We start from the raw sequence: 53,899 nt of genomic DNA on the forward strand, positions 1-53,899 counted from the left end.
CTTCGCCGATGCATCTGGACAGTATTGGGACAATGATGCCGGCGGCTTTGGGCATGTTGATTTAGGGCAGGCAAAAGCCGTTATCGGCTCGATTGAAACTCTCGCAGAGTAAAGCGGAATGAACCGGCCTGCCGAGCTGACGCCTGCGTGGGTCGGCAACGGCGACGCGACAGTGTTGTTGCGCTAGAACTTCCCCGAGTTTCCCCAAGTCTCACGCGGCCCGATTTCTTCTTCGTTCATCCAGTGCTCGACGATCAGGTCATCAGCGACCCGGTACAGGTCAAAAACTGCGATGTCTTTGCCTCGTGCATGGCGTTTTCCGTATGTGACGACAAAGTCGCCTTGGCCGACGAGTTGGAACATCATCTCATAGCTGCCAGCGTCATCAGACGCGAGCCACGATGCAAGACCGTCTGCGCCAGCCCCAGTCATAGGCGCGTGCTGGATTAGAGTATCAGCGACAAAAGCGCCCAACTTTTTATGATCACGCTGCTGAAGAACCTGCTTAGAGTATTCAAGAACAAGCTCTTTGCTGGCGGCAATATCGACGGATGTATCAACCACCGTTGTGCCGCGCACCATGTCCGCGCCCGACTGGGTCTTTTCCACGTAGGGCGCGATCGTGTCCCAGTGTTCCAAGATTAGGCCATTGGCGTCTGTGTAGAACAGGTCCATCGTTACCCATTGCGCAGCACCATCGTTGAGCGACTGGTAAGCGTTGCAAAATACCCAAGGACCATCTTCAAAGATGCGGACAATTTCGATGTCACGCTTGGGATTGCGCTCAACAAAGGGTTCAAAGAATGCAAGGAACCCTTCGGTCCCGTCGCCCACGCCGGTAGAATGTTGCGTATAGCGGTGGCCAGTGTACTTCGCCACTGCCTCTCGCGCGTTCCCGCCTGCGATCCCTTCCAGATAGATACGCCGTACGTTTTCCAACCCTTGTCCCATGATCTGTCTCCTCGTTCTTGTGTTCGCGGCCCACAGGGCGTGGGCCGCGCATCCGCTCAACGGCCGTGATAAGCCTCGCTCACAGCAAAACTGTCTTCGAACCAGTTCCAGAGCACAATCTCGCCATCTCTCACCTTGGCCCGCAGCGCAAAGGTGAACTCACCAACTTCCTGACCGGAGGCAGTGGTGGTTCCGTTCATGCGACCGAACACTGCGACAGTGTCGCCAGAGGCAAAGGCGTCTTCGTTCTCCCATTTTGTCACCGAAAGGTTTGAGGAGAAAACGCCGAGGAACGCAAAAATGTTCTCTTTGCCAACAGTCTCGCCAATCCAAGGCAGGCTTGGGTCACCCTCGTTGTGCCAGACCATGTCATCTGCCATAAGTGTGTCCATCGCCGTCATATCGCCGCTGCCCATGGCACCCATAAAGGCCATGACCGTATCGAATGATGCTTGGCTTGTTTCATCCATGTCTTGTGCTCCTGCATATGTTGCAATTGTTGCTGCCAGCATGCTCGCCAGTGTGGTTTTGAGAAGTGTTCTGCGATGCACGGGTCACTCTCCCGAAAGCTGCTGCAACGCTGTTGCCCAGTCTTCCACATGATAGGTGCGGGCAATCTTTCCGTCTTGCAGCTCATGGATATCAATAGCGAGAATGTCGAAGCTCCGGCCTTCGCCATCCACACCAAATAAAGGCGCGACAGGGGTTCCGGTTGCGCGGCTCCGCACGGTGATGACGTTGCCATCTTGGTGCATCGCCTGCACAGCCCACTCAAGATCTGGCATCAGTTGGGCGAAGCCACCCATCTGACCGAGAAACGCTTCGCGGTTCTTATTCTCGCCTGAGTAGTTCCCAATGCTTTCCCAGCTTTCATGCGTAGCATCCTGAAACGCCGCCGCAAGCTCAGCAGATCCCGGATCACTCAGAAGGTCATAGAAAACAGCGACCTTCTCTTTGTTATCCGCCACAACGGCTGTGGCGGTCATCAGAAGGGCTGCTGCGGTCGTCGTCAGTCGGTTTGCAATGGTCATTGTCATCTCCTGGTCTGTTCGTCTTGGCTCACCTGAGACTGCGACTACCGCAGTGTCCCGAACCACGAGGAGAGTGTATTTCGTCGATTATTGTTCGAATATATCTTGATTCCGTAATTGATAAATCCGAAAATCGGAACAATGATTGAATACCTCAGGCATATGGCTGTCTTCGCTCTTGTGGTCGATGAAGGGTCGTTTCGTGCCGCAGCACGGGCGTTAAATGTTGCCCCGTCGCGCGTGTCGGAGACTGTCTCGGATCTTGAGGCATATCTCGGCCGCACGCTGCTCAACCGATCAACCCGAAAGACTGCACTGACCAATGAAGGCCGCATCTTCTATAACCGTGTGGTTGAAATGGTCCGAAGCGCAGAGGCTGGCCTGAATGACCTCAACGCCCTCACGATCGAACCTGTGGGCACACTTAAGGTCTCCATGCCAGCTTTCATGTCGTCTTCTGGCTTGGCCCGTACAATTGGAGAGTTCGCGGGCGCACACCCACTTGTTTCGCTCTCAGTCGACTTTTCGGACCGACCAGTGGGGCTGATTGAGGCTGGGTACGACGTGAACATCCGTGTCGGCTGGCTAGATGACAGTGCGATGATGTCCCGTAAGCTTGGCGAAGAAGACCGAATGCTTGTGGCAGGGTCAGATTATGCGGCTTCTCGAACGAAGCCGACACACCCCAAAGACCTCGAGGGCTGGGACTGGATTGGATACGATCAACGCCAGGATACAATCGCGTTTGAACGAAATGGGAAGACAGAAAATGTCGCGGGTAGATCGCATCTTCGGGTCGATAGTGTCGATGCGCTCTATACGTTCACCGCGCAAAACCTGGGCGCGACGGTAATGCCAAACCATCTCGCCCAACGCGGAATAAATGAAGGTGTCCTACAACGACTCCTACCGGATTGGCAGCTCAGGCCTTTGGGCTTCTACGCGGTTTGGCCGGATAAATCCCGACGCGAGAGCCTCGCGCTTTTGTTCGTTCGCTTTCTTGCTGATAACTATGATCGAGCTTGTTCTTAATTATCCTGAATGGCTTGCTTCAACTGACCGCGGACACTAATGTTTTAACAGCACGATTGGTTTCGTCCGGCGTCTTCCCCATTCAAAGATGTACAAGCCAACGGGAACATTACCCGTCAACCGAAGTTCGTTAATCGAGCGGCGAAGCAGCTTAATGGGCCCCTGTACCGGGTACTGTGTCTAGCATGAACGGTAGCGACCCGGCGAAGCCCAATAAACCCGACGACGTAGCACGAACAGCAATGACCAGACGCCCCCACCCAAGACGTATTCCCATGTCACAATAGTCTTGACGCAGGTATCGTCCGCGACATTGCCGACGCTCTGGAACTAGAAGCGGGCACACTGCTTTCCTGCACGACGCCAGTGAGATCATAAAAGGACTGCATTGCGGCTAGCAATTTGTCGACTTTTTATTGTGCTAACTCGATTTTTTTGCGCCTCTGCAAAATCCAGTCCGTGATCCTGCTGATGACTGTGGCCGTCTGCGGGGGGTGCTAAGTGCCTTGCTGTTGGCCTTGCGGGTTTGACTGCTGGTTCTGAGTTCACTTATGACGAATTGTGCCCGGCGGGCGCCTTATTCAAGACAAAGTCAGTGTCTAGTTCGGCTGAGACGCTGCGGGCGGCCCATCGCCTGAAAAGCTGTCGCAGAAAACCAAACTGCATGCGTATTTTTGTCAAACTGCGGCACGTAGACATCGTGATTAGGAGCTATTGCATCGCGCGCTCAAGTACATGATCGGGATGCACCGCGCAGGACAGTGAACCACAGCTGATCAAAGAAAACATCGCTTCTCGTTAGTGAAGCAACGAAACGGAGTATAACATGGCATACACGAAACAAAGAGTTCACCGAGGACTTTGAAGCAGCTCAACAGGCCGGTCTCGCTTACCACGGCATGTCTAAGGTCGTGAAATCAATTCCTGCAGAGGAAGCGTGGGACCTTTATCAAAATACCCGTCGCGCACCCTTGCAGATGCAGATCTTTGGGCGGCATATCTTTGACCAGAATGAACAGGTCATTAAATTCGCGAAATCCGCCCCATCCGGCGATAGTAAACAAATGCCAAGCTTTATGGTCGGCATTACACAAACCGAACTGGACAATTTCGGCAAGACCAACGCCAATGAAACCGGTTCAGCTCTGCTGACTCGTCGCGACTCATGGAACTTGACAATCAATGATGTATGGGTCTGCGGCGGCGCGCATGCTGTGCAGGAGTTTCATCCGGCGTCGCCGATCAATGCGCGCAATATCTTTAGTCAACAACACATTTTGACCATTACTGGGCGGGACTGGTGGGACTGGCATTGGCTGGGTACATTCCGGTTTCAGGCAACAAGGATCTCGGCACGATCTATCGCCCCAGCATCACCAAAAAGGTCGAGGATCTGAATCTGGTGGACTATCAGGTGACCATCGCCAGTTTGAAGACCGTATCGGATGCGCAAAGCTTTCTGGCGAGTAAGGGCTTCAATATCAGCTAGCAGCTAGACCGTCCAAACCACATCGGCTCTCGATGAATTCCGCCTCGCTTCCATGTCCGGTGCAAACCTGTCTCCATCATCGCTTGAAGCTCGTCGTTCTGCGATACATACCCGGTCTTCAATACAAGTAGGCTAAAGGTTTGATAGCGCGCAGTCTCTGGACTGCATTTGCTGGCCGAAAACGAACAGCAAGTTGAAGGCACTATTTGTAGATCTTGCTGATCTTATAGCTTTCGTGGAAGATTTTCAAACTATTCGAACTGTCTCGGCTCGGCATCAGCGGAAACGCTATCCGAGCCAAGACATCCACAGAGCGCTGGCCATCGCAATTGGGCTTGCTAAGGACATCGCCCTCGGTGAAGTTGCGGCTTACCAGACATCGCCAACGAGATAATCCGTAACCTGTAGGAACAGCTCATGGTTTTGCATCGGCGTGCTCGCTGGTACGAAGAACGCTTGATGAAAGTTGCAGAGAAGACGCGCGTGTTTGTCTTCATCGCAGGATAACGGGTGTAGCGCCTTTGCCGTCGGTTGAACACAGTGCACCGCTTGTCACTATCAAAAGCTCCTGACGCGGAGCTCCCGCAAATATAGAGCGATTTGCGACCCTCGGTCATCCTATCAATAGGTTGTGACAGCGCTGCCAAACTTGCTCAGGAGGTTCGATAGCATCACGAAATCCCGCGATGATGAGCTATGAGACTGTCTTCATGGCGCCTTTCATCTCTGCAGGCGGTTCTTTGGCACCCGTCATGAACGCCACCGCATCGGACATCGTGTAGTCCATCGGATCAATGACGCAGAGCCTGCGCCCCAAACGGTGGACATGGATGCGGTCAGCAACTTCAAAGACATGGGGCATGTTGTGGCTGATCAGGATGATGGGGATACCGCGCGAGCGCACATCAAGGATCAGTTCCAGCACCTTGCGGGATTCTTTGACGCCCAGGGCTGCGGTGGGTTCGTCCAAGATGATCACCTTTGAACCGAAGGCGGCGGCGCGCGCGACAGCGACGCCTTGCCGCTGCCCACCCGACAAAGTCTCAACAGGTTGGTTGATGTCCTGGATCGTCATCAATCCTAGCTCATTAAGTTTTTCACGGGCAAAGGCCTGCATCGCGGACTTGTCCAACTGTTTGAGGAGCGTTCCGCGCCATCCCGGTTTACGCAATTCGCGGCCCATGAACATGTTGTCGGCAATCGACAGGGCCGGGCTGACCGCAAGGGTCTGATAGACCGTCTCAATCCCCGCATGTCGTGCATCGTTGGGCGAGGCGAAACGCACCTCTCGTTGTTCCAGTTCGACCTCACCGCTATCGGGCACAACCGCTCCGGACAGCGCCTTGATCAATGTGGACTTGCCGGCACCGTTATCGCCGATTACGGCCAGGATTTCGCCCGGATAGAGATCGAAATCGCAGTTATCTAAGGCAACGACTTTGCCGTAGCGCTTGGTCAGATTGCGGCCTTTGAGAATGGGTTCCATTACGCAGCCACCTTTCTAATCCATTGGTCGATGCCGACGGCAAGGATGATCAGCGTGCCGATCAGCATGAAGGTCCATTGCGGGTTCACACCCGCCATTCCGAGGCCCAGCATGAACACACCGACGATCAGCGCGCCGAAAAACGCGCCCCATATCGAGCCGCGCCCGCCGAAGAGCGAGATGCCCCCGATGACCACCGCGGTGATGGATTCGATGTTCCCCTCAAGGCCCGTGGATGCGCTCGGCGATACGGAGGCAAAGCGTCCGATCAGAGACCAGCCTGCAATGGCCGAAATCATCCCGGCGAGCATGTAGACCGACATCAATGTGCGCTTGACGTTCACCCCAGCAAGCTCTGCCGCCTCGGGGTCGTCGCCCACTGCATATACATGGCGACCCCAGGCGGTTGAGCGGAGCATGTAAGCCAAAAGGAATGTCAGGCCGATCAGAACCAGAACGCCATAGGTGATCTTTGTCTGCCAGATCAGGTCGAGCCAGAACTGGTCGGTGTCGTTGGGGCGGATACGCTCATACGTGATGCCGCGCAGCTTTTCGATCCAGATGACAAGTTGTTCGTTTGGCTTGAGGCCCAGCCATTGCAGCATCGGCGCCTCTTCACGGATCGTGCGTGCGCGGATCGTTTCGTTGCGCGAATAGATGTAATTTGCGGCAAGCACGATCTGCCAGACGCCCAGCGTTGCGATAAAGGGCGGGATCTTGATGCGGGTGACGAGCCAGCCTGACAGGGCGCCGATCCCTGCGCCCGCTGCAAGGCCGCAAGCTACGGCCACAGCCGGCGGCAACCCGTAGGCGAAGGTGAACTTGCCCATGATGACCGAACAAAAGACCGCAATCGCACCAACAGACAGATCAATCCCCGCTGTCAGGATGACCAGTGTCTGCGCGAGTGCGAGAATGCCAACCACCTGTATCTGCTGGAAAACCAGCGTCATCTGCGGCAGGAAACGTGGCCCCAGCCAACCGGTGAAAATCAGGATCGCACAGACGAGGACAATCAGCGGGACAAGCGAGGGCGTCTTGTGCAGCGCGCTTTGAAACCGCATCAGCGGGGATTTGTGGCTGACCTCGAAAGCGGCCACCGTTTGCGACGCGCCTTCCAGACCGGCTTCGTAGTTGTCGGACTTGTCCGCCATGGCGACCTCCCCCAATGAGTGTTGCCTGTTGCGTTTGCAAAAGGGCGGGCCGTAGCCCGCCCCTCAATTTCCAGCTTGTGCTGTAATGTGCGTCGCGATCAACCCCAGCAGAGGTCGGTGCCTTCCTCGACCGAGATGCTGTCGACCCCATCAACCGCGCTGCCGGTCACCAGTGCAACACCTGTGTCAAAGAAGTCTTTGCCCGGCGTATTTTCAGGCAATGTACCATCGGCGGCATATTGGGCGATGGCTTCGATGCCTAGTGATGCCATCAAAAGCGGGTATTGCTGCGATGTTGCACCGATCACGCCATCGGCCACATCGGCGACCCCGGGGCAACCACCATCAACCGAGACGATCAGCACATCATCCTGCCGCCCCACCGCGACAAGCGCCTCATATGCGCCAGCCGCCGCCGGTTCGTTGATCGTGTAAACAACGTTGATATCAGGATCGGCGGCAAGGCAGGTTTCCATTGCGGTGCGGCCGCCCTCTTCGTTGCCTGCAGTGACCTCATTGCAGATGATCCGTTCGTCGGTCTCGTCGCCCCACATGTTCGGATCAACTACATCGATGCCGAAACCGGTCAAAAAGCCCTGATCGCGCAGCACGCCAACGGTGGGCTGGCTGATCGCAAGGTCGAGCATCGCGATCTTGGCGTCTGCAGCCGCATCGCCCAGCGCACCCGCAGCCCATTGCCCGATCAGTTCACCGGCAAGGAAGTTGTCGGTAGCAAATGTCGCGTCTGCGGCATCAATGGGGTTGAGTGGTGTATCGAGGGCGATGACCAAAAGGCCAGCCGCACGCGCCTCTTCAACCGGATCAACAATCGCAGCCGTATCCGACGCGGTGATCAGGATCCCAGATGCCCCGTTGGCGATGCAGGTCTCAATGGCCGCAACCTGTGCCTCATGGTCACCATCAACCTGACCGGCATAGGAATTGAGAGTGATGCCAAGCTCGGCGGCTTTCGCTTCGGCGCCCTCACGCATCTTCACAAAGAACGGGTTGGTGTCGGTCTTGGTAATCAGGCAGGCGGATGTGCCGTGGTCATCGGCCATGGCAGCACCGGCAGACGTGATTGCGGCAACGGCGGTGCCGATCAATAGCTTTTTCATTTTATCCTCCCAGACATTTGTCAGCGGGGCCTCCACCCCGCCTATTCAACGCCAGGTTTCCCCAACGTACAGCGCCTAGAAGGACAGATTCCAAATCCGCTGTCAATTAATTAGTTAACTTTCTTTATTAAAAGACTACCGCTATACTAATGCCTGAAGGAGTGCTGCAGAACGCTCGCATGGATGACGGTTTGATCAGATCAATTAGCCTTGGGCTAAGCCAGCGTGGTGTTCGCGATCATAACGAACGCCTGCTACTATCGCTGATCCAGCGCCATGGCGCGATGCCTGCAAGCGATCTTGCGCGCTATGCGGGTCTATCACCGCCAACGGTATCCACAATCCTCAAGCGGCTTGAGTCTGAAGGGCTGGTTGCACGGGGCGATCCGGTGCGCGGCAAGGTCGGCAAACCCTCGGTCCCGATGGGGTTGTCGCCGGATGGTGCGTTTTCGTTCGGGCTGAAGATCGGGCGACGGTCAGCGGAACTCGCGCTGATCGATCTCTGTGGAGTCATGCGCCATGAACGGCATCTAACCTATCGCGAACCTGTCGCGGCAGAGGTTTTCGACTTTGTCGAGAGGGGGATTTTCGAGATCTCGGAAGGGCTGCCAGAGGCGCAGAGACAAAGGATTTGCGGCCTTGGCGTCGCTGCGGCCTTTGAGATCTGGAACTGGCCTGAACAGGGATCGATTGCGCGGACGGAGTTTCTGAACTGGCGGTCTGTTGATCTGCGCCAAGACCTGCAATCGCTGACGGGACTGCCGGTATCGCTGATCAACGATGCCACGGCGGCCTGTCAGGCGGAACACACCTATGGGCGTGGGAAAGAGTTTCGGGACTACGCCTATTTCTTCATAGGCGCCTATATCGGCGGCGGTGTTGTATTGGATCATGCCGTTTATGAAGGACGTCAAGGCAATGCCGGTGCGCTTGGCTCATTGCGGACGATTGGGCCAAATGGCGAAAGCATGCAATTGGTCGAGATGGCGTCGATCCGCCAGTTGGAGAAGCGCCTGCGTGAGGTCGATTTTGATCCAAGGGTACTTTGGACTGACCCCGACAGTTGGTCCGCCCTGTCGCGCTATGTCGATCCCTGGCTGGGCCAGACCGCGCAGGAGCTTGCAAAAGCCGCGCTCTCAACCTGTTCGGTCATCGACTTTGAGGCAATCCTGATTGATGGCGCGTTCCCAGGCGACATCCGCGAAGATCTGGTGGCTCGCGTGCGCCGCTATGTGACGACACAGGATATGCGCGGCCTGATTCCTCCGCGCATCGAGGCTGGCTGCATTGGCCGTAAAGCGCGCGCGATCGGCGCGGCCACGCGGCCAATCAACACGCAATTCTTTTTGTAAGCGATATGGCCGGGTTCTTTGAGCCTTAGCCGTTGATCGTCAATAATCATCGCCCGCATATCGATTGGGCTGACCCTTCGCAGCAGGGTCACCGATAAAATCCGCCCAGTCGTCGCCCGGCCGCCAGATGCTCTCCATCATGGCAAAAGCCTCTTCCTCAGGCAGATCGTCATGGGTTTTCGCGTAGCGATAGAAGAACGCGCTGACCCTCGCATTATAGATGCAATGCACGTGAATTTGTGACCCAACATCATTGTCGAGCGCCGCCTTGAAGTTTGCGAAATCCTGATCTGTCGGGCCTTCGAAATCCACCGGAATATGGGTGTAGCGCATACCAAGTGCTGCGACTTTATCGGCCTCATCTGGCAGCGCGTCCTTCCCGTGGCCCAAACCCAGATTGACAATATGGGTCACGCCCAGATCGCGGATCTCGGCCAGTTGAGCGGCATCAGGCTGCCCGGACGTAGTAAGGTGCGCATTCACGCGGCGCCAGTTCAGGATGTGCTCTGGATCTTTTGTCATCTGGTCAATCCTTCAGGCATGAAGATGCGCGCAAACCGCATGCGCCTTGGTGAACCGCTTGTCAGAGGCCGGGAATTTGACCAGCTTTCCAGCAGGCCGCACCGGGCGCTGCACGAAATTCCCGCCGCAATTGGGACAGGTATTGTCAAATCTCTGCTCTACACACTCGGCGCAAAATGTGCATTCGAACGAACAGACACGCGCATCCGTTGCCTCCGGTGGCAGGTCCTTGTCGCAGCATTCGCAATTGGGCTTCAAAATCAGCATCACGTCATCTCCCTCTCCGGTGACGCTAGACTACGGGTTTTCGATTTGGCAGAAATGCCATTATGACTGTAAAAGCTGCCAAATCCCATCCATCACGAAAACGGCTGGTCGTCTTTGTCGTCTACCCCGATATCGTGCTTCTTGACCTTGTTGGCCCGCTGCAGGTCTTTTCACACGCGCCTGATCCGGTGATGCAGGGCAACGGTTATGAATGCGTTGTTGTGTCAGTGAGTGGCGGCCTCATCAAGACCAACACTGTGGTGTCCATCCCAAGCAAACCCATCGACAGCGTTCTTGACCGCGAGATTCACACACTGATTGTCGTCGGCGGTGACGGCGCGATCCCAGGCAGGCGTGATGCCGCCCTGATCAGCGCGATCAACCGGCTCGCCGAACAGGCTTATCGCGTCTGCTCCGTCTGTTCGGGTGCCTTGGTGCTGGCTGCCGCAGGATGGCTCGACGGGCGGCGCGCCGTGACCCATTGGGATGATTTTCAGATGCTGACGGAGGAATTTCCTCATGTGAAGACAGAACTGGACCCGATTTTTATCAAGGACGGCAATGTCTGGACATCCGCTGGGATCACCGCGGGCATCGACATGGCACTGGCGATTGTGTCGGAGGATCTGGGTCGATCATCGGCGATGGTGGTGGCCCGGTCGATGGTTGCGCAAATGGTCCGCTCTGGCGGGCAATCGCAATTCAGCCCCGCATTGGTACGTCAGGCCAGTGACGGCGCGGGTCGCTTTGAGGCGCTGCATCTTTGGATGGCGGATCATCTGGCGGCGCCGCTACCCGTTGAAACCCTCGCCGCTCAGGCGGGGATGAGCGCGCGTAACTTCGCGCGGGCCTATGCGAATGCCACCGGAACGACCCCGGCAAAGGCGGTTGAGGCAATGCGGATCGAGCGGGCGCAAGACTTGCTTGAGACGACAACCAAAAGCCTCAAACAGATCTCCACACTCTGCGGGTTTGGCGATGAAGATCGCATGCGCCGCGCGTTTCTGAGAACCCTGCATGTGTCACCTGCAGAGTATCGCAGCAACTTTCAGGTCTAAGAACCTCGCAGGTCCTCAGTTGCCCGGATTCTGCGCCACCGCGTCAGACAGGTCAGCAATCGCGGCGTCAAAGGCGGCGATGTAGCCGTCGTCCGCTGCGCCACGGGCCAGCGTATTGAAGACCACGTTGTCCAATCCAAGCGCGGCGGTCGCCTCAAAGGCCGCTGGTGGCGGTGCCGCCTCCCAGATCAGAACACGTGAACCCGTCTCGGCGACGAGCGCTTCCAATTCTGCCAGTTCCGCATCCGTTGGCATCACGCCGGGCTCCCATTCCAGCGAAGTGATCGATAGGTCGTAGCGTCTGGCAAGATACTGATAACGCGGATGAGTTGCGATCATCGGTACATCCTGCGCGCCAGCAAGGGCTGCCTGTGCGTCGGCATCGAGCTGCTCCAAATCACTGCGTAACTCAGCGAAATTGGCGTAGACCGCGTCGGCTTGGGCAAGCTCACGCCCGGCAATGGCACCCGCAATTGCCTCGGCCTGCGCGATTGCCAGCATCGGGTCGAGCCAGGTGTAAGAGGCCAGTCCTTCATGCGAATGCTCACCACCGTCACCATGGCTGTGGGTGATGCTTTCGGTCACGATGAACTGGTCGCGGATCGCTGCGGAGGTGTTGACCAGCCGCGACCGTGGCAGCGACACGCGGTCGACCCAAGTGGCAAATCCGGCCCCGTTCAACAGGATCAGATCGGCGGATTGGATCATGCTGATATCAGAAATCGCGGGCCGCCAGAAAGAGGGGTCAACATCCGCCGGTACGGGGAAAACAACCTCTGCCTCATCGCCCAACAGGCGCTCAGCAAAGTATTGCAGCGGATAGTTCACGGCGACAATACGCGCCCGATCCTGCGCAGCGGCAGCGTTTGCAGCCAGAAGCGTCAGAAGAGCGGCCAGCCAATGAGAGATACGGACGCGCCTCACGTCTGGCAATTCCGCGCAATGTCTTCGGGTGTCAGCAGCCAGTAATTGTCATGGCTGCCCGTATCCACCTCAATCACCAGCCCGCCCGTATGGTCAACGCTTTCAAGCGGGATGTTGGCCGTGCCATCGCTTTCCAATGCCAACGTCTGTAGCAGGACATTCTTGCCGTCGAGCACCCGAACCTCGCCCTGCTGTGCGGCATTGCCGTTGGAGAACTTCGCCTCCACCGTCACCGTCTCACAATCGACCGAGGCGAAGACAATGAGCTGATGTGCCGCCACACCGATGGGTGCCGCGATCAAAGCACAGCCCAGCAGAAGATGCCGGATCACTGCCCGGTCCATTCTTCGAAATGCACCCAGATCACGGCACCAAGCTCCACCGCCTTGTCCTGACCCTCCTGCGGCAGGGTGTAGTCGGCGGTGTTCAGCGCGGCAAAGCCCCACCAGCCGTCAGATGGTGGTGCGTAGGTGAAAACGCCATCGGCATCCGCCTTGACCGTCTGGGTGATCATCAATTCATCGGGCGCTGTCGCTCCGGCCCCATCATTGAAGAACTCAACCTCAACTTCCGCATAAGGCACAGGCGCGCCGTCCATCTTCACGATACCCTGAAAGACGTTGTGCTCCCACAAACCAAACGGCTTTGACAGCGGCACAATCTCGGTCTTCAGACCCAACTCCGTATCCCAGCCCTCGTCATCGCCGTACGCGGTCACGTATGTCTTTGTGTAGTGGATGATGAAGGCATCCTCAGCCGGTTCCCAATAGGGTTTGGGCTCCATCGCGAAGACATAAGTGCCCGGACGCTCCAGCGGATAGTCAAGCGTATAGCCCTCTTCATCCATCACCGTCGCCGATTGCAGATCGCCCAACAGGTCGGTGGTCTCGCCGTCATGGGTGACCGAAAACGCGGCAGGCATCTCAAGGATCATGCCGTCCATCTCGAACGGGTGCGAAAACGACATGGTCAACGCCACGCTACGCCCGTCTTCCTGGCTGATCATTGGATCATCAGGAATGATCATCCCGTAATGCGCCAGGGCCGGTGACACGGCGATCAGGCTCGCCAATGATGCGGTGACAAGATGACGTTTCATGAGTTCTCCTGTTGGTTATGCGCCAAGGGCGAGCAGCCAACCCACCCAGGCTTCGGCATTGCGCGACACGATAATGCCGCCAAGTGTGGCGATACCGCCTGCGATTAACAATAACGTAACTGTTTCCGCCGCCAAGAGCCGCAGCACCATGTCGCGCCGCGCGCCCAGTTTGACCGCTGTGGCGATTTCGCGCGCGCGCAGGCGGTAGCTGAGGAACACAGCCAGACCGATGGCAGCAAAGGCCGCTAAGGCGATGATGGCAGTCACCACGTCCAAGAGTGATTTGATGCGAAAGATGCGGTCAACCAGCCCCTGAACCACCTCGGCAGGCGCAATCAGTTGGGTGGGGCTTTCGCTGTCCAGATACCGGCCTTTCAGGATCGTGCCGGACCGTGTGTCATTGGGGACGACAATCACCGCCGAGGTCGGAAAATCATTCTGATCGCCATGGAAATGGAAGCTTTCGATATTGTCGGGCGTGATCCTCTGGTATTGCACGACAGCGGCATTCGCGAGCGCGGCTGTCCCATCGGCGATATCGGCGGCGGTCACCACATCCTCATGCCCATGCCCGATGCCCTGGATCACCCAGGCCGTCTTGATGTCCACAAAGATCGCCTGATCGTCCGGTGAATTGGTCGGGGCCAGAACGCCGACAATGGGCATCTCAAGCGGATAGACGCCATCAAGATCAAACAGGTTCTCAGGCGCCGAAACCAGCGTGTCGCCCACCGTCTTGCCCAAAGCCGCGGCCACATCTGCGCCTATGACCGCATCGCCGAGAAACGACAGGCCGCGCCCCTCTGCCGGAGTCAGATCACGGAAGTCAAAATAGTCGAGTGTGGTGCCAACGATCCGAAACCCGCTTGACGAAAACGCCGTATGCACCGGGATCGGGATGCCAAGCCCGCTATCCCAGACCGTTTCCACCTCTTGCATCTGCACGGGATCAGGCCTCTCGTCCGAGAAATAGAGGGCCGCCATCACCAGATCGAGTTGCGAGCCGCGGCTGCCCAGCAAAAGCGGCGTGGCCTCGCCTCGCGCCACCAGCGCGCGTTCGCTGGTCGACAACAAGGTCTGAGTGGCCATGGGTACAAACAGGATCAAGGCGGCGACCAGCACCAGCACAAGGCTGCGCGCCCAGTGGTAGCGCAGATAGGCGAAGGCAAGATAGAGTGCATTCATGCCGATGCCCCCGTACGGAACTCCGCAAAATCCAGCACACGCTCAAACCGCGGCAAAAGCTCATGATCATGGGTCACGGCGAGCACGGCAGCACCGGCTTCCGCTGCCTGCTCAAACAACAGATCAAGAATTCGCGCCTTGCTGTCGGGGTCCAGATTGCCCGTCGCCTCATCCGACAGGATTAGTTTTGGCTGGGTCACAAGGGCACGGCATATCGCAACCCGCTGCTGTTCCCCTTGGCTCAGCGCATTTGGATGCCGGTCGAGCTTGTCGCCTATCCCGCATGCCGCCGCCAGCCGCTCTGCCCGGTCACGCACCGCGCTGTCGAGGGTCAATGCCGGCGTGATGCGATAGGGATAAAGGATGTTCTGCCGTGCGGGCAGGTAGTCAAGTAAGGCGAAGTCCTGAAACACAAAACCGATCTGGCTGGCGCGAAACCGCCGACGTGCCGCATCGGAGAGGATCGCAACATCGGTTCCCGCCACATCGATCTGCCCGGCATCAGGCGTCAGAATGCCCGCGATCAGGTTCAAAAGCGTGGTCTTGCCACTGCCGCTTGGCCCGACCACCGCCACGCGTTCACCGTCCTCCAGCGAAAATGCCGGAATGTGCAGCTGAAAGCCGCTATTACAATAGGCAAATGAGAGGTTTTCGATCCGCACCATCAGTTGGTTTGCGGTGCCAAAAAGGTTTCGCCAGCCGCATCGCGGTTGACCTCGCGCAACGAAAAATCGGTGATCCGCCATGCACCCTCAACCGGTGCGACGGTCAGGTCCGCGCTGTAGGTATTGCCTCGAACATGCAGGTGTTCAGCATGACCTACGGTGCCAATCACTTGCCATGAGGCGTCGATGGCCAGCACCGCCCCTTCTTGCGCGACATTTGTGGTCAAGAGCTTGATTTCATGGATCGTCTGATCCGCCTCATCCAGACCACCGCCCGCCATGGCCCCCACGCGTTCGAGGTAGAGATACTCCAAAGCACCGCCATGGGTAACGCTGGCCAAGGTGTCGTAGATGGCGTCTTCGCCGGTCTCGGTAAAAGCCTCGTAGACCACAAGCAACAGCGCGGGCGTCAGCCGCCAGAAATCTGCCCGCGCCTCTGTCACTGTCATCGGTTCCAGCCCCGGAGCCGCGAATGTGTCTGTTTCCGATATCTGATCACCCGCCGGCAAAAGTAGGAAAACGGCTAATCCGATCAGTCCAGCGGCAGATATGGCGGCAACTTTGATTATGCGCGTCATGGCGGCCTGCTCAGTTCAAAAGGGGCGATTTTCGTGCAATGTGCGCGACTTCGAAGACAAGCGCAAGCGCACGGCCTGGGTCGGTTTTACGCAACCCCGATATCGGCCCAGATTGGCAAATGATCCGAAGCATGGCGCGCCGGTCCTTCGTTGACCACACCCGCTGCCCGCACCGCCAGGCCGCGAGAGACGGCAATCCGATCAAGCGCTGCAATGGGCCGCGCGGCATGGAAGCTGTGGCCGGGGGCGTGCACGTCGAAGTCATGCAGGACCTCCAAACCTTTGTGGGGTGACCATTCGTTGAAATCTCCGGCCACCACGACGCGCTCGGCCTCATCAACGGCACGCGCAATCGCACGCAATTGTTGGGTGCGATAGCGCCGCATGAGGCCCAGATGGGTTGCGACAAGACTAAAATGATCAAGATCGACACGCACCGCGCCGCGCGGCTCCAGCCCCGGCAGATCAATATGCGTAATGCGCCCATGCCCCAGCCCCTTGCGCAACAGCACCGCATTGCCATGCCAGCCAAGGCTCACATCGTTTCGCGCAATCGGCACGACCTCAAAATCCGTCTCTGCAGCGATCATGGCGCGGCACAAAGCCGTGGGCCGGGGGGCCAGCCGCCGGTCCGCCTCTTGCAAGGCGACCACATCCGCATCAAGCCCGTTGAGCACCTGCAAAATCCGTCCCGGATCACGGCGCTGATCAAGGCCTTTTGCCTTGCGGATATTGTAACTGGCGACGCGCAGCCCTTTATCAGACATACTCATGCCCTCAACATGGGGGCATTGGGGCTGATGCGCAAAGGGGAAGGGACATGGTCAAAGCGCTCTTTTTCGGGCAAAGCCCGATCGTCGCGATTTTGTGGGGGCTTTTGCTGCTGACCTCGCTGACTGCCCTCTTTTTGGGCTTCTGGGAACTCAGCTTCGTGGCATTTTCAACCTTTGCGCTGGCGGTGACCCCGGTCTTTCTGGCCTCGCGGCTGCAGATTTCATTGCCTGTGCCGTTTCTGGTCGCGACGACGGTCTTCATCTTTGCCAGCGTGTTCATGGGCGAGGCTTTTGACTTTTACGAACGTGTCTGGTGGTGGGATGTGGCCTTGCATGCGGCCTCGTCCGTTGGCTTCGGTCTGATCGGTTTTCTCTTCGTCTTCATGCTGTTTGAAGGTGACCGCTACGCCGCCCCACCCTTTGCGATGGCATTTATCGCCTTTTGCGTCGGGATGACGGTGGGGGCTTTGTGGGAAGTGTTCGAATACCTGATGGACACCTGGTTTGGCCTGAACATGCAGAAATCCGGGCTGGATGACACGATGCAGGACATCATGATCAACGGTGCGGGCGCCGCTTTGGGATCGCTTGCAGGATACCTCTATCTGCGTGGGCGTGGCGATGGTGTGTTCAGCCGCCTGATTGATCAATTCATTGATCGCAATAAGCAGCTTTATCGCAAATCGAAGGCGCGCCTGCGCAAAGACACGCGCTAAGAAGCGTTCAAACCGGCTTGAAGTCCTGCGGAACCGTATCGCGCCTTTCGAGAAGCAGATCCGCCATGACCTCACCCACCTTCGGCGCCATCCCGAAACCGATCTTGAAACCACCATTGGCGATGAACTGCCCCGGACGGGTCGGATGCTGACCCAAAACCGGGGCACGGGATTTCGCCCGCGGGCGCACGCCCGCCCAGCGCGCAATGACGGGGGCGCCCTCCAGAACGGGGAAGACCGCCGCCGCACGCGCGATGATGTCGTCAAGCGCGGCATCGGTATTGCTGGGATCGTCAAACTCCCGCTCTGACGTCGATCCCACGGCCACCGTGCCATCCCCATGCGGAATGATATGCAGCGCGTCGGCGAAAAGCTGTGGCTGACCGACGGCATCATAACGCAACAGCGCCGCCTGCCCTTTCACCCCATTCCCGCCGATCTCCTGCACGCCAGGCCAGCCCGTCGCCCAGACAACAGCTCCCTCTTCCAGTCCTTGCGTCACAACCTCTCCGCCCAAGGGCAGCACTGCGTCGGCGAGTGCCATAGTCGCACGACGCGGGTGGATCAGCGCCGACAGAGTGTCGTGCACCACAAGGCCCGTAGGCGACGGCGGCATCCAGGTCGCATCACCGGCAGGCACCACGTCCCATGCCGCTTTGCCTTCCCACAGCGTCGCCGCGTTTTTCGCCCGCGCGCGGGCCAGTGCGACTGCCCGGTCATCGGCTAACGGCTGTAGCCGCCCTGATCTGGCATAGCCCACATCGGCCCCGGTCAATTCTTCCACCCCGGCCCAGAAATCGGCTGCCATAATCAGGCTTTCGAACTGAAACGCTTTCTTTTCATTCCAGTTTTCGGGCACATGCGGCGCCAGCGCGCCGACCAGTCCGCCGCTCGCCCCGACAGCGACGCCGAACGGGTCGATCACGCGCACGAACGCCCCGCGACGCGCGCAAGCATAGGCGACCGACAGACCAAAGACCCCTGCCCCCATCACTGTGACATCCGCCGTTGCCATTCCGCATCCTTCCGCCCAAAGATGGCGCTGTTCTAAGGCGGGTGGGCATGACAGACCAGAGCGCAAAACTCGACTGGAAAGGCGGCGTACCCATCGCGCGGGCCTTTGATGACCCCTATTACTCGCTTGAGAATGGGCTGGCAGAGACCGAGCATGTGTTTCTCGCCGGCAATAACCTGCCCGCGCGGTTTGGAGGTGATTTTCATATTGCAGAGCTGGGGTTTGGAACCGGCCTCAATCTGCTGGTCACCTGGGCTGCGTGGGACAAGGCAGGCCGACCGGGAGAGTTGCATTTCACCTCCTTCGAAGCCTTTCCGATGGAAATCCGCGACATGCGCGCAGCACTCGATAATTTTCCAACGCTCGCACCACTTACCGAGACACTGTTGGCCGAATGGACGCCAGCTAACGGACCGGTAGCATTGACGGACGGCCCCACGCTCCACGTTATCACCGGCGATGCGCGGCTAACACTGCCGATCTGGCAAGGCAAGGCCGATGCCTGGTTTCTCGACGGGTTCTCCCCCGCCAAAAACCCCGAATTGTGGGAGCCTGCCTTGCTTCAGGCAGTCGCCGACCACACCAAACCCGGCGGGACGGCGGCGACCTATAGCGCCGCGGGCCGCATCCGGCGCAGCCTGACAGAGGCCGGTTTCACCGTCACCCGCATCGCAGGCTTTGGTCGCAAGCGGCATATGACGCGAGGAAGGCTCACACGTGCAGAATAACCCGCGCCTCGGCATCCTCCTGATGATCGCGACGACCTTTGTCTTTGCGGTGCAGGACGGGATATCCCGCCATCTGGCCGAGAATTACAACGTCATAATGATTGTAATGATCCGCTACTGGTTCTTTGCGGCTTTCGTGATCACCATCGCCACGCGGCAATCGGGGTCAATCCGGGCCGCCGCGGCCACAAAGCAACCGATCTTGCAGATCACGCGCGGCACGTTGCTGGCGCTTGAAATCTGCGTGATGGTCAGCGCCTTTGTCCTTTTAGGACTGGTCGAAAGCCACGCGATCTTTGCCTGTTATCCCCTGCTGATCGCCGCCCTCTCGGGCCCTGTCCTGGGCGAAAAGGTCGGCTGGCGGCGCTGGGTGGCCATCGGGATCGGTTTTATCGGTGTGCTTGTGATCCTGCAGCCCGGCTACACCGTTTTCGCGCCTGCCGCTGCGGTCCCACTGCTTTCAGCACTTATGTTCGCGCTTTATGGTCTGCTGACCCGTTACGCCGCCCGGCGGGACAGCGCGGCCACGTCTTTTTTCTGGACCGGCACGTCAGGCGCTGTGGTGATGACCGTCGCAGGCGTCTGGTTCTGGGAACCGATGAGCGCAGTTGACTGGCAATGGATGGCCGCCCTTTGCATCACCGGCGCGGGCGGGCACTGGCTCTTAATCAAAACCTACGAAGTGGCCGAGGCCAGCGCCGTGCAACCCTTCGCCTATCTGCAACTGGTTTTTGCCAGCGCCATCGGGCTGTTGCTACTGGACGAAACCTTGCGGCCCAACGTGGCCCTTGGTGCCGCGATTGTCGTTGGCGCGGGGCTATTTACGCTGTGGCGGGAACGTCAGACATAGATGGATGTTCGCCCATCACACTTAGCCCCTCTCCGGTCTCACCACAGGCCTCACACTGGGCACATCCCCAACCACTTGCGGCAGCGGGCGGGCGATGGGGCGGATGAGGGGTTTGCGGCCGATGAGTAATTCGGTGAAGGCAATCGGCCCCACCTCACCGCTCAAGCGCGCGCGGTAGACGGGCAGGCTCTCCGTCACACGCATCACGTAATTTCGGGTCTCTCGAAAGGGGATGTGTTCGATCCAGTCAATCACATCCATTTCACGCAGGCGCGGGTCGCCGCGTTCGTCCATCCAGATATTCGGGCGGCTGGGCCCGGCATTGTAACCAGCCGCGATCAGGACCGGGGTGGGGCCGAACTCAGCCTCCAGAATGTCGAGATATTTGGCACCCAGCGTCGCATTATATTCCCAATCGCTGGTCAGCCGCACGCGGGAATAGGGCAGCCCCAGAAAGCCCGACACCTCCTCTGCCGTGGCAGGCATGACCTGCATCAGGCCAAGGGCGCCAACGGGACTGGCTATACCGATATTGAACTCGCTTTCGCGCCTCGCAATGGCTAGCGCGAGGGCAGGATCAACCGGCAGATCCATCTCAGCCAGATCATGAAGCGGGAAATAGATCGAGGGGACAACAACGCCTTGCGCCGCCGCCGTCTTGCCCAGAAGCAACGTGTAATATTGCTCATCGATTGTGTTGAGATAGGCGCCCAAAGCAGCCAACGCCTCCGGCTCTAACTGGCGCGCAATGTGGGCGAAGAAGGTCACTGCATGCCCGCGTTCGCCCCCTGCCCGCAAGAGAAGTGCGGCGCGGACCAGATCATTGTCGAAAACGGGCGCGTCCTGCCACTGCGCCTCGGCTGCCGCAAAACCCTGATCAAGCGGGCGACCCACCTTTTCGGCGGCGAGCAGGCCGTAAAACCCGGTCTGATACATGGCCGCCGCCGCATAGGCCTCGTTTGCCAGATCAGAGACACCTTTCGCCTCATGGGTGCGACCGATCCAGTATTGCATGCGCCCGATGGAAATGGGTGTGCGCACAACCCGGCGTGCGTTTTCAAAATGCGTCAGCGCCTGGGTCGGATCGCCCAAATAAGTCAGCGCCAGATACCCCGCCAGCCATTCCAGATCGGCATAAGCGGCACCGTCGCGCAGATAATGGCGCGCAGCCAGCAGATAAGCCTGCTCTGCCCGCCCCTCGCGCATCTCGGACCTTGCCAGCACGCGGCGCCAACTGGCCCAGCTTTGCGGCTCTCCCAAAGCCGCGCGCGATGTGGAGCGGTCGATCAGCATCTCAATCGCCTCTTCGCGGTTGCCGCGACCAATCAGCCACGTGTAGCGGGCATGGGCAAAACCCGGATCTTCGCGCAGTTCCTCGGGCACCGCGTTGTAAAGCGGTAGCATGTTGCGCGTGCGCGCCAGATACCCGATCCGCGCGGCAGCGAGGGCCTGCTGGTCATCATCCAGCAAGGGCAGCATCCGCCGCGCCTCGCGCAAACGCGATTGCCAGAGCAGCGCATCCGCGCGGGCCAGATGAAAAGGCTCCAATACATCGCCAAAGGCGGCGATCAGCGCCTTTTCCTCATCAGCACTCAAACGCGGCCCGATCCAGGCCTCGCGCAACATCGCCTTTGCGTCATCAATCCGGCCCGCATTCGTCAGCGCCTCGGCCAGTCGCAGCGCACCGTCGCCGGTTTGTGGTGGGTCTTCGGCGAACCAGGCAATGATCTCATCCGGATCATGCCCTTTTTCGATGACCCGCTCAGCCTCTGCCCGCAGACGCCGCCAATCGGGCCAGTTGGGATGCGATTTGGCAAAGGCCTGATAGGCGGCAAAACTGCCCTGCCCCTCGCGCAGGCGCAGCCATGTCAAAACGTCTTTAGTCAGCGGATCAGGCGCGATCAGATAGGCTCGGTTCCAACCGATTTCGGCCTCTTCAATCGCGGCCATAGCGGCAGGGTCCACATCCTGGGCCAAGAGAGAGGGCGCCGCCAAAAAGCTCGCCACTATCGCGCTGAGAAGTCGCATCGCACCACCCGCCCTGCCTGTTCTTGCCCGATGATAGGTCAGGCCCCTACAATCGCAATGCACAAACTTGGCAATTGGCGGAAAGCGGTCTAGGTTCCGCCAGCTTTTACCGGCGATTCAAGCCATCAACCAGAAGGAAGCGTGCCATGTTCCAGGGATCTCTCCCCGCCCTCGTCACGCCGTTCGCGAACGGCCAGGTCGATGTGGACGCGCTGAAAAAACTGGTGAACTGGCATATCGAACAGGGCAGCCACGGGCTGGTGCCGGTCGGGACAACCGGCGAAAGCCCGACGCTGACCCATGACGAACATGATCTGGTAGTCGAAACCGTGGTGAAAGAGGCTGTTGGTCGGATTCCAGTCATCGCCGGTGCCGGGTCGAACAACACGGCTGAAACCGTGCGGCTGGTAGAAGCGGCGAAAGGCGCTGGTGCCGATGCCGCCCTTGTGGTGACGCCCTACTACAACAAGCCCACGCAGGCCGGGCTGATCGCCCATTTCACCGCTGCCGCTGATTGCGGGCTGCCGATCATCATCTATAACATCCCGCCCCGCTCGGTCATCGACATGACGCCCGACACAATGGCGGAACTGGCGCAGCACGAGATGATCGTCGGCGTGAAGGACGCCACCGCCGACCTTTCCCGCGTGCCTGCCCAGCGGATGCGCTGCGGCCCGGACTTCATCCAATTGTCGGGGGAGGACGCGACGGCCTTGGGCTTTAACGCCCATGGCGGGCAAGGCTGCATCTCGGTCACAGCCAATATTGCGCCCAAGCTCTTGTCCGAGTTTCAGGAAAGCACTCTGGCGGGCGATTATGCCACAGCGCTCACGCAACTCGACCGTCTGATGCCCCTGCACGAGGCGGTCTTCACCGAGCCCGGCCTTTGCGGCGCGAAGTATGGAATGTCGCTGCTGGGGCTTTGCAGCGACGAGGTCCGCTCGCCGCTAACCACGCTGACGGATGGCACAAAGGAAAAGGTGCGGTCAGCGATGGTCCACGCGGGACTGCTCAACTAGCTTGGTGATTTGGCCTATCGCTTATTCTGGTTACAGGTTTTCCTCCAGCAGATCCTCAAAACCATCTAAGAAGATGACACTGGCGGTCACTGCCGCGACGACAACAAGCACCGCACCAGTCGCAACACCGCGATTGATGCGATCCGTGCGCTGTGCCTCCGTTTCATTCGGCGGTACGGCGCAAGCGGGCAGGGTCGCGATTACTGCGATCAAAACAAGTTTTGCAAGAAAGTTCATACTGGGGTCCTTCAGAATAGAAACGAACCGGAAAGCTGCGGACTTCGAAGCAATATGACGAAAGAAAACCTTGAAATAACAATATCGTAGCCACGCAACTCTTGGACCGTACCTTAGGCTAAGACGGGCAAGCCGCGTGCCGCAATCTGTGTTCAAATCTTGCGAGCGCGAAACCGCCCAAACATCACGGAGGTAAGCGGAATTCTTGATTTGCGTTGAGAGGTAAACTCTGCTCCACGAAACGATGCCACTGGAGTGGCAAGGAACCATTGGGTGAGCACAGGCTCGCCGTCGGAGATCAACTTGAGCACTAGGCTACGATCTGAAACATCGAAACGCTACAGTTTGAAACACCCTCAACGGCGGGCGGCACGCGAGAGGTATCAAAACGATCCAAGGCGTGGGACTTGCCGCAACTTGGATCGCTGGATTTCATCATACCGGTGCCCTACAAACCGTGGAAATACAAATATGAGGGGCGAATATGGGTGCTTGGGGTGCCGGGCTCTATCAGTGTGACGAAGCCGCAGATGTGAAGGAAACGTTCGCGGATACAGTGAAACTCCCCGTTGATGTTGACGAACTCGTCGCCCGTGTCACTGGCAAAAGCGGCCTTGGCGCTGATCCCCTTGCCGAGGAAGAAGTCGATGGCTGGCTTGTGATTGCCGATCAACTCCACCTTTTCGGGCTTGATCATAGACCCACGTTTGAAACGGCCCTGAACATCATCGATAGCGGTGCCGATCTGAAAGCCAAGGAAGACATGGAGATGAGCCCGCGCGATCTGAAGAAACGCGCACAGGTGCTGCAGGACCTCAAAGCCAAATGGGCCGCGCCCCATCCCAAGCCGCGCAAGCGCAGGATGATGAAAGGGCCCGAGAAATACCTCTTCGAAATCGGCGACGTTTGGATCATGCCTGCGGCTGGCGGATCACCTTTACCCTTTGATTGGCACGGCTATGATCCCGCAACAATCGATCAGCACTACAAACCGGAAGGCTGGGCCGGTTTTGCTGTTTTTGATCGGTGGCGGCACGAAGACTTCTATGCCCGCTATCTGATCGTCATTCTTGGTATCGACGGGGCCGACAAGCCAACCTTGGAGGCTGCCGCCGACCTTCCGATCCGCCATGTGACCGACCAGATCCCCTATTTGGACGCGAATGACGAGCTGCAGCACCGCGATGTGGTCAGTGAACAGGTCTATACAGCGTATGTCCGCACCCCGGGTAAAACGCTACGGATGTGGCAGGCAGAACGGCTCGGGTCGCTGGGCGAGGTGGATGCCGAAGGGTTGCTTGCCGCGCTGAAGGGCGAGTTCAAAGATACGCACACGCCCCGCGCCGGTGTCGCCTCAATCGAGCACCTGATGACTCTGTCGTCCTTTCATCATAACTTCGGTTGGGGCGAAGATGGCGACGACACCACCCAGATATCGGAATCGACTTTCATGCCGTTATCCCGTTTTATGAAATGATGCCGCTGCTGATTGCACGATAGTACTAACCCGCCCCGCGCAACCACCCATCGGCGTATCGCACGCCTTCGCAACTGCCGAAGACCGCCGCACGCTCCAGCTCTTTCTCCAAAGCCTGTAGGCGGCCCGACCCCATCCTTACACCCTTCTCTGGCCAGAAGGTGCGGATGGCCAAGACCCCTTCTTCGCGTTTCATGTCGATCCGTCCGATCATCCGATCACCCTCTATCACGGGGAAGACATAGTAACCGTATTTGCGCTTGGCTTCGGGCACGAAGATCTCAATCCGGTAGTGAAAGCCAAAGAGCCGTTCGGCCCGTTTGCGATCCCGCAACGCGGGGTCGAAGGGGGAAAGGATGCGCGCACGCGGCACTGGCGCGGGTATCTCCCGATCCATGATGTCGGGCCACGCGAAAGAACGGCGTAGTTTGCCGTCCACCCCTTCCACATCCACTTCGATGATCCGGCCCTCGGCCAATGCGGCCGCGCACCATGCCTTGGCCTCTGCCGGCGTCAGGTGGTCCCAGAACGCCGTCAACTCACCGCTCGTGGCAAAACCCAGCCGGTCCAGCGCACCCGCGCAACACCATTCGATCGTCTCATCAGGGTAGTGCCGGCGGTTCAGATGCCCCGCCGGGATCACCCGTTCGGTCAGATCATAGACCTTCTTAAAGCCATCGCGGCGCACGACCGATACCTGCCCGGACCGCCACAGATATTCCAGCGCGGTCTTTGACGGATGCCAGTCCCACCAGCCGCCCGAGCCGCGCGCCTCATCCTCACCCACCTGACCCGAGGTACATTGTCCATGATCAGCGATCCGGCGCAGGACCGCATCAATCTTGCCCATGAAATCGCCACGTCGCCATTCGCTCCACCGCTCTTCCATGCGCACCGCATCGCGTTGAAACCGCAGCCGCCAATGGGCAAAGCTTTCGATGGGAATGACCGAGGCATCATGGGTCCAGTGCTCGAACACCTGCCGGTCACGTGCCAAGAGGTGCCGCAGCGCCTTGGGGCGATATTGCTGCCGCCGCGACCAAAGGATCAGGTCGTGAGCGCGGGCAAAGGTGTTCACGCTGTCCACCTGTACAAAGCCCAGATCGTTGATCACGCTTTTCAGGTCTGCCCCTTTGCCGGTGCCGCTTGGTCGAGATGCGAGGAGGTGTTGGGCGAGAAACAGGTGCCGCGCCTGGCGGTTGCGCAATACCGGTACGCTCACGTCTCAGCCTTTGTCATCTGCAATTGGTGCAAGCGCACCTGGCGCAAAGCCTCAACCAGCAGCGCCGTCACCAGCCCGATATTCAACAGGCCGTTGGCCGCTGCCATCCCACCCAGAAGACGCCACTCCACCGGCAAGAGCACGTCGCCAAAGCCAAGTGTCGTAAAGGCCACGAGTGAAAAATAGACGGCCAGCTCAAGCGTATCGAAAACGCCCAGCGCCAACATAGTAACCGCCCAGGCCCAGACGCCCGCCGTCATCTGAGCCATGATCCAGACAGCAGCGATGCACAAAACAAGGATCAGCTTCGGCCGGTGCGGTGCCCGGGCCAGCCAGGGGCGAGCGCGTAAAAGCCATGTTTCCATCAGCCAATAGCTTACCCCCGCAATCATGATCGAAAACAGCATCAACGCTGTCCCCAAGGCCAGTTGAATGAACATCCCTGCGTCTCCCCGGCGCATCTTGTATGAGGGCGCGCCATCGCTTATCTCGGCCCAACTATGGCCAAGAAACCGGAAAACAAAAACTACAAAGTCGTCGCCGAAAACCGGCGCGCCCGGTATGATTACGCCATTGAGGATGATCTGGAGGTCGGCATCATCCTGACCGGGTCCGAGGTGAAATCCCTGCGCATCGGCCAGTCCAATATCGCCGACAGCTATGCATCCGTCGATAATGGCGAGCTTTGGCTGACCAACGCCTATATCGCGCCCTATGACCGGGCGATGTTCAGCCATGAAGAACGGCGCAAGCGCAAGCTGCTGGCCAGCAAACGCGAGGTTGCTAAGCTCTGGAACGCGACCAAACGTGAGGGAATGACGCTGGTCCCGCTGGTGATGTATTTCAACGACCGAGGCCTCGTGAAGCTGAAGATCGCGACAGCCAAAGGCAAAAAGCACCACGACAAGCGCCAATCAGAGGCCAAGCGCGATTGGGGTCGCCAGAAGCAGCGGCTCTTGCGGCACGGCGACTAGCTCCGGCTGGTTAGCAACCGCAGCCCGGCGAGTGCAAAGAACGTGCCCAAAACAGCCTGAATCCCGCGTCGCGCCTTGCCATAAAGACGCACCATGACATCGGTCGAAAAGGCGACGGCGTACATCAGGTGCAAGATCACCGACAGGATAAACGTCCCCAGCACGATCACCGCGCCGACCCAGAATGGCGCTCCGTCCTGCAGCCCAAGCGATATAATCGCGATCCAGGACAGCGCCGCCTTGGGGTTGGTCATCTGGATGATATATCCGCGTCGCAGATAGCCCAGCTTTGTACGGCGCCCGCCTGCTAGTTCTTTCGCTTCAATGTCGTGCCGGGCGGCGGCCGACCTGAACGCTTTGTAGGCCAGCCATAAGAGATACGCGCCGCCAAGCACCTTGATTACGAGCAAGGCCGATGCATAGGTCGCGAGCAGCGCCGAAAGCCCCAGCACCGTTAGGACAGCCCAGGTGAACGACCCGATGGCCACGCCCATGGCCAGCGCCATACCCGACCCGCGCCCGACACTCATCGACGTGCCCATCACCGACAGGACATTTGGCCCCGGACTGGCAATCCCCAGCAAGAAGGCCGCATAGGCCGTCAGAATTCCAGGAAGATAAAGTGCAACATCCTGCATGGTCTGTCCTCTCAAAGGATCATGATGTTCGCACTATGTTCTCATGGAGTGATTTTGGCAACTGAAAGAGTGCATCAATGCCAACCCCGGAAGGCTGGCATTAATGCTCATCTGCTACTCCGCAGGCTCGGTCAAATGTCGGCTTTCTTTTTCTGCGGCATAATTCGCTTGCGCAGTTTCAACGGCCTTGGCGTGAATATCCGCCAGTTCCGGCCGCATCTTCTGCGCCCGCACTGCTGCATTCATCGTCGACATGTGCTGGCCCTGGAAATGTGGGAAGACTTCGCGAGCGATGAGTTCATAGCTTTTCTTTGTCGCTTCGAAGTTCGCCCAGTTATGCGCCAGCATAAGGTAAGCACCGAAGCCACCGTTGGACTGTTTCCAGAGACGGTCGATCTGCGCGCGACACATCTCGGGCGTGCCGACAGCGCCAAAGCCGCTGTCATTGATGAAGTCGATCATCTCCTTGGCGTTCTGGCCGGGCATCGACATCTGTGGAAAGGCAGCGATTTCCTGGAAATAGTTGAACCAATGCTCGATCCCGTATTCCACGTCACGCCGCGCCTGTTCGGCGGTCTCGGCGATATGGCAAAGCCCGACGAGGCGCCATTTTGATCGATCAACTTTCTGGTTGTAGTGTTTCGCCTCTTCCTCGATCACGTCCCAATGCAGGGCGAGCGCATCAAATCCAGCAGCGGTTGTCGCCCCGATAGAGATCAGCCCGGTCCCGTATTTGCCCGCAAGCTTCGGGCCGGTGGGTGAGGCAACCGCGGCAGTGGCCAGATCAAAGTTCGAATAGGGGCGCAGATGCAGGCGCGCATCCTTGAGCACCCAACGCTCATTCTCGAAATTCACTGGCTCGTCCGAACGCAGAAGCCGTGTGACGATATCCAGCCCGTCCGCCAGCAGACCGCGTGTGTCTTTCTGGGAGAGCCCGATCATCGTCGCATCCGTTGGCAGCGATCCAGGCCCAAGCCCCAGCATGGCCCGGCCGCGTGTTAGATGATCAAGCTGCACGATCTTTTCCGCAACCCAAAGCGGATTGTGATAACTGACCGAGACAACGCCCGTGCCCAGCCTGATCCGGCGGGTGCGCGGCGCTGCAGAGGCGATCATGATCTCCGGGCTTGCAGAAATCTCGGACCCGGCAGAGTGGTGTTCGCCAAACCAGACCTCATCATAATCGCACCGGTCGAGCCACTCCACCAATTCCAGATCCTGCTCCAGGGCAAGTGTCGGGTTGATCCCCGGCTTGTGAAAAGGCGCCAGAAAAATACCAAAACGCATACGTTCAGTCATTGCAGTTCCTCCCATTTTGGCCATCGCGCTGGGCGATTGACCTTAGGGAAGGTTAGCGCGGCACAAACAAAAACACCAAATCACATCTGGCATGCGCACTGGTTGCCAAAACTGAGTGGGCTTTCCGTGCGATGTCCCGCACTGCCTTGTCTTGGCGCGCGGCGCGCGGTAGCTCTGAGTGCACCACAGACAATGGGCGTGACATGACACCTGCCATAGCAGACGATCCGAAAACGCTGGTCAGCACAAACTGGCTTGCCACGCATCTGAAAGACCCCGATCTGAGGATCTTCGATGCCTCATGGTATCTGCCTGATATGGGTCGTGATGCGCATGCGGAGTATCTCGCCGGGCATATTCCCGGTGCGCGGTTTTTTGACATTGATGAGATTAGCGACGGCCGCTCAGAATTGCCGCATATGGCACCGCCGGTCGAGAAATTCATGTCGCGCATGCGGGCGATGGGTGTCGGTGACGGGCATCAAGTCGTCGTTTATGACGGGATCGGTATTTTTTCCGCCGCCCGCGTCTGGTGGCTGTTCAAGCTGATGGGGCAGCACAATATCGCGGTGCTGGATGGCGGGCTGCCCAAATGGGTGGCCGACGGGCACAAGACCACGACCACCCCTCCGACGATCCGCGACCGGCACATGACCGTCAAAACCGAACCGCAGCGCGTGCGGGATGTGACCGAAGTGGCGCGTGCAGCGAAACTCGGCGATCACAGCATCATTGATGCGCGCGCGCCTGCCCGCTTTCGGGGCGAGGCGGAAGAGCCGCGCGAGGGGTTGCGAGCGGGCCATATTCCGGGATCGCAGAATGTCTTTTATCAGGACCTTCTGAACGATGATGGCACGATGAAACCGCCCACGACTTTGCGCACGATTTTCAAGGATGCCGGTATCGACCTGCAAAAGCCCGCGATCACGACCTGCGGGTCGGGGATCACCGCTGCGATCTTGTCACTTGCCCTTGAGCGCATGGGCAAGACCGATCACGCTCTTTACGATGGCTCATGGTCCGAATGGGGCATGTATGCCGACCTTCCCATAGCTACCGGAGCCGCCTGATGCTGGAAAATCTCACCGCCCAACCCGCTGACAAAATCCTGGCGCTCGTCGCGAAGTTTCAGGCCGATCCTCGCATGAACAAGATCGATCTGGGTGTCGGCGTGTATAAGGACGCATCCGGCAACACGCCGGTCATGCGTGCGGTCAAAGAGGCGGAGGCGCGCATCCACAAGAGCCAAAAGACAAAGGCCTATACCGGCCTTGCCGGTGACCCGGTCTTTCGGGACGCGATGCGCGATCTTGTTCTGGGCGATAGCGTGCCTGCCGAACGTGTCGCGGCTATTGCGACACCCGGCGGTACTGGAGCGGTGCGGCAGGCGCTGGAACTGATCAAGCTGGCAGCACCCCGCGCCACGATCTGGCTGTCGCAGCCGACCTGGCCGAACCATCCGTCGATCATCAAGTATCTGGGCATGAACATGGCCGAATACCGTTATTTCGACGCAGAGACGCGCGGCGTGGATCTGGCCGGTGTGCTCGCTGATCTGGGGCGGGTCAATGCGGGCGACGTGGTGCTTTTGCACGGCTGCTGCCACAACCCGACCGGCGCAAACCTGACTTATGATCAAATGGCACAGGTCATTGGTGTGTTGCAGAACCGGGGCGCCGTACCGATGATCGACATTGCCTATCAGGGTTTTGGTGACGGGCTGTCGGAAGATGCGAAAATCACCCGACAGATCGCCAGCAGTTTTGAGAACTGCCTGATCGCGGCGAGTTGTTCAAAGAACTTCGGGATTTATCGAGAACGAACCGGCATACTGATGGCCGTCGCCAAGGATGCTGATCAACAGGCGCTGACCCAGCAGAACCTCGCCTTTCTGAACCGCCAGAACTATTCCTTCCCTCCCGATCACGGAGCGCGCATCGTCTCGACCATTCTGACCGACCCGACATTGCGCGCCGATTGGGAGGCGGAGTTGGAAGAGACCCGCAAAGGCATGCTCGACTTGCGTCAGCAATTGGCTGATGAGCTGCGGCGGCTGACAAATTCGGACCGGTTCGATTTTCTGAGCGCGCATCGTGGTATGTTCAGCCGGCTAGGGACGACACCGGACAAGGTAGATGTCTTGCGGGACGAATACGGCGTTTACCTTGTGGGCGACAGCCGGATGAATATTGCAGGATTGAACAAGGAAACCGTGCCTGTGCTCGCCAAGGCAATCGTCAGCGCAGGTATCTGAGCCGGAGCGAAGGAAATTAGCTAATTTCCTTCCGAACACAAATATTTTCGCGAAAATTTTTGCGCCGCAGCGTCGCGGATGCTGCGCATGCGAATTGCGCTTGTGAAGCGCCGCGTAATATTCTATCCCCTGCACTACTACTGACGAAATAATCATTCGCGAGGATCGGATCCATGTCATTTCGCCTTCAGCCGACACCACCGGCGCGCCCTAATCGTTGCCAGTTGTTTGGACCGGGATCGAACACCAAGCTTTTCGCGAAAATGGCCGCCTCGGCGGCGGATGTCATCAACCTTGATTTGGAAGACAGCGTTTCACCGACAGACAAGGATGTGGCCCGCGCGAATGTCATTCAGGCGATCAATGAGGTTGACTGGAACACCAAGTATCTCAGCGTGCGGATCAACGGGCTGGACACGCCTTATTGGTACAAGGACGTGGTCGATGTGCTGGAACAGGCGGGTGACCGGCTCGATCAGATCATGATCCCCAAGGTTGGCAATGCGGCGGATATCTATGCGGTCGATGCGCTCGTCACCGCGATTGAGACGGCGAAAGGGCGTCAGAAACCCATCACCTTTGAGGTCATCATCGAATCCGCCGCAGGCATCGCCCATGTGGAAGAGATCGCCGCGAGCTCCCCCCGCATGGCGGCAATGAGCCTAGGGGCCGCGGATTTCGCCGCCTCCATGGGCATGCAGACAACGGGGATCGGCGGCACACAACAGCAGTACTACATGCTCCATGGCGAGACCCGCCACTATTCCGACCCCTGGCACTGGGCGCAAACGGCCATTGTGGCGGCGTGTCGGACCCATGGTGTGCTGCCAGTGGACGGCCCATTCGGCGATTTCAGCGATGATGAAGGCTACCGCGCGCAGGCGCGCCGCTCGGCCACTTTGGGCATGGTGGGCAAATGGGCGATCCATCCCAAACAGATTGCCCTGGCCAATGAGGTCTTTACCCCATCAGATGAGGCCGTTGCCGAGGCCCGCGAAATCCTTGCCGCCATGGAAGACGCCAAGGCTAGGGGCGAAGGGGCGACAGTCTACAAGGGCCGCCTGGTCGATATCGCGTCGATCAAGCAGGCCGAAGTAATTGTGCGCCAGTCCGAGATGATCGCGGGCTGACGCGAAGGGCTTATTGGCCCGCGAGGGTCAACTGACCGGCATTGAAAGCGTCACGGCAATCTGTCGCATCGCGCATGATATCGTCCTGCAGCAGCGGCGTGCTGGTCATGCCGGGACCAGCAAAGCGCATGTCGTCGCATTCGCCATCATTAGACCAATCACCACTGTCGTCGCCGAAATCGACGCTACCGTCTTTGGCAACGCCGCGCAGTGACAAGCGACCCGCCTGGAAGGCCGTGGCGCAATCAGTTGCATCGCGCAGCACATCGTCCTGCAGAAGCGGCGTTGTGGTCATCCCTGCCCCTTCAAAACGCGCATCGTCGCATTCGCCATCATTGGACCACTGGCCCAGATCATTGCCGAAATTGACGCCTGCAACGATCAGATCAGGTACGTCAGGAACGGCAACATCACCGGCAAGGCCGAGCAAACCGGCCTCAAAAGCGGTCCGACAATCGGTGGCGTCGCGCATGATGTCATCGAAGAGAAGCGGTGTTGTTGTCATCCCGGGACCGGCAAAGCGCATATCGTCGCATTCGCCGTCATTGGACCAATCGCCATCGTCGTTACCGAAATCGATGGTCCCATCAGCGGCCACGCCGCGCAGCGTAAGGCGGCCAGCCTCGAATGCCGTCGCGCAGTCGGTTGCATCACGCAGAACATCGTCGGATAGAAGCGGGGTTGTTGTCATTCCCGCGCCCTCAAAGCGGGGATCGTCACATTCGCCGTCATTCGACCATGACCCGCTGTCGTCGCCAAAATCGATGGATTGCGCCCAAACCGGGCTGGCCGAGATACAGGCAACCACTCCCAAAAGACCAAGAATTCGCATGATGTATTCCTATTTATGCGTGATCGGTGCGGCCTCTGTTTCATCGCTGCATGTGGAGGTCAAATGGCAATATCATGACATTCTGGTGCCGTTGCCATCGTGCGACCCATACGCCATATATCTGCAAAGTTTTGCAATGAGGCGTGGTCATGACCCAATATCTCGACTTCGAAAAACCGCTGGCCGAAATCGAAGGCAAGGCAGAAGAGCTGCGCGCGATGGCCCGCGACAACCCCGAGATGGACGTGGAAAAAGAGGCGAGCGCGCTGGACAAGAAAGCCGCCGACCTGCTGACCTCGCTCTATGCCGATCTGACGCCCTGGCGCAAATGTCAGGTGGCGCGCCACCCCGACCGGCCCCATTGCAAGGATTATATTGAGGCGCTTTTTACCGAATATACACCGCTCGCCGGTGACCGGAACTTTGCCGACGACCATGCGGTGATGGGTGGGCTTGCCCGGCTTGAGGGTAACCCGGTGATGATAATCGGCCATGAAAAGGGCAATGACACCAAATCGCGGATCGAGCGGAATTTCGGCATGGCCCGCCCAGAGGGCTATCGCAAGGCGATCCGGCTGATGGATTTGGCCGACCGGTTCGGCCTGCCCGTGATCACCCTTGTGGACACGCCCGGTGCCTATCCCGGCAAAGGTGCCGAAGAACGCGGCCAGTCCGAGGCGATTGCCCGGTCGACCGAGAAATGCCTCGAACTTAAAGTGCCGCTGATCAGCGTTGTGATTGGTGAAGGTGGCTCCGGCGGCGCGGTCGCGTTTGCCACGGCCAACCGGGTCGCGATGCTGGAGCATTCGATCTATTCGGTAATCAGCCCCGAAGGCTGCGCCTCGATCCTGTGGAAAGACGCCGAAAAGATGCGCGAGGCAGCGGAGGCTTTGCGCCTGACACCGAAAGACCTGCACGAGCTGGGCGTTTGCGACCGGATCATCCCTGAGCCTGAAGGTGGCGCGCATCGCGACCGTGCGGCGGCGATCAAATCGGTCGGTGAGGCTCTGGTGCAAATGCTGAACGAGTTACGCGATCTGTCGGGCGACAAACTGCGCGGCGACCGGCGGGGCAAGTACCTTGATCTCGGCGCAAAAGGCCTTGCTGCGTAGGTGACATATCTGAAGGGCCATTGGCAGCTCTTACTGCTGACCGTACTTGTCTTTGCGCTCTGGCAAACGCCTGTGGTCATTCCTTTGAAAATCCTGATCGTCTTCTTTCATGAACTGTCGCATGCGGCGGCCACGATCCTGACCGGTGGTGAGGTGATCAGCCTCAGCGTCTCAGCTGATCAAGGCGGCGTGGTCTGGAGCCGGGGTGGCAACCGCTTTTTGACGCTTACCGCTGGCTACCTTGGGTCCCTGCTGATTGGCGTGGGCCTTTTGGTCGCCGCCACGCGCAGCAAGGCGGATCGGGCGATCATGGCGGCCTGCGGTGTTGTGATGCTGGTGGTCGCGGGGCTTTACATCCGCGATTTCTTTGCGCTGTCCTTTGCGATTGGCATAGGCGTCGCAATGCTGCTGATGTCGCGTTTTCTGGGCCATGCGGCCAATGATCTCGCACTGCGGGTCATGGGGCTGACCAGCATGATCTACGTGCCATACGACATTTTCAGCGACACGATTGCCCGGTCAAACCTGCGGTCTGACGCGCGCATGCTGGCCGAGGAGTTCGGCGGAACCACGATGATGTGGGGCGGGTTATGGCTGGTGCTGAGCCTTGTCGTGATCGGTGCCTGCCTGCTTCGGGGGTTAGGGCCGAATAGTAACCTGGTATTCAAGCGAAAGTAGTCACCACATCGTCTTGGCTGCCCGCTCGGGCCATTCGGCGTCATAGGCAGTACCGTCAAACCCCGCCTCTTGTTCGGCGAGCAACTCTCCGACAGTCGGTAACCCCGCGCTTTCGTCCCCCGATGACCAGACCCGCGCCCGCATAAGCGCGCGGGCGCATTGGCTGTATACCTCGGCCACGGTGATCACCACCACACTGCGCGGCTGGCGGCCTTTTTCATCGAAGCGGGCCAGGACATAGGGCGCGACTGACACAACTGCCGTCCCGTTCACGCGCATCACATTGTTTGAGCCGGGTATGATGAACATCAGGCTGATCCGCCCGTCAGCCACGATATTGCGCAGCGTGTCCATCCGGTTGTTCCCGCGCCAATCGGGCATCAGCAGCGTTTTGGCATCCTGCATCTGCACAACCGGGCCATCATCGCCGCGCGGGCTGCCATCGGTGCCTTCGGGCCCGACGGTCGAGACCATGCACAGGCGCGAGGCCATGATCCATTTGGCATAAAGCGGGGTCATGTGGTCAGCGACCTTGATCAGTGATGCTTTGCCGGGTTGGCCGTAAAGCGCCTCTAGCGCTGCGATATCGGTGATCACATGGTCAGCCATGAAAGCCCGCCTCTTTGTTCAGCTTGTCAGACGCCGTTTCGATGTAATGCTCAAGCCGCGTCATGAATTCATCAACCGCAAGGCCGGGTTCGATGCGCGGCAGAAACTCAAAAATCGCCGTGCCCTGTTTGCGCATCACCCCGCGCTTGGGCCAGTAGACGCCCACATTCGTGGCGACGGGCACCACCGGCTGGCCAAGATCCTTATAAAGCGCGCCGGTGCCAATCTTGTAAGGCGCCTTGACCCCCGGTGCGATGCGGGTCCCCTGCGGGTAGATGATCAACTGCCCCGGCAAGGCGCGACCCGCGCGGACATCCTCGACCATTTTGCGGATGGCCTGACCGCGCTTGCCCCGGTTGACGGGAATGCAACCAATCCGCAACCCGAATTGCCCGATGATTGGTGCATATTGGAGGATCGATTTCATGATGAACTTGCCGCGCGGGATGGCGCCGTAGATCATCAGGACATCAAGGAAAGACTGGTGCTTTGCGGCGACCATCACCTCGTCTTTTGGCGGGTCACCACGGATTTCGACCTTCAGCCCGATCATCCAGGACGCAGTCCAGCGGATCCAGACGCAATAGGCATGACAGCCCGCAATTGCGCCTTTGGGCGAGATGATGGCGGGGATCAGATAGATCACCCCACAGACCAACATGGCGACATACATCTGGCCATTGAAGACCAGCGACCGCACCCACTGCACCGGATTACTCATATCTGTTCCCTTAACCTTGCAAACGCGGCTGCCCTGGTGGCGATGAAGGCGACGATAGCCGATAGGGGTGGAATAACCAGTGGCCAGAGCCAGCCAAACCCCTGAAACCCAATATTGGTCATCAGCCCACCGACATCCTCGCTGTCTGGCAGCAATGATATGGCGATCAGACCAAGCAGAACGCCACCCGTCGCACCAAGACCCGCGCGCAAGGTAAAGCGCCGCACGAAAGCGCGTGCGATGTAGACGTCACGCGCGCCGACAGCACGCAAAACCCGGATCACTTGCGCATTGGCGTTGAGCGAGGCCTGCGCCGCAAGCGAAATAATGGCGGCCACAACCCCGCCAATGAGCAGAACGATCAGCCAGCCAAGCGACCTGACCCGTGATGCAGCCTGCAGCAAAGGCGCGCGCGAGGCGCTGTGATCGTCAAGCACCGCGCCGGGAACCTGCCCGTTGAGCCGCGCGCGCAATCCAGCCGCGTCATAGCCTTCATCTGTGGCGATCACCTCGATCAATTGTGGAACGGGCAGAGTGTCAATCGGTAAGTCGGGACCGAACCAGGGCTCCAGCAGGGCCTGTTGCTCATCAGCCGATAATGCCCGCGCAGAGGCGACGCCGGGTGTTGTTTGCAATACTTCAAGCGCTTCGATCAGCAAAACGTCAGCAAGCTCTGGATCGGCAGGCAGGCGCAGCGTGGCTGATTGCGCGAGGTCCTGCGCCCAACGGTCGGCGACGCGACCGGCACTTAAGGATAGGGCCAGCGCGATGACCGCCAGAAACGCCATCACAGCGGCGGCAAAGACTGTCAACCGCGCCGTCAGACCGGTCGGTGGGACGACCCGGTCGGCTTGCCGGTCACCGACAATGAGGTCAAGCACGGCACTCACAACTCTGTCCCCGCATGGGTCAGTTGCCCATCCTTCAGCCGCAAGACACGGGCGTTGACATCCGATTTCACCGACCGGATCAGATTGAGGTCATGGGTCGCGATCAGCACCGCCTTGCCCATCTTGTTCAACTCGACAAGCAGGGTCAGCAGCCGCTGCGACATCTCCCAATCCACGTTGCCGGTCGGTTCGTCCGCGATGATGACGTCGGGCGACATGATGACCGCACGCGCGAGCGCTGCGCGCTGCCGCTCTCCGCCCGACAGTTCCGGCGGCAACTGCCCGGCTTGTAGGCCCAGGCCGACCCAGGCCAATAGTTCTTTCAGGTTCCCCGCCGCCTCATGCGCACGGCCTGCCACCGTCAACGGCAGCGCGATGTTTTCAGCGACGGACAAGTGATCGAGGAATTCGCAGTTCTGATGCACCACGCCGATCCGCCGCCGTGCAAGGGCAATCGCATCGCGATCAAGCGCTGCTATGTCTTGCCCAAATAGGCGCACCTGCCCGCCAAGCGCATAAAGACCGGCATAACAAAGCCGCAGAAGGGTCGTCTTACCGGCGCCGGAGGGTCCTGTCAGGAAGTGAAACGACCCGGGCTGCAAGGCCAGAGAAAGCTGTGAAAAAAGCGCCGTGCCGCCATAGCCATAAGACACTTTATCAAGTTCGATCACGTGGCTTTCCTTTGCGCCTCAGCGCCCTTCTGCCCAAATCTGCGACGGGTTTCAATGATCCGACTTTGGCCAAATACGCAAAACCTTTGCGTTTATGCGTGTGATTGCTAGATTGTGGTGGGCTACAATAATAAGATCATGCTGCCGGGCAGAAGGATGGAAGTAAGATGAGGCTAGTTTGCCCCAATTGCGGTGCGCAATATGACATCGCGGATGACGCTATCCCCGAAGGTGGGCGCGATGTGCAATGTTCGAGCTGCGCACATACATGGTTCCAAACGGAAAAACCTGCCGCGGTCGGTCGCAAGCGCAGTGAGCTTTTGCTAAACGCCCCATTGGCCGAGCCACCGCCGCGCAAACCGCTGGATTCCGCAGTGAGCGACATTCTGCGCCAGGAAGCGGCCCATGAAAGTGCGGCACGCGCGGCCGAGGATGGCGGACCACCGCCGACCCAGGAACAGAAGCGGCCACCCGGCGTGAATATTGAGGAAACGCGCCGTCGCATCGCCGAGATGACAAGCGCTGAGGCTGCCAAACCTGCGCCGTCACCAGCCGCGGTCGCAGCGGCAGCGACGGGTGCCGTGGTGACAACTGCACCACCTGCCCCTGCGCAGAACACGAACCAGCGTGCGGTGCCAACGATTGAAGAGATCAACGCGTCTTTGCGGGCGCGGGCCGAGGCCAGCGACACGTCAGGTCTGACGGAGGCCGAACAATACGAAGTGGTCCAGCGGCGCGGCTTCCGGCGCGGATTTTTCTTTGTGCTGATCCTGTTGGCCATCGTGATGGCACCCTACTTCTTTCAGGCGCAAATCAACGAGAACCTGCCGCAGTTCAGCCAATATATGATGCCCTATGTCGAGACGATTGATCAGATGCGGCTATGGCTGAATGATCAGGTTCAGGCCCTGAGCGCCATGATCGGCGATCTGACAAGTGACAACACCGCAACGTAGTCACTGGCTTTAGCCGTATGCATGTTGTGTTGCGACGCGTGGGTTCAGGACAACCATGCCGCAACCTGCGACGGGTCGTTGAACGCACGTACAGGGGCTGACGTCCCCCGTTTAAGCCGCGCGAGGTGGTGAGGCTCCAAGTCGGGGTGTGTCTGCAGGGTGTAGCGGATCAAATGCAGTGGCAACTTCGGCGCGCCACCTCCGGGTCCTTTGTCAGCTAACGAAGCTGGGCGCAAAACTCTGCGGCGCAATAGACGCCAAAGGGATCGCCAGCGACCCAGCGGCAACACAACGACGCAATCTGCGCGGGCCGCGATCGCGTCAATCGCGGCACCGTGATTGCCCTCAATAATCAGTCTTGGGTATTGGCCAGCTTCTCCAGTTCGAACATCGCTTCATCGATGTCATGGGCCGATCCATCTGGGTGAAAGAAGAGAGTATCAAGGTGATGCACTGTAAGCGTTGCATCTGACCCTCCCCAGCAACCCTTCCTGATCCGGTGCTAGAGGGTTACCATGGCGCTGCGCGCCATGGCGACAATTCAAGAACAGCATCTTCGGCCCTCAACCGACGTTCAACACTGGCACGCTATGCTGCGCTTGCAGCCCGCTTTGCAGTCATTCGCTAACTCTGCAAATTTTCAGTAGTCAACAAATCCTTCTGGTATCCACGAAAGCCTGTTTAGTCTAAGTGTTCTGAATTGGTTTGTGCCTTTTGGAGTGGACGGGACCCAATGTCGGATCAGCGAATAGAAACACTCGACCTCGTCACGTTCTGCGATGTCTTAACGACTGCTCACCCCAACGTGAACGCTATCCATCTGTTTGGATCAAGACGGTTTGGAGGTGGGAGCTTGCGCTCAGATATTGATCTTTTCGTTGAGGTTAATGGGGATGTCAGGCCAGCCGAATTACGAGCCCTCGTCGCTAGAGAGTGCCCGGCATTGGACATATTTGTGCTAAGTCGCGGCATCGCCCGCAGCGTTATCAATGAAACCTACGTTCAAGGCGACGCAAACGCGGATGTACTTGTGTCCCGAAACGCCATCTGTCTTTGGTCAGTGTCCGATGGCTTCACCAAAGAATCTTCTTTGCTTAAGCAGCAATACCTCTCTGACATTCAGTACGAGATGACCGCGCTCCCCAATACCGTCGTCGGCGCACCCATTGATGCACTCAAAGCGCGGTTGCATTCGGAGGGCTTGCCTACCGATCCAATACTGGGCGAGACCACGGAGGAGATTGTCAATCGGCTCATCGAGACGGCCAAGCGCATCGTCGCGTTCACTTCGCGGGATTTTCCGAACCGTAGAAGTGAAGCGCGAAGCTTCGCGATCCAGCCCGCATCCGAGTATGATTTGCAAGACTTGTTCTGGATCAGTGTGAAGCCGTGGGTTGCGAACATGGAGCGCGAGGCCGTTGAAGTTCGTTTTAATGGTCAGGCCAAAAAATCTGATTTCAGCTTCAACGCATCTCGCATCATTATTGAGATGAAATTTGCGGCGACCACAGACGACAAGCGTGAAATCGCGAAAACACTTGACGGGCTCGGTCGGTTCTATTCAGAGAATGCCAATGTCACTCATGTAGTCTTCATCATTTATGCCCATTCCGCGGCTCAGATTGATTGTGCCGCCTGGCAGGCTCGCTACCAAAAGCCGTACCACTTGCCGGTGGTTCGTGTCGAAATTGTCCGCGTTGATTGATTTGCGACATCAGCCGTTGCGAGACAAAATATTTGTGGATCAACTTCGACAGCGGCCCAAAGCTGCCGTCCGTCCCACGCCCCGCATGCTGCGACGCGGCCCGTCAGACCGGACTTTCGCCGCACTGCAAAAAGTCTTAACCTGTTCGAACGCATAGATCGCGGATTTTGCTGCAGTTCGCTCAATCAATCTATATGTCCAGTGTCAGCTACTTTTGCAGTCGTCATTTCCACCAAATACAGATCAGATGCCTCGGACATTGTGGGCTAGTATTCTTCTCGTAAGTCATTCCAGCGTCTCAATGTCCTTGCAAAAAGCTGCTTAAATGTGTGCTCTTCATTACCTGTAAGATCAGATTCTTGGACCGAGAATGAGCTTCCGCGTAGAACGTCAAGTATCCGAAAATCTTCTATTGAGTGTTGAGGGAATGCCGTCGATAGAAGCCACCAGCCGATCCTTGCATGATCAGCAGACAAGGGAGGGCTTTCCGAAAAATATGGGTAGATCAGCCGTTTATAACCATCGCCAATAGATAAACCCATGAAGTTTTCTGCCTTTACGGTAGCATCCAGTTCAGGGAAGTCGACTTGATTTTTGATGGCGGACGGGAAAGGCCGAATGTGCTCATTGTTAAACCGTTTCTTGTTTTCCCACCAATCAACAAAGCCATTCTTCAGGCTTGGGTATAAAAGCTCCCTTCTTTTGTTAGCTTGCACCCGCAACTGCGTTCTCTGATCGAAATCAGACCCCATTAGGACATAATCCTTAGCGTCTGACCAAAACGGTCCGTGGAAGTCTCCTCCTCCTTTGTTCTCGCCAACTGCCTTTGCAAGTTCTTGTCTGATGTCTGCTCTAGGAAGAGTAACGAGCTTCTGTTCTGTCGAACCAAACGCGGCGAGCAGCTTTCTTAGGTGGACCTTTTTGAAAGACATGAGATCTCTCCTGTTTACTATTCGGCTCCTCCCCAGCCGAATTTTGTGGTGTTAGCCTTTAGGCGGGTGAGGGTCGTTGCCATAGCTCCACGCTTCTCGGAATTGACCGTTCTCGCCTTGGATGCGGAGTTCTGCATTCTGATTGCGAGCGATGTCACGTCCGTAGCCAATTGCTTCGCGCTGAGTATCGAAGCTCTTTGTGAGACGCTCATTGCCTTCACCGCGAACGCTCCATCTATCGCCATTTTTTACGACATATTGGTTTTTGCCTGACATTTGTTTTCCTTTCCTATGCAGCCAATTTGGTTGTGCGGGCATTGATCCAGTCCCACGCTTTTTGGGGCAGCCAACCAGCATTGTCGCGGCTGACACCAATAATCAGGATGTTGTCGTTCTTGTCGGTGTGTGGTGAGAGCTTGTTCCAGACCCCCTGGGCTGTCAGGCTGGTATCCACCAAACATGTGCTGTCCAGGTAGTGCCACCAAGCACCACAACTCTTGATTGCTTCGTGCAACTCATCGTAGTTTTGGCCTGGTTGTTTCAGGTCATAGTTAATTGCGTATATCATTTCGTTCTTCCCATATTTTCTGCCAGATAGATTTCTGGCCTCATCCACCTATGCGGAAAAATTCGAGGGGTTCGGACACAGATTTGTCCGAGGACGCGATTTTTTTCAGCATGGAGTTTCGAGAAGAGGTTTTGCACGCATGAACGACATGGAGCCAGCCGTTGCGCTGACCCGAGATGAACTGGAAGAAGGCATAGCTGCTTTCACCAACGCTGATTGGCTGCGGCTTAGATCGGTTGCTCAGCTCTACGCGATCTATCCCGTAGAGCCAGAGGAAATGGTCCAGGAAGCACTTTGCAGGGCGATTGCCGGATCACGGAAATGCCCACGCAATGTGAGCGTTGTCAGATTTGTTGCAGAGGCCATCCGCAGCATCGCTCATGATGAGCTTCAGAAGGTAGAAAACCAACGTGACGAGGTGTCGGTACATGATGACACAATCGAAAATTTGGATGCCATCACCCCTATGGAAACGGGTCCAACTGCTGAAGAGAGGATGATTTCAAATGAACAGAGCCGAGATACTGAAAATCGCCTGCTTGAACTTTTCGATGGTGATGATGAAGCGCAATTCATTGTCCTTGGCACGTTGAGCGGCACAGAGGGGGCAGAACTGCGCGAGATAACTGGACTTGATCAGACCGGGTTCAATAGCAAGCGCCGATACGTCCGGCGCAAGATAAACAGCGCCATCGAAAATGGGTTCACACTATGACCGACAAGAGAAGCGACGAACGGAGACATCTGGCTTCACTAGCCGATGCGCTCTTCGACGACCTCATTGCGGCTTCTGATGACGACATTCTCAGTGAAGTCGCCAAAGCTGGCGGTGATGCGGCTGCGATCAGTGACCGAATGAGGTCGCAGTTCGAAGAAACGGTTATTCAAGCACGCAAGGAACGAATGAAAGCCGCAAAGGCGGGGCGTAAAGCTGCGCAGACGGCGCGTGCTGTCGCGGAGGTGGTTGATATTTCTATTGCCCGCCGTGCGTTGAAGCAGGCGCTTAGCCAGGACGGTCTTTCCATGGCTGCGCGCAATGAAACCGAGAGCGATCTGACGGATGAAGAAGTTCTGCGCAAATACAACGATCTGATCCACCTTGGCGTGATTGATCCAGAGCAGAGCGATAACTGATGAAGGTTATTGATCCAGCCGAGCGGCTCTTGAAGTCACTCGGCGTTACGGAACCCAAGGAAATTGACCTGGAGGCTATCGCGTTCGATCAAGGTGCCGAAGTTAGATATTGTAATTTGCACGGGTGTGAAGCCGACATTTGGCCTTGCATGTTAATCTGTCACACCAAGCAAGGTCGAAAATGGTTCACACAGGCACCAATGTTTCACGACAGATGGTTTCCCCAGAGCGAGCTTGATGCCCAGACGACCGCGTTTGATGTGGTGTTTGGCCGGTCTGAAGGAGACGGGTTTCCCCAAATTATCGGAGCCGATGCCTGGTTTGATCGCAGTGAAGCGCGCCAATACGAGATTTTTGAACAAGCCAAAAAATGGGGGATGGAGAAGCTCTAATTCTGCTTACCATTAAAGATGAGCGGATGGCTGAAGAAGAGCAAGAAAGATCAGCGTTTGGACGATGGTGATCCATCCAAACCTGAAATGAGGGGCTGCTTTGGTGATCGGCAAATACACATTCTGCAACCGCAGCGAACTTCCGCTATCCGCCGTCCCTGCCGAAACGACACCAACAACAGGCAACGTCATCCCACGCCTGCTGCCTGCCCGGCTGCTGCCGGACAGGGAATTTATCAGTGATGGGTGTAACAGTACTAATCGATCCCGAACCGGCCCTTTGCGCAGTTCCACGGCAGCAACTTGTCGTACTGCGCGCGAGGATGACCCTTCGCCATCTCTTCGAACACCCATGTCATATATGCGTAGGGTTCGATCCCATTGAGGCGACATGTGCCAATGATGCTGGCCATAACGGCCCAGTTCCTGCCGCCCACTTCCGATCCTGCAAAGAGCGCGTTCTTGCGTAGCAGCGCGATTGGTCGGATCGTGTTTTCAACGGCGTTGTTGTCGACTTCGACACGACCATCAGACAGAAACACAATCAAGCCATCCCAAAGCTTCAATGTGTATTTGATTGCCTCGCCCAAAGACGACTTCATCGAAATTTCCGACGAGGCCTTCACAAGCATCGCATGCAGCTTCTCCACTATCGACACGCTTCTTGCGATCAAATTGGAGAAACAAAATGAAAAAGATCGACGTCAAAAAAGACTACAAACGATCAAAATTTCTCATTGTAGCAATGGTCCTTCAGATTGTCCTGGTGTGGATTGCAATGGGTATCTACTTAGCTTGGCTGAACTGACAGTCTGCGCTAGTAAACATCCGAGCCCCAATTCAGCACCTCTCAAAACAGCTTACGTCGACCCACTCGCACGGCTGCTTTTGAGACATCGTTTGCATGCAGCAAAATTCCCTGCCGCACCTGCGAACGCATGCTGCGTTGGTAAAGGCCCATGTTCAAATGACGGCAGTGTCCGCATCCGGGTGGTTCATCTTGGGTGAAGCGAAAGGCATGGTATCGAAGACCAGTCAATGGCGGATCCTGCGGCAAACGTTTGGGAAGCGCCTAATCTTCCAGATGCTGCGGAACGAACCAATTTCCGCTACACGGCCGTGGGCACGTGTCTCATCGCCACAGAAGCAGCAAAAAGTGAAAACCCGCTGGCTGCGACCCGCATCAGGTTCCATTTCTGCCAATCAACAATGTAGCTGGCCCAAAGGTCCTCAAGATCAGGCTGATCGGCGGTGATCGTCAGACCATCCAGGATCTGGTTGAGCGGCACGTTTACTGTGACGGTCACAAGCATCATCGCAAGCCAACCGGCAAAGCTCAGTAGCAGCCAGTTTCGCACTTTGGTCGATTTCCAATATAGCACAACGGCGATCAGTGTTGCTAAAGGGGCTCCCAATAGAGCGACAAACCAAAGGGATTGCTGCGTTGCGCGTCCTATGTCCTGATTGGCTGCAATGGCGACGTAAGGTTCGGTCAGATCAAGTCCCGGCATGATCGAGACCGACATAGTGAAATAGAAGCCAAACAGAGCTCCGTTGCCGAGGATCGCGATTATCAGGATCGCCAGTTTCAGGTTAGTCATGTTGCCCTCTTAGCTGTGGGCAACACCTGCGACTTTTTGCATCAGAGCCATGATCGACTTGCGTTCAGTCTTAGTGAGGTCCGACAAAACATCGTCATTCACACTCCGGACAATCGCTGGAAGTTCTTCTGCTTTTGCCCGGCCTTTGTCAGTCAGGAAAACGAGAAACGACCTTCGGCTGTCGGGATCGGGCCGGCGTTCAGCAAACCCTGCATCGACAAGAGCATCCACGTTACGGCTTGTAAAATATTCAGGGAAATTAAGCCGTTGGCCGATTTCGCGTTGGTTGATGCCATCCTGTTGGCCAAGCATCATCAGATTGGCAAAAATCTTGATGTCCACGCCGACTTTTTGAAGTTCAACCTTCATCTTCGCGTCCAATGTCCGCGCAATCGACTGCACCAGAAAACCGAAGCTCTCTTCGCGGCGATGATCTTTCAATTGAATCTCTGTCATCAGGTAGCATCCCCTGATCATCGGCTTTAGCTCCAATGCTTGCATTACGCAAGTGTTGCGTTCGTTTTTTGCATTTACAAGCCTTACAGATGCAAGTATCGCAGTAGCAAGTCAAGACCACCATTCGAGTCACTTCAAGCCAAAGGGGGCTATTCCAATGCGTGACGCAGCAAAACTTCTTACATTTTCATTGATCGCCGCGACGCTTTGGAGCGTACCCGCGACTGCCCAGGAAGAGACCGACGGTCGACGTCTTGCGCAAATGGCTTTTGCGTCATTGGACGAAGCAAATCGGGGCTTCATCGACCAGGGCGAATTCTCGAATTTTGGTGGTGATGTGTTCGTCTCGATGGACACTGACGGTGACAACAACCTCAGCCTACCGGAGTTTCTTTCTTGGGATTACGGTATGGCCCCTTTGGCAGCAGAAGCGGGCCGTGAAGATGCGTATGAGACAGCTTTGCGCGTCGTCCATGCCTTTTGGGATCGCAATGGCGATGGTGTGATTTCACGCACAGAGCACCGGCAATCGCTCAATTTCGACTTCCAGCGCGCGGACACTGATAACGATGCGCTGCTGACCGAAGACGAATTCACCGGCGGTTTTTCGGTGATGGTCGCTCTCCGCGCCGCGATCAATCCCGCTCCTGCCGAGTAAAGCCAGCACCCAAAGAGGAGGGGCAGCAATGCTACAGAAAAAAGGCGTCTATGTCATCGTTGGATTGATCCTGTTTTTCGCTGTCATCCATCTGGCCTTCCCGCCGGAACAACACGACCGGCGGACAACTATCACAGTTATGCTGGGCGGCATTGCCTTCCTGCTCATGACGTCTTCGATCATTCTGTCGACACGTCTTGAGGTTTTTGAGGATTGGTTCGCCGGGTTAGACCGGATGTATCAAGTCCACCGCGTTGCTGGTGTCTTTGCGGCGATCACGGCTCTGGTCCATTTCTTTGGGGTGCCAAAGGAACTTCCGGAAGGCGTGGACCCGATCGCAAATGCGCTGTTTCCCTCTGTGCCTTTGGGCATGTTGGGCTTAATCTTTCTCGTGATTGGCCTCTTCATCGCCCTGAACCGGAAAATCCGGTACTCGCGTTGGCGTCCGACGCACAAGGTGATGGGCTTGGTCTATTTCTTGATCATTGGCCATTTCATGACGGCGCCGGGAATCTTCTTCGAGCGGTTCAGTGCTTCCGGGATCATCCTCATCTTAGCAGCAGCGGTGGGCGTGGTCGCCCTGGTGTATTCTGTCTTTGGTATGAATAAGCGCACAGCACTGCCGTTCGAGATCGAGGCGGTCAATGCGCTCGAACGCGCTACAGAAGTGGTTTTGAAGCCGATCGACAAGATGCTCGACTTCAAGCCCGGCCAGTTCGCCTTCGTTGAGATTGAAGGGAAGGGCTGGAACGAGCCGCATCCATTTACAATTTCCAGTGCCCCCGGTGAAGACAAGCTGCGCTTTACCATGAAGGTGCTGGGAGACTGGACCCGGAAGGTCCGCGAAGAGTTACAACCGGGTGGTAAGGTACAAGTGCGCGGTCCCTACGGTCGTTTCGACACGATGAAGGCAGGCAAGAAGCAAATCTGGCTTGCTGGTGGGATCGGCCTCACGCCCTTCCTGTCGAAAGTTCGTGCGATGGAGGAAGGCGATGACCGTCAGATTCACCTCGTTTACGCCGCGCGCGAAGAACAAGACGCCATCTTCCTTGATGAGTTGAAGGATCACGCGGCGCGGCTTGGGAATGTCACTCTCGTGCCGCTCTTCTCGGATGAGGGGAACTTTGCGCGTGTCGATATGATGAAGCAAAAGCTGCCCGATCCGCTGAACAGCTACGACTATTTCATGTGTGGGCCGTCACCGATGGTGACCGGCATCACGGCAGACCTCAAGAAAGAGGGCGTATCCCGCGACAAGATCCACACGGAAGCCTTCGAGTTCCGGTGATCGCGCATGAAACGATTTGAACCTTCCCTGCAACTGATCGCCCTGCTTGGCGGGGCGGTCACTTTTGGGACGGCGTACTATCTGATGTTTCTGGCCCATCCGGCCTGGTCAGCGGCCCCGTTCGAGGCGTTCCTACCTGTGTTCCAAGGGTTGATCCTCAAGATTGGCGGAAGCCAGATCATCGTCTCCGACATAGCACTCGTGGCCAGCGTGACCCTGTTCTTTGTGTCCAAAGACTGGTTCTGGCTCATCGCCGTGGCGCTGCTCCTCGTGAGCTTGCCAGTGACGATGTACCTGCTCATGCCCATCAACTTTCAGTTTATCGAGGCCACCGATCCGGACCTCGCAAGCAAGGCCCCGGTGCTGCTCAAGAGCTGGGGCCAATATCAAATCATCCGCACAATCGCTGACGGTCTCGCCTTCGTTGCGATGTGCAAGCCGGTCATCTGGCCAAAACAAACGGCCTGATCGGCCTCCAGGGAGAAGTAAATGAAAGACGCACCATTCAACATCACTACAGTTCTGCTCGCCGTGCTTGGCGTGGGACTGGTCGCAGGCGGCCTATGGGGCGCGATCCTCAGCGCTATGGGCCTGACCGGATTCTGGGGCATATTCCTCGCCGGTTGGTTGCCCGTGCCGCTGGCATCGCTGATCCGTCAAGGCGTGGCCAGCAGTGCCGCGAGCATGGAAGGGGCCGGAGGCAGCTCACCCATGGCGTTTTCCCTACCTGTGCGTCTGGTGATCGCGGCCGTTATCGCAGCGGGGATCGCGTATCTCTTCAGCCTGAGCGACTTCTACAGCTTCGGGTTTCTGATGGGGGCCATTGCAAGCCTGCTCGTGCAGACCTGCCTGATCCTCATCTTCTACATCGCGGTTGCCAGCCGCAAGTAACAGGAGTTCGGTTATGAATATCTGGCTGTTCGTTGTCATTCAGGCGATCATTTCTGTGATGATCACCTTCGCGCTGTTCATCGTCATCCTGACGCAAGACATCGCGACGGGAATGAACTTTCTCTACGCATTCCTCATCGGGCAGGTGCTTTCTGTTCCAGCGGCGTGGCTCGTCTACAAGCGCATGAACATCAAGAAATGACAGCGGCAGATGCAATTCATGCCATCAGACCTCCAGCGTGCGCGGACAGAGCGCGAGGCGCTGGAAGCCCTTTACCTCAACACTTGCAGCACCGCGCCCTGTCACGACACGGACGCAATGCTCGCCGCTGCCTATCGGTTCATGTCGCAAGTGCGGTCCCATCTCGCAAGTAAGATGGCTGAAGATGCAAAGTGATCCCTCCCTATGAGAAAAACCCTCTCTTTCATCCATGAAATCGCCACCATCATGTATGTGGGCGGGATCCTGTCACACATCGTCATCGGTGCGATCTTCGCGCATCCAACACCAGAAATGGCGATCACGATCTACACCTATAAGCTCCAAAGCGCATACATCCTGATCTTGCCCGGATTGGGAATCAAGATCGTCACCGATCTGATCTTGTGATTCGGCTTTGGCGAGCGCGCATGGTGGATGCGGATCAAGCTCGTTTGCTCGGCTATTCTCGCGGCAAACGCCTTCATCTTCCTTGTGCCCATGATGCCGGAAATCCTTGCGTTGGCAGAGGCTTCCATTCCAGCCGGTGAGTTGAGCGAGGCGTTCCACGCGCTTGAAGGCCGCGAGGCACTTGTCGGCATGTCAAACGTCATCCCTCTGATCACGGAAATGGTCATGGGCGCATTCAAGCCACGCCTCTCAAAAGCCGAACGGGCGGCGTAAGCATGACCAGACGCATCGTCCAAGATCAGAATCGGGGGATGCGGTCAGAAGACGAAGGCCCGATTGCACTTGCGACATTGCTGCTGCCGTGGCGGCTGGCGCCGGTCATCCTACGGACGGAAAATGACCATGGCCTGACGGGCCGGGTCATTCTGGGGCTCGCCCTTCTCGCCGCTCTTTTTGTCGATCTGTCTTTCCTCGCCGGCATGATTGCTCCGGCATTTCTTTGGATGTGCAGCGCGGTAATCGCAGCTTATTGCGCTGCTCTTTTTGTTTTTTCTTTTGTCATCCTCAACGCGCTGTCGATGCGCCGTTGATCAGCTCGTGGATCCTCACTTATGAACTTGCGACCGCTTCTCTTCATCCCACCTATTGCGCTTGGCATTGCTGGCTACATTTGGCTGACGACGCCTGACCCGGAGCTAGAGGCGCAGTCCGTTGTTGAAACGGTGACCCCGGTCAGAACGCTCACCTTGGCCGAAACGAGCATCGTCCCCTTTGCTGTTGGCTATGGTCGTGTGGAAGCTGAAGACACGTGGTCGGCCATCTCCCAAGTGGAGGGCCGTACGGTGTTCGTTGCCGATGACCTCGATGTCGGCCGCGTTTTGTCCGAAGGCACAGAAATCGTCCGGATTGACCCACGGGATTATGAAATCGCATTGGCCAGGGCGACCGCCGCGCGGGACAGCGCCCTTGCCAGCCTCGAAGAGCTTGAAGCGACCGAAGCTAACACACGCTCAACAATCGAGCTGGAAACGCGGATTGAGGATGTCTTGCGCGGTGAGCTGGAACGGCAGCAAACCCTATTGGAGCGCGGCAGCGTGCCCCAGGCCACCGTTGACGCCTCGGTGCGTGCGCTGCTAGCGCAGGAAAAGGTGGTTCTGAACCTTGAAAACTCCCTCCGGCTTCTGCCTGCGCAACGCACTTCGCTTGAAGCGACCATTGCGACCCGCACAGTCGAAATCGAAGAAGCAGAACGCGCACTTGCCAATACGGCTGTCTCGATCCCGCTGACCGGTCGCGTAATCGAGCGGGGTGTTTCGTTCGGCCAGTATATCCGCACTGGTGATACGCTCGTCTCCATCGAAAGCACCGCTTCGTCCGAGGTTGTTGCGGAGTTTCAAACGCGCGTTCTAGGGAATTTCTTTGGATCCTTGGAAGGCACCATTGACCGTAACGCCATTGTCGGAATGGAAGCGGGGGATGCCTTTGAAATCCTCCGACAGTTTGGCCTCAGCGCGGAGGTTCGCGTGACAAGCGGTGCGGAAGTGACAACCTGGCCCGCTGAACTTGTCCGATTTGACGGCAGCGCTGACGCGACAACCGGAACTGTGGGGCTTGTCGTGCGTGTTGATGAACCTACGCAACCAAGCCTCCAACGTCCTGGCCCGCCGTTGATCAACGGGACATTTGTGGAAGTGCGTTTGATTGCAGCAGAGGCTCTGCCAGCCATCCGCGTGCCGCGTGACGCCATCCGCCAGGATAAAGGTGAAATTTTCGTCTATGTCGCTGATCAAAGCGACCAACTGGCCCGCCGTCCGGTCGTGACAGGGGCAGTTCAGGACGATCAGGTTACGATTGCCGAGGGCCTTAGCTCGGGTGACAGGGTTGTGTTGTCCGATCCGCGACCGGCCATCATTGGCATGTCGCTTGAGCCTTTGTATGTAGACAGGGAATAGCGCCATGATTTCTTATTTTGCGCGGCACCCTATTGCCGCCAATCTTGTTCTAATCGCCGTCGCCTTCCTAGGTTTTTCAGTCTTGAGCGCAATGGAACGCGAGAGCTTCCCTGAGTTCGCATCGACCGAAGTCTCTGTTTCTGTGACGTATCCAGGTGCATCCGCAAGCGACGTGGACGAACAAGTGTGTCTTGTTCTCGATGAAGCGCTTGGTGCAGTGAACAACCTCGATGAGTTGCAATGCCTATCCGTCGAAAACCGGGCGACGGCGACGCTGACGATGGCAGAAGGCGGCGATATCGGACAGTTTTACAACGATGTGTCGTCAGAGGTGTCCAGCATCAACGGTTTTCCGGCCGATGCGGAAGGGCCTTCAGTCTCAATCCTCGGGCAAACTGAAGCTATCGCCTCCATCGCAATCTCAGGCATTGATACGCGAGACGGGTTGATCCGTTTTGCTGATGAGTTGGCAGGCGAGCTGGCCAGCCTGTCACGGATCGCAACGGCGGATGTGACGGGCATATCGGAAGCTGAGTTTCGGATCTCCTTTGATCAATCGGCGCTCCGCCGCTTTGGGATCAGCCCGCAGGATGTGTCCAACGCTGTCAGCGAACGCAGTTTGCGTGCGCCACTCGGCACCGTGCAGACCACAGGGCGCGAGGTGACGCTGCGCTACTTCGATGCGCGCCGGTCTCTCTCCGATCTGGAAAACCTTGTCCTGATCGAGAACGACGCGGGCGGCATTGTGCGTCTGATTGACGTGGCTCAGATCACGTTGACCGAAGTATCGCCGGAATTGCAGTCGTTTATCGACGGAGAACGCGCGGCCATTGTTCAAGTCAGCAAACGCAAAGACGATGATGCGATAGAAGCCTTCGATCAGGTCGAGGCGTTGTTGGCTGAGGTCGAGGCCCGCTATCCCGAGACGCTGAACCTGACGGTCGTGAGCAACATGACCGAGAATGTCGAAATCCAGATCAACCTCGTCCTGCAGAACGCGATGATGAGCCTCGCACTCGTCGTGTTGGTCATGTGCCTGTTCTTTTCGATCAGTGAGGCGGTTTGGATTTCGCTCGCGCTGCCATTCTCGTTCCTCGGCGGTATCTTTGCGATGAGCCTCTTTAGCATCACCATCAACATGATTTCCTTGATCGCGCTGCTCATGGCGATTGGTCTGATCATGGATGACAGTATCGTCATTGCTGACAACATCGCCAAATGGCGACGTTCGATGGGGATACGTGAGGCCGCGGTCAGAGGTGCAACGGAAGTGATGCCCGGTGTGCTGTCTTCGTTCCTCACAACGGCCTGCGTGTTCGGGCCGCTTATGTTCCTGTCTGGTGGCCTCGGTGCAATCCTGAAGGTCATCCCGGCAGTGCTTTTGCTGACCCTCATGGCGAGCCTGATCGAAGCCTTTCTCATTCTCCCAAACCACATGAGCCATACGAAAGGGGACCCCGAAAAGAACGCGCAGCGTTTCGTGCCGCGTATGTTGGATCGCATTCGCGATGGCCTTGTCATCCCCGTTGCTTCGGCACTGATGAAGGTTCGTTATCTGACGCTCAGTAGTGTCTTTGCGATCCTGATTGTCACTGTTGGCGTTCTGGCGTCTGGCATGATCAAGATCATCGGTTTCCCGGCCACGGATGGAGATACGATAGAAGCGCGGATTGCTCTCAGCTCCGGTTTGCCCATCGAACGGACAGAAGATGTCGTTGCTCAAATCATCGCTGGCTTAGATGCCGTAGATGCAGCCTACACACCGAGTACAGAGGGCGGTCAGCCCCTCGTGCAGCGCGTTTTGGTGAGCTATGCGACGAACCGAGATGTAAAGGACAATGGCCCTTACACGGCAACGATTACGGTTGACCTTCTGGGAAGCGACCTTCGCAACGCCGCAGCAGATGACATCCTGACCCTATGGCGGGAGGAAACCGGCCCCATTGCGGATGTCGTGCAAAGCAACTTCGCACAAGTGGCCGGTGGTCCAGGCGGAAGCGACCTCGATGTCGAATTGCGCTCGCGTGATCTGGCGCAATTGGAAGCCGCATCCGGGCGGTTGCAGGCAGAATTGATCCAGCGCGACGACGTGACGGAAGCCTTTCAGGATTTCTTTGGCGGACGACCGGAAATCCGGCTTGCCTTGAATGAATTCGGCTACGTGATTGGTCTCACACCGCAGGCCATCACCTCGCAGTTGCGATCAGCATTCTCTGGCACGGAAACGGACACCTTTAGGCAGCAACTCTCCGACGTTTCTGTTCGTGTTGAGCTAGGTGACACTGTGCCCACCATCGCTGATTTGGAACAGTTCCCGTTGACCGTGCCGGGAGGCGACCAGGTTGCCCTTGGTACGATTGCGGACATTGAAGTGACAAGTTCCTATGCGCAGATCACGCGCCGAAACGGTTTGGCTGTGGCCAGCATCGTCGGCAACATCGACCGTGATGCCACGACGGCGAACGAAATAAGTCGTGTGATCACGGATGAGCTGGGGCCGTTGCTTCAAGCTGATTTCCCAGATGTAACGATAAGTATTGGCGGTGCGGCTGAATCAACGAATGAGGCCAGCACGTCCATCATGATCGCCCTTTTGACCGGCCTTGTTGGCGTTTATCTGATCCTGGCGTTCCAGTTTCACAGCTACACCCTGCCGTTCATGATCATGTTGTCGATTCCGTTTGCGCTGATAGGCACAGTATTTGGTCACATGGCGCTTGGGATGGATATCTCCATGCCAAGTTTCATAGGATTTGCATCACTGGCTGGCGTCGTGGTCAACAACGCGATCTTGTTCATGACCTTCTTTGAAGCTGAAATTGAAGGCGACGATTACCTGACTGCGGCCATCGAAGCGGTACGTCACCGGTTCCGCCCTGTCATGCTGTCCTTCTCTACGACATTTGTTGGCCTGATCCCGATGGTGTTTGAAACCAGCCCGCAAGCGGCGGTCTTGGTTCCATTGGTGGCAG

Annotated in this window: 65 protein-coding genes (1 of these 65 cut by a window edge); 31 read left to right on the forward strand and 34 right to left on the reverse strand. The window is 57.5% G+C overall.

The window, feature by feature from the left end:
- Positions 1 to 183 precede the first annotated feature (183 nt).
- The 3 genes from SLH49_RS18510 to SLH49_RS18520 form a co-directional block, all read right to left on the reverse strand.
- A complete protein-coding gene (locus tag SLH49_RS18510; protein ID WP_320270644.1) occupies positions 184 to 951 on the reverse strand; it encodes a nuclear transport factor 2 family protein in 768 nt (255 codons plus the stop codon).
- A gap of 56 nt (positions 952 to 1,007) precedes the next feature.
- Positions 1,008 to 1,421 (reverse strand): nuclear transport factor 2 family protein, encoded by a 414-nt coding sequence (locus SLH49_RS18515; protein ID WP_320270645.1) that lies wholly within the window; start codon positions 1,419 to 1,421, stop codon positions 1,008 to 1,010.
- A gap of 84 nt (positions 1,422 to 1,505) precedes the next feature.
- Positions 1,506 to 1,982 carry an ester cyclase gene (locus tag SLH49_RS18520; RefSeq protein ID WP_320270646.1) on the reverse strand — a complete coding sequence of 159 codons (477 nt, stop codon included), beginning with the start codon at positions 1,980 to 1,982 and terminating at the stop codon, positions 1,506 to 1,508.
- Between the two features lie 141 nt (positions 1,983 to 2,123).
- On the opposite strand from SLH49_RS18520, the gene SLH49_RS18525 reads away from it, so the two are divergent.
- Together SLH49_RS18525 and SLH49_RS18530 are read left to right on the forward strand one after the other, a co-directional pair.
- Positions 2,124 to 3,014, forward strand: coding sequence for a LysR family transcriptional regulator (locus tag SLH49_RS18525; RefSeq protein ID WP_320270647.1), 891 nt, complete (start codon positions 2,124 to 2,126; stop codon positions 3,012 to 3,014).
- An 899-nt stretch (positions 3,015 to 3,913) separates the two neighbouring features.
- Positions 3,914 to 4,411 (forward strand): hypothetical protein, encoded by a 498-nt coding sequence (locus SLH49_RS18530; protein ID WP_320270648.1) that lies wholly within the window; start codon positions 3,914 to 3,916, stop codon positions 4,409 to 4,411.
- Between the two features lie 786 nt (positions 4,412 to 5,197).
- Here the strand turns inward: SLH49_RS18530 and SLH49_RS18535 are convergent.
- From SLH49_RS18535 to SLH49_RS18545, 3 genes are all read right to left on the reverse strand, one after another.
- Positions 5,198 to 5,989 (reverse strand): ATP-binding cassette domain-containing protein, encoded by a 792-nt coding sequence (locus SLH49_RS18535; protein ID WP_320270649.1) that lies wholly within the window; start codon positions 5,987 to 5,989, stop codon positions 5,198 to 5,200.
- Positions 5,989 to 7,143 carry an ABC transporter permease gene (locus SLH49_RS18540; protein ID WP_320270650.1) on the reverse strand — a complete coding sequence of 385 codons (1,155 nt, stop codon included), beginning with the start codon at positions 7,141 to 7,143 and terminating at the stop codon, positions 5,989 to 5,991. Before SLH49_RS18540 ends, SLH49_RS18535 begins: the two co-directional genes overlap by 1 nt.
- A 98-nt stretch (positions 7,144 to 7,241) precedes the next feature.
- Positions 7,242 to 8,261 (reverse strand): sugar ABC transporter substrate-binding protein, encoded by a 1,020-nt coding sequence (locus SLH49_RS18545; protein ID WP_320270651.1) that lies wholly within the window; start codon positions 8,259 to 8,261, stop codon positions 7,242 to 7,244.
- Between the two features lie 179 nt (positions 8,262 to 8,440).
- Between SLH49_RS18545 and SLH49_RS18550 the strand changes: the two genes are divergently transcribed.
- Entirely contained in the window at positions 8,441 to 9,613 is a 1,173-nt protein-coding gene (locus SLH49_RS18550; RefSeq protein ID WP_320270652.1) for an ROK family transcriptional regulator, read from the forward strand.
- A 39-nt stretch (positions 9,614 to 9,652) separates the two neighbouring features.
- On the opposite strand, the gene SLH49_RS18555 is transcribed toward SLH49_RS18550, so the two are convergent.
- Both SLH49_RS18555 and SLH49_RS18560 read right to left on the reverse strand, forming a co-directional pair.
- Positions 9,653 to 10,135 (reverse strand): protein tyrosine phosphatase family protein, encoded by a 483-nt coding sequence (locus SLH49_RS18555; RefSeq protein WP_320270653.1) that lies wholly within the window; start codon positions 10,133 to 10,135, stop codon positions 9,653 to 9,655.
- A gap of 12 nt (positions 10,136 to 10,147) precedes the next feature.
- Positions 10,148 to 10,402 (reverse strand): DUF1272 domain-containing protein, encoded by a 255-nt coding sequence (locus tag SLH49_RS18560; RefSeq protein WP_320270654.1) that lies wholly within the window; start codon positions 10,400 to 10,402, stop codon positions 10,148 to 10,150.
- 62 nt (positions 10,403 to 10,464) lie between these two features.
- Between SLH49_RS18560 and SLH49_RS18565 the strand changes: the two genes are divergently transcribed.
- Positions 10,465 to 11,460, forward strand: a complete 996-nt coding sequence (locus tag SLH49_RS18565; protein ID WP_320270655.1) for a GlxA family transcriptional regulator — start codon at positions 10,465 to 10,467, stop codon at positions 11,458 to 11,460.
- Between the two features lie 15 nt (positions 11,461 to 11,475).
- Here SLH49_RS18565 and SLH49_RS18570 read toward each other — a convergent pair whose 3' ends face one another.
- From SLH49_RS18570 to SLH49_RS18600, 7 genes are all read right to left on the reverse strand, one after another.
- Complete coding sequence (locus tag SLH49_RS18570; protein ID WP_320270656.1) at positions 11,476 to 12,384, reverse strand: metal ABC transporter substrate-binding protein; 909 nt, start codon at positions 12,382 to 12,384, stop codon at positions 11,476 to 11,478.
- Positions 12,381 to 12,716 carry a hypothetical protein gene (locus SLH49_RS18575; protein WP_320270657.1) on the reverse strand — a complete coding sequence of 112 codons (336 nt, stop codon included), beginning with the start codon at positions 12,714 to 12,716 and terminating at the stop codon, positions 12,381 to 12,383. The genes SLH49_RS18570 and SLH49_RS18575 overlap by 4 nt, the downstream gene beginning before the upstream one ends.
- Positions 12,713 to 13,483 carry a DUF4198 domain-containing protein gene (locus tag SLH49_RS18580; RefSeq protein ID WP_320270658.1) on the reverse strand — a complete coding sequence of 257 codons (771 nt, stop codon included), beginning with the start codon at positions 13,481 to 13,483 and terminating at the stop codon, positions 12,713 to 12,715. Before SLH49_RS18580 ends, SLH49_RS18575 begins: the two co-directional genes overlap by 4 nt.
- A gap of 15 nt (positions 13,484 to 13,498) precedes the next feature.
- Positions 13,499 to 14,668 (reverse strand): ABC transporter permease, encoded by a 1,170-nt coding sequence (locus SLH49_RS18585; protein WP_320270659.1) that lies wholly within the window; start codon positions 14,666 to 14,668, stop codon positions 13,499 to 13,501.
- Positions 14,665 to 15,333, reverse strand: a complete 669-nt coding sequence (locus SLH49_RS18590; protein ID WP_320270660.1) for an ABC transporter ATP-binding protein — start codon at positions 15,331 to 15,333, stop codon at positions 14,665 to 14,667. Before SLH49_RS18590 ends, SLH49_RS18585 begins: the two co-directional genes overlap by 4 nt.
- Entirely contained in the window at positions 15,333 to 15,911 is a 579-nt protein-coding gene (locus tag SLH49_RS18595; protein ID WP_320270661.1) for a hypothetical protein, read from the reverse strand. The genes SLH49_RS18590 and SLH49_RS18595 overlap by 1 nt, the downstream gene beginning before the upstream one ends.
- Before the next feature lie 86 nt (positions 15,912 to 15,997).
- A complete protein-coding gene (locus tag SLH49_RS18600) occupies positions 15,998 to 16,678 on the reverse strand; it encodes an endonuclease/exonuclease/phosphatase family protein (protein WP_320270662.1) in 681 nt (226 codons plus the stop codon).
- Between the two features lie 53 nt (positions 16,679 to 16,731).
- On the opposite strand from SLH49_RS18600, the gene SLH49_RS18605 reads away from it, so the two are divergent.
- Positions 16,732 to 17,400 carry a hypothetical protein gene (locus SLH49_RS18605; protein ID WP_320270663.1) on the forward strand — a complete coding sequence of 223 codons (669 nt, stop codon included), beginning with the start codon at positions 16,732 to 16,734 and terminating at the stop codon, positions 17,398 to 17,400.
- Between the two features lie 7 nt (positions 17,401 to 17,407).
- Here SLH49_RS18605 and SLH49_RS18610 read toward each other — a convergent pair whose 3' ends face one another.
- Positions 17,408 to 18,415: an FAD-dependent oxidoreductase gene (locus SLH49_RS18610; protein WP_320270664.1), complete on the reverse strand. Its 1,008-nt coding sequence runs from the start codon at positions 18,413 to 18,415 to the stop codon at positions 17,408 to 17,410.
- A gap of 47 nt (positions 18,416 to 18,462) precedes the next feature.
- On the opposite strand from SLH49_RS18610, the gene mnmD reads away from it, so the two are divergent.
- Both mnmD and SLH49_RS18620 read left to right on the forward strand, forming a co-directional pair.
- Positions 18,463 to 19,143, forward strand: coding sequence for a tRNA (5-methylaminomethyl-2-thiouridine)(34)-methyltransferase MnmD (mnmD, locus tag SLH49_RS18615; RefSeq protein WP_320270665.1), 681 nt, complete (start codon positions 18,463 to 18,465; stop codon positions 19,141 to 19,143).
- Positions 19,133 to 19,993 (forward strand): DMT family transporter, encoded by an 861-nt coding sequence (locus SLH49_RS18620; RefSeq protein WP_320270666.1) that lies wholly within the window; start codon positions 19,133 to 19,135, stop codon positions 19,991 to 19,993. The genes mnmD and SLH49_RS18620 overlap by 11 nt, the downstream gene beginning before the upstream one ends.
- A 21-nt stretch (positions 19,994 to 20,014) precedes the next feature.
- On the opposite strand, the gene SLH49_RS18625 is transcribed toward SLH49_RS18620, so the two are convergent.
- Positions 20,015 to 22,021, reverse strand: coding sequence for a transglycosylase SLT domain-containing protein (locus SLH49_RS18625; RefSeq protein ID WP_320270667.1), 2,007 nt, complete (start codon positions 22,019 to 22,021; stop codon positions 20,015 to 20,017).
- Between the two features lie 146 nt (positions 22,022 to 22,167).
- Between SLH49_RS18625 and dapA the strand changes: the two genes are divergently transcribed.
- Complete coding sequence (dapA, locus tag SLH49_RS18630) at positions 22,168 to 23,040, forward strand: 4-hydroxy-tetrahydrodipicolinate synthase (RefSeq protein ID WP_320270668.1); 873 nt, start codon at positions 22,168 to 22,170, stop codon at positions 23,038 to 23,040.
- 30 nt (positions 23,041 to 23,070) lie between these two features.
- Here dapA and SLH49_RS18635 read toward each other — a convergent pair whose 3' ends face one another.
- Positions 23,071 to 23,277, reverse strand: a complete 207-nt coding sequence (locus tag SLH49_RS18635) for a hypothetical protein (protein ID WP_320270669.1) — start codon at positions 23,275 to 23,277, stop codon at positions 23,071 to 23,073.
- A 484-nt stretch (positions 23,278 to 23,761) separates the two neighbouring features.
- Here SLH49_RS18635 and SLH49_RS18640 point away from each other — a divergent pair, with 484 nt between their 5' ends.
- Positions 23,762 to 24,754, forward strand: coding sequence for a hypothetical protein (locus SLH49_RS18640; protein ID WP_320270670.1), 993 nt, complete (start codon positions 23,762 to 23,764; stop codon positions 24,752 to 24,754).
- 25 nt (positions 24,755 to 24,779) lie between these two features.
- Here SLH49_RS18640 and SLH49_RS18645 read toward each other — a convergent pair whose 3' ends face one another.
- Both SLH49_RS18645 and SLH49_RS18650 read right to left on the reverse strand, forming a co-directional pair.
- Complete coding sequence (locus tag SLH49_RS18645; RefSeq protein WP_320270671.1) at positions 24,780 to 25,976, reverse strand: winged helix-turn-helix domain-containing protein; 1,197 nt, start codon at positions 25,974 to 25,976, stop codon at positions 24,780 to 24,782.
- Positions 25,973 to 26,416, reverse strand: a complete 444-nt coding sequence (locus SLH49_RS18650; RefSeq protein WP_320270672.1) for an ion channel — start codon at positions 26,414 to 26,416, stop codon at positions 25,973 to 25,975. The genes SLH49_RS18645 and SLH49_RS18650 overlap by 4 nt, the downstream gene beginning before the upstream one ends.
- Positions 26,417 to 26,476: 60 nt before the next feature.
- Between SLH49_RS18650 and smpB the strand changes: the two genes are divergently transcribed.
- On the forward strand, positions 26,477 to 26,950 hold the full coding sequence (gene smpB, locus SLH49_RS18655; RefSeq protein WP_320270673.1) for an SsrA-binding protein SmpB: 474 nt from the start codon (positions 26,477 to 26,479) through the stop codon (positions 26,948 to 26,950).
- On the opposite strand, the gene SLH49_RS18660 is transcribed toward smpB, so the two are convergent.
- Positions 26,947 to 27,588, reverse strand: a complete 642-nt coding sequence (locus SLH49_RS18660; RefSeq protein WP_320270674.1) for a LysE family translocator — start codon at positions 27,586 to 27,588, stop codon at positions 26,947 to 26,949. The genes smpB and SLH49_RS18660 overlap by 4 nt on opposite strands.
- A gap of 114 nt (positions 27,589 to 27,702) precedes the next feature.
- Positions 27,703 to 28,887, reverse strand: coding sequence for an LLM class flavin-dependent oxidoreductase (locus SLH49_RS18665; RefSeq protein ID WP_320270675.1), 1,185 nt, complete (start codon positions 28,885 to 28,887; stop codon positions 27,703 to 27,705).
- Positions 28,888 to 29,090: 203 nt separating this feature from the next.
- Here SLH49_RS18665 and sseA point away from each other — a divergent pair, with 203 nt between their 5' ends.
- The 3 genes from sseA (at position 29,091) to SLH49_RS18680 (ending at position 32,271) form a co-directional block, all read left to right on the forward strand.
- Positions 29,091 to 29,957, forward strand: a complete 867-nt coding sequence (sseA, locus tag SLH49_RS18670; protein WP_320270676.1) for a 3-mercaptopyruvate sulfurtransferase — start codon at positions 29,091 to 29,093, stop codon at positions 29,955 to 29,957.
- Positions 29,957 to 31,141 (forward strand): amino acid aminotransferase, encoded by a 1,185-nt coding sequence (locus tag SLH49_RS18675; protein WP_320270677.1) that lies wholly within the window; start codon positions 29,957 to 29,959, stop codon positions 31,139 to 31,141. Before sseA ends, SLH49_RS18675 begins: the two co-directional genes overlap by 1 nt.
- Positions 31,142 to 31,314: 173 nt before the next feature.
- Positions 31,315 to 32,271 carry an L-malyl-CoA/beta-methylmalyl-CoA lyase gene (locus tag SLH49_RS18680; RefSeq protein ID WP_320270678.1) on the forward strand — a complete coding sequence of 319 codons (957 nt, stop codon included), beginning with the start codon at positions 31,315 to 31,317 and terminating at the stop codon, positions 32,269 to 32,271.
- A 10-nt stretch (positions 32,272 to 32,281) separates the two neighbouring features.
- Here the strand turns inward: SLH49_RS18680 and SLH49_RS18685 are convergent, their stop codons facing one another.
- Positions 32,282 to 33,103 (reverse strand): hypothetical protein, encoded by an 822-nt coding sequence (locus SLH49_RS18685; RefSeq protein WP_320270679.1) that lies wholly within the window; start codon positions 33,101 to 33,103, stop codon positions 32,282 to 32,284.
- Between the two features lie 149 nt (positions 33,104 to 33,252).
- Between SLH49_RS18685 and SLH49_RS18690 the strand changes: the two genes are divergently transcribed.
- Together SLH49_RS18690 and SLH49_RS18695 are read left to right on the forward strand one after the other, a co-directional pair.
- Positions 33,253 to 34,215, forward strand: a complete 963-nt coding sequence (locus tag SLH49_RS18690; RefSeq protein WP_320270680.1) for an acetyl-CoA carboxylase carboxyltransferase subunit alpha — start codon at positions 33,253 to 33,255, stop codon at positions 34,213 to 34,215.
- Positions 34,216 to 34,893, forward strand: coding sequence for a M50 family metallopeptidase (locus SLH49_RS18695; RefSeq protein WP_320270681.1), 678 nt, complete (start codon positions 34,216 to 34,218; stop codon positions 34,891 to 34,893).
- Here the strand turns inward: SLH49_RS18695 and SLH49_RS18700 are convergent, their stop codons facing one another.
- Genes SLH49_RS18700 through SLH49_RS18715 form a run of 4 tightly spaced genes read right to left on the reverse strand, consistent with a single transcriptional unit; the run spans position 34,894 to position 37,784 of the window.
- Positions 34,894 to 35,502 carry a pyridoxamine 5'-phosphate oxidase family protein gene (locus SLH49_RS18700; protein WP_320270682.1) on the reverse strand — a complete coding sequence of 203 codons (609 nt, stop codon included), beginning with the start codon at positions 35,500 to 35,502 and terminating at the stop codon, positions 34,894 to 34,896.
- Positions 35,495 to 36,223, reverse strand: coding sequence for a lysophospholipid acyltransferase family protein (locus SLH49_RS18705; RefSeq protein ID WP_320270684.1), 729 nt, complete (start codon positions 36,221 to 36,223; stop codon positions 35,495 to 35,497). Before SLH49_RS18705 ends, SLH49_RS18700 begins: the two co-directional genes overlap by 8 nt.
- Positions 36,220 to 37,113, reverse strand: coding sequence for a cell division protein FtsX (locus tag SLH49_RS18710; protein WP_320270685.1), 894 nt, complete (start codon positions 37,111 to 37,113; stop codon positions 36,220 to 36,222). The genes SLH49_RS18705 and SLH49_RS18710 overlap by 4 nt, the downstream gene beginning before the upstream one ends.
- The gene (locus tag SLH49_RS18715) at positions 37,110 to 37,784 is read right to left on the reverse strand and encodes a cell division ATP-binding protein FtsE (RefSeq protein WP_320270686.1); all 675 of its coding nucleotides are present in this window, start codon (positions 37,782 to 37,784) and stop codon (positions 37,110 to 37,112) included. Before SLH49_RS18715 ends, SLH49_RS18710 begins: the two co-directional genes overlap by 4 nt.
- 167 nt (positions 37,785 to 37,951) lie before the next feature.
- On the opposite strand from SLH49_RS18715, the gene SLH49_RS18720 reads away from it, so the two are divergent.
- Together SLH49_RS18720 and SLH49_RS18725 are read left to right on the forward strand one after the other, a co-directional pair.
- A complete protein-coding gene (locus tag SLH49_RS18720) occupies positions 37,952 to 38,740 on the forward strand; it encodes a zinc-ribbon domain-containing protein (protein ID WP_320270687.1) in 789 nt (262 codons plus the stop codon).
- 733 nt (positions 38,741 to 39,473) lie between these two features.
- On the forward strand, positions 39,474 to 40,445 hold the full coding sequence (locus SLH49_RS18725) for a hypothetical protein (RefSeq protein ID WP_320270688.1): 972 nt from the start codon (positions 39,474 to 39,476) through the stop codon (positions 40,443 to 40,445).
- A 266-nt stretch (positions 40,446 to 40,711) separates the two neighbouring features.
- Here SLH49_RS18725 and SLH49_RS18730 read toward each other — a convergent pair whose 3' ends face one another.
- The 3 genes from SLH49_RS18730 to SLH49_RS18740 are packed head-to-tail and all read right to left on the reverse strand — an operon-like array spanning position 40,712 to position 41,945.
- The gene (locus SLH49_RS18730) at positions 40,712 to 41,377 is read right to left on the reverse strand and encodes a hypothetical protein (protein WP_320270689.1); all 666 of its coding nucleotides are present in this window, start codon (positions 41,375 to 41,377) and stop codon (positions 40,712 to 40,714) included.
- A 51-nt stretch (positions 41,378 to 41,428) separates the two neighbouring features.
- Positions 41,429 to 41,653, reverse strand: coding sequence for a DUF2188 domain-containing protein (locus tag SLH49_RS18735; protein WP_320270690.1), 225 nt, complete (start codon positions 41,651 to 41,653; stop codon positions 41,429 to 41,431).
- Between the two features lie 13 nt (positions 41,654 to 41,666).
- Positions 41,667 to 41,945 (reverse strand): hypothetical protein, encoded by a 279-nt coding sequence (locus SLH49_RS18740; RefSeq protein ID WP_320270691.1) that lies wholly within the window; start codon positions 41,943 to 41,945, stop codon positions 41,667 to 41,669.
- 139 nt (positions 41,946 to 42,084) lie between these two features.
- On the opposite strand from SLH49_RS18740, the gene SLH49_RS18745 reads away from it, so the two are divergent.
- The 3 genes from SLH49_RS18745 to SLH49_RS18755 are packed head-to-tail and all read left to right on the forward strand — an operon-like array spanning position 42,085 to position 43,471.
- Positions 42,085 to 42,660 carry a hypothetical protein gene (locus tag SLH49_RS18745; protein ID WP_320270692.1) on the forward strand — a complete coding sequence of 192 codons (576 nt, stop codon included), beginning with the start codon at positions 42,085 to 42,087 and terminating at the stop codon, positions 42,658 to 42,660.
- Positions 42,657 to 43,079: a hypothetical protein gene (locus SLH49_RS18750; RefSeq protein ID WP_320270693.1), complete on the forward strand. Its 423-nt coding sequence runs from the start codon at positions 42,657 to 42,659 to the stop codon at positions 43,077 to 43,079. Before SLH49_RS18745 ends, SLH49_RS18750 begins: the two co-directional genes overlap by 4 nt.
- Positions 43,079 to 43,471, forward strand: a complete 393-nt coding sequence (locus SLH49_RS18755) for a hypothetical protein (protein ID WP_320270694.1) — start codon at positions 43,079 to 43,081, stop codon at positions 43,469 to 43,471. The genes SLH49_RS18750 and SLH49_RS18755 overlap by 1 nt, the downstream gene beginning before the upstream one ends.
- A 12-nt stretch (positions 43,472 to 43,483) precedes the next feature.
- Here the strand turns inward: SLH49_RS18755 and SLH49_RS18760 are convergent, their stop codons facing one another.
- From SLH49_RS18760 to SLH49_RS18775, 4 genes are all read right to left on the reverse strand, one after another.
- The gene (locus SLH49_RS18760; RefSeq protein ID WP_320270695.1) at positions 43,484 to 43,663 is read right to left on the reverse strand and encodes a hypothetical protein; all 180 of its coding nucleotides are present in this window, start codon (positions 43,661 to 43,663) and stop codon (positions 43,484 to 43,486) included.
- Positions 43,664 to 43,728: 65 nt separating this feature from the next.
- Complete coding sequence (locus tag SLH49_RS18765) at positions 43,729 to 44,130, reverse strand: IS66 family transposase (protein WP_320270696.1); 402 nt, start codon at positions 44,128 to 44,130, stop codon at positions 43,729 to 43,731.
- A gap of 450 nt (positions 44,131 to 44,580) precedes the next feature.
- Positions 44,581 to 45,072, reverse strand: coding sequence for a DUF1772 domain-containing protein (locus SLH49_RS18770; protein ID WP_320270697.1), 492 nt, complete (start codon positions 45,070 to 45,072; stop codon positions 44,581 to 44,583).
- 9 nt (positions 45,073 to 45,081) lie between these two features.
- Positions 45,082 to 45,528 carry a MarR family winged helix-turn-helix transcriptional regulator gene (locus SLH49_RS18775; RefSeq protein WP_320270698.1) on the reverse strand — a complete coding sequence of 149 codons (447 nt, stop codon included), beginning with the start codon at positions 45,526 to 45,528 and terminating at the stop codon, positions 45,082 to 45,084.
- A 157-nt stretch (positions 45,529 to 45,685) separates the two neighbouring features.
- Here SLH49_RS18775 and SLH49_RS18780 point away from each other — a divergent pair, with 157 nt between their 5' ends.
- The 11 genes in view from SLH49_RS18780 to SLH49_RS18830 are tightly spaced (at most 28 nt apart) and all read left to right on the forward strand, a layout consistent with a single transcriptional unit that may run on beyond the window.
- Positions 45,686 to 46,186, forward strand: coding sequence for a signal transduction protein (locus SLH49_RS18780; protein WP_320270699.1), 501 nt, complete (start codon positions 45,686 to 45,688; stop codon positions 46,184 to 46,186).
- 28 nt (positions 46,187 to 46,214) lie between these two features.
- Positions 46,215 to 47,474, forward strand: coding sequence for a ferredoxin reductase family protein (locus SLH49_RS18785; RefSeq protein ID WP_320270700.1), 1,260 nt, complete (start codon positions 46,215 to 46,217; stop codon positions 47,472 to 47,474).
- A 6-nt stretch (positions 47,475 to 47,480) separates the two neighbouring features.
- A complete protein-coding gene (locus tag SLH49_RS18790; protein ID WP_320270701.1) occupies positions 47,481 to 47,942 on the forward strand; it encodes a DUF1772 domain-containing protein in 462 nt (153 codons plus the stop codon).
- Positions 47,943 to 47,963: 21 nt separating this feature from the next.
- Entirely contained in the window at positions 47,964 to 48,365 is a 402-nt protein-coding gene (locus tag SLH49_RS18795) for a hypothetical protein (RefSeq protein ID WP_320270702.1), read from the forward strand.
- A 13-nt stretch (positions 48,366 to 48,378) separates the two neighbouring features.
- Positions 48,379 to 48,567, forward strand: a complete 189-nt coding sequence (locus SLH49_RS18800) for a hypothetical protein (RefSeq protein WP_320270703.1) — start codon at positions 48,379 to 48,381, stop codon at positions 48,565 to 48,567.
- 18 nt (positions 48,568 to 48,585) lie between these two features.
- Positions 48,586 to 48,762 (forward strand): hypothetical protein, encoded by a 177-nt coding sequence (locus tag SLH49_RS18805; RefSeq protein WP_320270704.1) that lies wholly within the window; start codon positions 48,586 to 48,588, stop codon positions 48,760 to 48,762.
- Positions 48,763 to 48,771: 9 nt separating this feature from the next.
- Positions 48,772 to 48,975, forward strand: a complete 204-nt coding sequence (locus SLH49_RS18810) for a hypothetical protein (protein WP_320270705.1) — start codon at positions 48,772 to 48,774, stop codon at positions 48,973 to 48,975.
- Positions 48,976 to 49,002: 27 nt separating this feature from the next.
- Positions 49,003 to 49,248: a hypothetical protein gene (locus SLH49_RS18815; protein ID WP_320270706.1), complete on the forward strand. Its 246-nt coding sequence runs from the start codon at positions 49,003 to 49,005 to the stop codon at positions 49,246 to 49,248.
- Positions 49,249 to 49,250: 2 nt separating this feature from the next.
- Positions 49,251 to 49,565: a hypothetical protein gene (locus tag SLH49_RS18820; protein ID WP_320270707.1), complete on the forward strand. Its 315-nt coding sequence runs from the start codon at positions 49,251 to 49,253 to the stop codon at positions 49,563 to 49,565.
- A 21-nt stretch (positions 49,566 to 49,586) separates the two neighbouring features.
- Entirely contained in the window at positions 49,587 to 50,927 is a 1,341-nt protein-coding gene (locus SLH49_RS18825; protein ID WP_320270708.1) for a hypothetical protein, read from the forward strand.
- A gap of 4 nt (positions 50,928 to 50,931) precedes the next feature.
- On the forward strand, positions 50,932 to 53,899 hold the 5' portion of the coding sequence (locus SLH49_RS18830) for an efflux RND transporter permease subunit (protein ID WP_320270709.1). Its footprint extends 164 nt past the window's final position; only the first 2,968 of its 3,132 coding nucleotides appear in the window; the start codon lies at positions 50,932 to 50,934; its stop codon lies beyond the right edge, outside the window.

The organism is Cognatiyoonia sp. IB215446, from assembly GCF_033963825.1.
GTDB lineage: Bacteria > Pseudomonadota > Alphaproteobacteria > Rhodobacterales > Rhodobacteraceae > Yoonia.

Bases quoted from the DNA above. Each gene is read 5' to 3' on its own strand.
- SLH49_RS18510 (WP_320270644.1), bottom strand. From the start codon at position 951: ATGGGACAAGGGTTGGAAAACGTACGGCGTATCTATCTGGAAGGGATC.
- SLH49_RS18515 (WP_320270645.1), bottom strand. From the start codon at position 1,421: ATGGATGAAACAAGCCAAGCATCATTCGATACGGTCATGGCCTTTATG.
- SLH49_RS18520 (WP_320270646.1), bottom strand. From the start codon at position 1,982: ATGACCATTGCAAACCGACTGACGACGACCGCAGCAGCCCTTCTGATG.
- SLH49_RS18525 (WP_320270647.1), top strand. From the start codon at position 2,124: ATGATTGAATACCTCAGGCATATGGCTGTCTTCGCTCTTGTGGTCGAT.
- SLH49_RS18530 (WP_320270648.1), top strand. From the start codon at position 3,914: ATGTCTAAGGTCGTGAAATCAATTCCTGCAGAGGAAGCGTGGGACCTT.
- SLH49_RS18535 (WP_320270649.1), bottom strand. From the start codon at position 5,989: ATGGAACCCATTCTCAAAGGCCGCAATCTGACCAAGCGCTACGGCAAA.
- SLH49_RS18540 (WP_320270650.1), bottom strand. From the start codon at position 7,143: ATGGCGGACAAGTCCGACAACTACGAAGCCGGTCTGGAAGGCGCGTCG.
- SLH49_RS18545 (WP_320270651.1), bottom strand. From the start codon at position 8,261: ATGAAAAAGCTATTGATCGGCACCGCCGTTGCCGCAATCACGTCTGCC.
- SLH49_RS18550 (WP_320270652.1), top strand. From the start codon at position 8,441: ATGGATGACGGTTTGATCAGATCAATTAGCCTTGGGCTAAGCCAGCGT.
- SLH49_RS18555 (WP_320270653.1), bottom strand. From the start codon at position 10,135: ATGACAAAAGATCCAGAGCACATCCTGAACTGGCGCCGCGTGAATGCG.
- SLH49_RS18560 (WP_320270654.1), bottom strand. From the start codon at position 10,402: ATGCTGATTTTGAAGCCCAATTGCGAATGCTGCGACAAGGACCTGCCA.
- SLH49_RS18565 (WP_320270655.1), top strand. From the start codon at position 10,465: ATGACTGTAAAAGCTGCCAAATCCCATCCATCACGAAAACGGCTGGTC.
- SLH49_RS18580 (WP_320270658.1), bottom strand. From the start codon at position 13,483: ATGAAACGTCATCTTGTCACCGCATCATTGGCGAGCCTGATCGCCGTG.
- SLH49_RS18585 (WP_320270659.1), bottom strand. From the start codon at position 14,668: ATGAATGCACTCTATCTTGCCTTCGCCTATCTGCGCTACCACTGGGCG.
- SLH49_RS18590 (WP_320270660.1), bottom strand. From the start codon at position 15,333: ATGGTGCGGATCGAAAACCTCTCATTTGCCTATTGTAATAGCGGCTTT.
- SLH49_RS18595 (WP_320270661.1), bottom strand. From the start codon at position 15,911: ATGACGCGCATAATCAAAGTTGCCGCCATATCTGCCGCTGGACTGATC.
- SLH49_RS18600 (WP_320270662.1), bottom strand. From the start codon at position 16,678: ATGTCTGATAAAGGGCTGCGCGTCGCCAGTTACAATATCCGCAAGGCA.
- SLH49_RS18605 (WP_320270663.1), top strand. From the start codon at position 16,732: ATGGTCAAAGCGCTCTTTTTCGGGCAAAGCCCGATCGTCGCGATTTTG.
- SLH49_RS18610 (WP_320270664.1), bottom strand. From the start codon at position 18,415: ATGGCAACGGCGGATGTCACAGTGATGGGGGCAGGGGTCTTTGGTCTG.
- mnmD (WP_320270665.1), top strand. From the start codon at position 18,463: ATGACAGACCAGAGCGCAAAACTCGACTGGAAAGGCGGCGTACCCATC.
- SLH49_RS18625 (WP_320270667.1), bottom strand. From the start codon at position 22,021: ATGCGACTTCTCAGCGCGATAGTGGCGAGCTTTTTGGCGGCGCCCTCT.
- dapA (WP_320270668.1), top strand. From the start codon at position 22,168: ATGTTCCAGGGATCTCTCCCCGCCCTCGTCACGCCGTTCGCGAACGGC.
- SLH49_RS18635 (WP_320270669.1), bottom strand. From the start codon at position 23,277: ATGAACTTTCTTGCAAAACTTGTTTTGATCGCAGTAATCGCGACCCTG.
- SLH49_RS18640 (WP_320270670.1), top strand. From the start codon at position 23,762: ATGGGTGCTTGGGGTGCCGGGCTCTATCAGTGTGACGAAGCCGCAGAT.
- SLH49_RS18650 (WP_320270672.1), bottom strand. From the start codon at position 26,416: ATGTTCATTCAACTGGCCTTGGGGACAGCGTTGATGCTGTTTTCGATC.
- smpB (WP_320270673.1), top strand. From the start codon at position 26,477: ATGGCCAAGAAACCGGAAAACAAAAACTACAAAGTCGTCGCCGAAAAC.
- SLH49_RS18660 (WP_320270674.1), bottom strand. From the start codon at position 27,588: ATGCAGGATGTTGCACTTTATCTTCCTGGAATTCTGACGGCCTATGCG.
- SLH49_RS18665 (WP_320270675.1), bottom strand. From the start codon at position 28,887: ATGACTGAACGTATGCGTTTTGGTATTTTTCTGGCGCCTTTTCACAAG.
- sseA (WP_320270676.1), top strand. From the start codon at position 29,091: ATGACACCTGCCATAGCAGACGATCCGAAAACGCTGGTCAGCACAAAC.
- SLH49_RS18675 (WP_320270677.1), top strand. From the start codon at position 29,957: ATGCTGGAAAATCTCACCGCCCAACCCGCTGACAAAATCCTGGCGCTC.
- SLH49_RS18680 (WP_320270678.1), top strand. From the start codon at position 31,315: ATGTCATTTCGCCTTCAGCCGACACCACCGGCGCGCCCTAATCGTTGC.
- SLH49_RS18685 (WP_320270679.1), bottom strand. From the start codon at position 33,103: ATGCGAATTCTTGGTCTTTTGGGAGTGGTTGCCTGTATCTCGGCCAGC.
- SLH49_RS18690 (WP_320270680.1), top strand. From the start codon at position 33,253: ATGACCCAATATCTCGACTTCGAAAAACCGCTGGCCGAAATCGAAGGC.
- SLH49_RS18700 (WP_320270682.1), bottom strand. From the start codon at position 35,502: ATGGCTGACCATGTGATCACCGATATCGCAGCGCTAGAGGCGCTTTAC.
- SLH49_RS18705 (WP_320270684.1), bottom strand. From the start codon at position 36,223: ATGAGTAATCCGGTGCAGTGGGTGCGGTCGCTGGTCTTCAATGGCCAG.
- SLH49_RS18720 (WP_320270687.1), top strand. From the start codon at position 37,952: ATGAGGCTAGTTTGCCCCAATTGCGGTGCGCAATATGACATCGCGGAT.
- SLH49_RS18725 (WP_320270688.1), top strand. From the start codon at position 39,474: ATGTCGGATCAGCGAATAGAAACACTCGACCTCGTCACGTTCTGCGAT.
- SLH49_RS18730 (WP_320270689.1), bottom strand. From the start codon at position 41,377: ATGTCTTTCAAAAAGGTCCACCTAAGAAAGCTGCTCGCCGCGTTTGGT.
- SLH49_RS18735 (WP_320270690.1), bottom strand. From the start codon at position 41,653: ATGTCAGGCAAAAACCAATATGTCGTAAAAAATGGCGATAGATGGAGC.
- SLH49_RS18740 (WP_320270691.1), bottom strand. From the start codon at position 41,945: ATGATATACGCAATTAACTATGACCTGAAACAACCAGGCCAAAACTAC.
- SLH49_RS18745 (WP_320270692.1), top strand. From the start codon at position 42,085: ATGAACGACATGGAGCCAGCCGTTGCGCTGACCCGAGATGAACTGGAA.
- SLH49_RS18750 (WP_320270693.1), top strand. From the start codon at position 42,657: ATGACCGACAAGAGAAGCGACGAACGGAGACATCTGGCTTCACTAGCC.
- SLH49_RS18755 (WP_320270694.1), top strand. From the start codon at position 43,079: ATGAAGGTTATTGATCCAGCCGAGCGGCTCTTGAAGTCACTCGGCGTT.
- SLH49_RS18760 (WP_320270695.1), bottom strand. From the start codon at position 43,663: ATGACGTTGCCTGTTGTTGGTGTCGTTTCGGCAGGGACGGCGGATAGC.
- SLH49_RS18770 (WP_320270697.1), bottom strand. From the start codon at position 45,072: ATGACTAACCTGAAACTGGCGATCCTGATAATCGCGATCCTCGGCAAC.
- SLH49_RS18775 (WP_320270698.1), bottom strand. From the start codon at position 45,528: ATGACAGAGATTCAATTGAAAGATCATCGCCGCGAAGAGAGCTTCGGT.
- SLH49_RS18780 (WP_320270699.1), top strand. From the start codon at position 45,686: ATGCGTGACGCAGCAAAACTTCTTACATTTTCATTGATCGCCGCGACG.
- SLH49_RS18785 (WP_320270700.1), top strand. From the start codon at position 46,215: ATGCTACAGAAAAAAGGCGTCTATGTCATCGTTGGATTGATCCTGTTT.
- SLH49_RS18790 (WP_320270701.1), top strand. From the start codon at position 47,481: ATGAAACGATTTGAACCTTCCCTGCAACTGATCGCCCTGCTTGGCGGG.
- SLH49_RS18795 (WP_320270702.1), top strand. From the start codon at position 47,964: ATGAAAGACGCACCATTCAACATCACTACAGTTCTGCTCGCCGTGCTT.
- SLH49_RS18800 (WP_320270703.1), top strand. From the start codon at position 48,379: ATGAATATCTGGCTGTTCGTTGTCATTCAGGCGATCATTTCTGTGATG.
- SLH49_RS18805 (WP_320270704.1), top strand. From the start codon at position 48,586: ATGCCATCAGACCTCCAGCGTGCGCGGACAGAGCGCGAGGCGCTGGAA.
- SLH49_RS18810 (WP_320270705.1), top strand. From the start codon at position 48,772: ATGAGAAAAACCCTCTCTTTCATCCATGAAATCGCCACCATCATGTAT.
- SLH49_RS18815 (WP_320270706.1), top strand. From the start codon at position 49,003: ATGCGGATCAAGCTCGTTTGCTCGGCTATTCTCGCGGCAAACGCCTTC.
- SLH49_RS18820 (WP_320270707.1), top strand. From the start codon at position 49,251: ATGACCAGACGCATCGTCCAAGATCAGAATCGGGGGATGCGGTCAGAA.
- SLH49_RS18825 (WP_320270708.1), top strand. From the start codon at position 49,587: ATGAACTTGCGACCGCTTCTCTTCATCCCACCTATTGCGCTTGGCATT.